Below are 57671 nucleotides of genomic sequence, written 5' to 3' on the forward strand. Positions count from 1 at the left end.
GCGGGGGTCGGTGGTCGGGTCCCAGTCGGCTGGTAATTCGGCGGGTTTAAGCAAACGCACCTTGCCAGCCTTCGAAACGATAATGCGTGCCTCAACTAAGCCATTCACCGCCGTGTTCTTGGACTTGGAGAGTTGTTCGGCGACGCCGAAATCACCCTCGGCAAAACCGGACTGATCGAACCAGGTCAGCGCCCAGCGACTGTCCGAGTCAAAGTCCCCCTCCTGCTCAGCCAGTGCTTCGTCGAGGGTCTGATTGATGAGGGCAAGAGCCGCTCGCACCGAGAGAGGCTTGCCTTCGGCGTCGAGCACTTTGGCGTAGCGGGTATAGACTGCCATGCCGGGGCCGATGGCCGCCTGCGCCAGGTCGACCGGCGCGATGTTGCCAGCTTGAAGATGCGCCAGAGCTTGCGGCAGTTCGGCCTTGAGCGCGGCGACGAATTCGCGACGTGTGGCGGTGGCGGCATTGGTGGCACGCTGGCGGCAGACGAGTACGATGCTGGATGCGAGGGCGTTGGTGCCTGAGCCAATCATGCGGTTGGAAAGTTCGGTGCGCATCGGCCAAGTGCCGCTGATGGCAAAGCCGGCTTCGATGACGGCGGCGAGGAAGGTGTCCCAGCCGGTATTGGTCGTACCGTCGTCGCCATCGCTTTCAGCTTGCTTGAAGGCGTAGTAAATGGTGACAGGAAATGCCGGATGCGCTTGCTCGGCCAGCCGATGCATGGCTTGCGTCATACCGTCGAGGAAGAAGGTCTCCGCCTTCTCCTTGCTTCCGTGTCGGTACGGAGTGGCCACTAGTTCTTCGGCCTTCGGTACCGCGAGCGTGGCAAAAAGGTCTGGAAACACCGACTTGAGTGCACGACGAAGCCAGACATAGAAAAAGTCGGACAAGTCAGCGTATGCAATATTGTCGTAGTACGGGGGGTCGGTAGAAACCACCTTGTTCTGAGACGTTGATTGAGTGGCTGCATCCTGTTGGACTACGCAGCCATTGGGTTGGGTTGCGCCGGTCATTCCTTTAATAACGCCATCCACAGATACGCCAAAATCTCCGGCAGCACCTGCAAAGGGGTTGACGTCTGGATAATCCCAAGTCATCGGTATTGCTTGTCGAGAAAATACTGTTACCGTTTGCCCTCGGTCTGGAGTCCATCTTGCGATAGTGCAAATCGTGTTAGCGGTTCGATCAAGCGCCATAGCCAAATACACCCCAATTGCATCCGCATACGCCATCCCGCCAGCACCGCCTTCTTCCAGGGCTTTGCCATCGTCAGGCAGGCCGGCGACGAGGGCGTCGCGCTTCACCCGTTCGCGCGCTTCCTGCACCAGATCGGAAAAGGTAGTCAGCGCGACGAGTTGGCGGGGGGTGAAGAGGTCGCCATAGGTTGTTAGGCCATATTGCACGGTCCAGAAATTGCGCGGGTCGTCTGGCAATGGCGTCTCCGGCTTCCACTCTGGTTGCGCCGTCAGTGCAATGGCTTCCATTTCCGGCGTCGGTGATAGATAAACCCGTCCGCGCTCTCCCTCAGCAACGATTGCCATCAGACGAGCACCCATGCGCCGAGCCTTACCCTCGGCCTTGATGTAATCGCCCGTGATCGGCGTATCCGACATCAGGCACTTGAAGTTCGCGCCGCGCGACAGCTTGGTGCCGTTCTTCGCCCCTTCCATATCCTTCGGCTTGCCCATTTTCACCGTGAAGCGGTAACTGCCGCCTTCGATCAAGGGCTCGACATAGCACTCCTTGCTCGCCTTGGTGCTCAGCATGAAAGTAGACGCTAGTGGGACGTCCACATTGGCAAACGCCGGGTTGGGACTTTTCACCGTGCGCGCCCACAGCCAGGCAATAACCGTGAGTTTCTGTCCGACGTATTTCTTCAGGTCAGGCCGTTCCATGGCCATCTCCGCCGTGACCTCAATCTTGGGGTAGAGGTGGCCGATGCGCTTTTCGGCTTCATCCCGCATCCATTGGCCGTAGTAGCGCACATCCTCAATTAGGCCCTGTGCGCCTTTCCAAATGGTCATGACCTTTTCGTCGTCACGCTTGTTCTGCCAGATCGGGTTCACCGGGGGCTTGGCGGCAAACCGGGGCGGGATCTCGATCATCGCCTTGTTGATCAGTACCGCCACAGGATTAAGGTCGCTGGCGTAACTCTCCAGCCCCAGCCGCTGCGCTTCCAATGGGAGCGCGCCGCCGCCGGCGAAGGGGTCGTGAAAGCCTGGCAACTTGAATCGGTCGAACAATTCCTTCGCACGAGGATGGTCGGCGTTCTCGGCGCAGGTGTAGCGCCAGCTCTGCCAGATTTCGTCGCGCGCCTGCTGCAACACTGTCTCGTTAGTGGTGCTCTCCCACTTCACCAGTTCCTCAATGATGCGAAACAGCCGATGCCGCTCCTTCTCCTGCTTCTTCTCAGTGGGGAAGAGGTCCGGATGAGCCGATGGGTCATCGACCATCTGCGAAAAAATCACGGCCCGGGCAGCCGCCAACGGCCGCCGCGCCCACCACAGGTGCAGCGTGGAAGGATGGCCGTGCCGGATGGACTTCTCGCGCGCGCTGGCGACGTTGATCGCCTCCAGCGGCAGAGCGACTTCAATCAGTTTCTTCTTGTAGGTCATGTTTCGAGTATCGCTTTCGAGAGCGAGTGAAATTGTCTCAGATGTCCATCGGGGGCTATCTGCAAATATTCCTGGCGCAGCCAGTTCACCAAGGCCGAATCGGGTTGATCGCCAAGGGTGTCGATCAAATCTCGTGCATGCTGCTTACGCCGTTCATTAAGACGAGGGCAATCGAGGCCGAGATAGCCGATCAAGTAGTTTGCTTTGGCGGGATCGGACGTTGTGGGAGTAATAGCACCGTTTGGCAAGTAACAAAATAATGATGTCGTAGCCGGGTCATGGGGACCGGAAAAACGTGCTGCATCCCATGCATGTTTAGGGTTCTTCTTGCGATCGTCCTTGTAGTGGCCGCAATGCTCAACAGCTCCGCCATTGCATGAGATCGCCAGATTTGCATAGTCATAGATTCGCGTCTGATTGCGACTGCGCGGTTCCATATGTTCGATATGGCCGTCGTTTTCAGCCACTTCACTTTCGCAGTAACAGCAAAGGCCAAGTTGTTCCATGCGTAGGCTGGTAGCCAGCGTGACATGGCAAGCTGTCCCTATGAATGCGCCCCAATCTTGGTGAGGCGGTTGCTGGTCAAGGCAGACTGGGCCTGCTTGTCGTTGAACTGTCCTCATTGCTTACCCATCACTTGAATTTGACGAATACGCAGATCGGCTCGGCGCAAATCGGGATCGCTGCGGCCAAGTGCGGATTCCAACTCATTCCTCAAGTCGCGTGCTGATTCGGTATCGTGCTGTCGGTTTTCAATCAAGACGAGGTACTTGTTGAGTTTCTCAACAGTGTCGATATTCCGGGGGCGAGAATCGGCCCCAAACACTTCGGCAAGAATGCGTGAATTTTCTGCACCATAGGTGCCGACGTCATCCGGGATATGCTCGAACCCGTGGTCTGCTCCAAGCAGGTGGATATGCTCGCGGCGCACTGTGGTCAGCACGGCCGGACTATGGGTGGAAACGATCAGCTGCGTGTTCGGGAACGCCGCGCGAAGTCCAGGAATCACCGTCTGCTGCCAGCGGGGATGGAGATGTAGCTCTATCTCATCAATGAGCAAGATACCGGGTGCTTCAAGGGGGTTTGACCACGTAGGGTTTGCCTGAGCTAGGCGTCGAGCGAAATCGAGCACTAGGGCGAGCAGATTGCGGTAGCCGTCACTTAGTTGGGCGAGTTCCAAAGTACGAACGCCGCCATTCGCCTCCCTTATATCGACCATGAGCCGAGGAGGGCTCCCGTCGAAATAGAGGCGTTCCAGGCCTTCAATCGTTTGCTTCAGAGCCTGTCGAGTCGCGCGCAGATCTACAAATTCCTGATCTTGTCCGTCCTGTGTGTTGACCCGGGCCCTTAGCTCGGCATTTTCTCGGAGATAAAACCACTGACACATGGCCGTGAAATTGGCAGCGGCATTGAGTGCATCGGTATAGGCCTTGTCGCGGGATAGATCGAGTTTGAATATATCCCCGAGCTCCGGTGTCCCCCCCATCCGTCGAGTGGCGCGGTAGTAGGCCACGACGGGCAAGGGAATAAGCGCTTGCGGACTCTTGCCGATTTCGCGCCAGAGTGCCTGAATGTATTGGTTTAGGCTGGATAGACGCTCGGTGGTGCTACTGCTGTAACTGAAGCGCGCGGGGGGCTGAAAAAGAATGTGCTGCGACCATTCCAATGCAGCTGCCTGACCAGTCGATGTTTTCCCCGTGAAGTTCTCAATCGGGTAATAGTCATTCGCGCTGGCTCTAACTTGTACAAATTGCTTTGGTGCACTGACGCCATCGACAGTCGGCGGCGAGGTGTAGATATCGGTGTGCAGTAGTGAGGTGCTCTGTGCTTTGCGTTGCCGCTGACCACCCGGCCCGTTAGCCGCCACAAGCTCGTAAAGTGCAATTGCAACAGCGTCCAGAATACTACTCTTGCCTGATCCGTTGGCGCCCACAATCACATTAACGTCAGGTTGGAAATCGACCCTCAGTGATTCAAAGCAGCGAAAGTAGGTAATCTCAATTTTTGATAACTTCATCCTGGTTGCTCCGCGCGAGCTAATAACTCGGCAAAATCGTAATTGACGCTGGTAACACCGAAATCCGGCTCGCGATTAAATGGCCGTCGAACGTAATGTACCTTTTGCGATGATTCGTCCAAGAACTCGACAATCGCGAGAATGAAGTCGTCGGGCTTGTTCAGCGAATATAGAATCTCGTTGCGCGTGACAGTGATGGTCGGCGCACCAGAGACGCGCCCCTTAACCTCAATGAAGCGCAGCTTGCCGGTGCCGGGAATGCGGCTTTCGATGTCGTAGCCGAGTTTTTCGAACTCGCGATCGGTAGGGTCGAAGCCCAGGCTGCGCTCGATGTCCATAATCACAGCGCGAGCACGAGCGGCGCTGGCCTGGGTATCGGCAGGCGCGACAGAAATAGTCGCTGTGGAGCCGGCGGCTGAATTGGCCATTTTCTGTAGCAGACCGTTGGGTACGACCAGCACGCCCCCAAGCACGACCGGCGGCAAGGGCGATAGCTGGGCTTCGAGGCGAAGGTCTTCGAGGCGCTTTTGCAGTCGTCCTTGCAACAGGTCGGCGCGCTTTCTGGCCTCCCCAGAGTTGACCTTGGCGTTCGGTTTCCCGGCCTGCTCGTGCAGCTTGAGTTCTTCGGCGCGGTGGTCCCAGTAGGTGATTTCCTTGGTCAGCCTATCCTTAACGGCGGCTTCGGTCTTTGCGATAAGATCGAGTTTGCGACCTTTGACTTCGGCAAGATGCTCGGGTACAACGCGGGCAATGGCGTATCCTTGGGCTGCCTTCTCCAGATCGCCGGTAATCCACTGGCATTCTGGGCGATCGAGCAAGACGTCTATGCCCGGTTCACCTGCCGCCAGGGACCGGAAATCGAGATAGGGCGCGTAATGAACGTGACGGGTAGTGCCGTCTTCCAGCATTTCGACATACATCATACGTTTCGAAACGATGCGCCGGCTGCCATCTCTGCTCTGTCCTGCATCCTGGATGGCATGTTCCAGATAGAACAGAACCCGCGGCTGGGTACCAGAATCACGGTCATCGACCAGCGCGGCCCCACGCTTCAGCAGGTCGCGGTTGCGTTCCAGTGTTAGGTCGATGGTGGCATCAAGCAGAGGGTGGCCCGGGCAGACGAAGGCGGCCAGCGGCTGGCCTTGGGGGGCGACGAGGTTTTTCTCGAAGGCGATCCTCTCGTACCGAGGCAGTACAGGTTCGCCGATTCCAATGAGACGGTCACGGTTGCGCACTAGGGCGGGCACGTGTGTGACTTCGAAGCGACGAGCTTCCTTCTGTTTTGCGTTGCCACCGAGACGCTTGAAGGCTTCGAGAAAGAACGATTCGATGTAGTGCGGTTGTAGACGACGCGCGTCAGCGCGTTCCATGTCTTCGCGGATGCGCTGCACGGCGCTAGCATCCATGCTGTCATGGACCAGTTGCCGCTCGTCGAGGAGGGATTGCAGGTGAGATTTGTCGAGTGCGGTGTCGAGCACCGTGGTGAGATACGCCTTGGTCTCTGGACGTTCGCCGTAGCGGATGGACTCGATGAGCAAATCACGCAGGCTCATCACCTTGCCATCGGACTCGAAGGCGAGTTTGCCGAGCACATCAAAAACCTGTCCGCCGAGTGACTGGCGGGCCTGTTCCAGTTTTTCAAGCAGCTTGCGATACACGTCGCCTTCTCGCGTGTCGTCCGCCACCAGATTCCATAGGTAGCAGACTTCAGTCTGGCCAATCCGGTGGATGCGGCCAAATCGCTGTTCCAGCCGGTTGGGATTCCACGGCAGGTCGTAATTGACCATCAGGTGTGCGCGCTGAAGGTTGATGCCCTCGCCGGCGGCATCGGTGGCCAGCAACACCTGCACCGTGGGGTCGTGCTTAAACGATTCCTGCACCTTCAGGCGGTCTTCCCGTCCCGTGCCGCCATGGATGATAACCACCGCGTCCTTACGTCCGAGGAACTTGGTTATGCGGTCTTCTAGGTAATTGAGTGTGTCGCGGTGCTCGGTGAAGATGACCAATTTCTGGTGTGGCGAAGGCTTCGGTGGCGGAATGTCGCCGGAACCGTAGGGGGCAGAAGATTCTTCGACTCGGTGGGAGAAGCCTGCTTGGGTAAAGACTTCGCCCAGCAGGCTGGCTAGCTCGGTCCATTTTGTATCGGTGCCGCTGCGACGCACGGCGAGCGCCCGGGCTTCGAGAGTCTTCAGGGTCTCGATTTCGATGCGTAGCTCGGCAATGGAGCGCGCAGCGGTGGCCTGATCGAGGATTTCCTCCTCCGCGGCCTCGACTTCGTTGTCTGGAGCTTCTTCAAGGTCTTCGACGTCTTCGTTGTCTAGGCTCAGCACCGCGATGGCTACGATGGGCGTAACCTGCCCCGCCCGCTGGAGCAATTCCAGTTCCCGCAGACGTGATTCGAGCCGATCGCGACGTCGGCGCAGGGATTGGTAGATCGCTTCGGGCGACGAGGCCAGACGGCGTTGCAGGATGGTCAGCGCAAAGCCGACAGTGCCGGCGCGCTTGTCATTTTCCAACGCGGCAGCTCGGTCGAATTCATTGCGCACGTATTCGGTGACCGCCTTGTAGAGTGCCTCTTCCTGCGGCGACAAGCGATAGGGTAGCGTGTAGGCGATGCGCTCCGGGAACAAGGGTGTACCGTCGAACTTGCGCAGGTTCTCCTTGACCATGCGGCGCATGAGGTCGGAGACGTCGGCGGAATGCACGCCGTCGCGGAACTTGCCTTCAAAGCGGTCGCCGTCGAGCAGTGCCATGAAAAGCTGGAAGTCGGCTTCCTTGCCGTTGTGTGGCGTTGCCGACATGAGCAGGAAGTGGCGTGTAAGGCCAGAGAGCAGTTGGCCGAGTCGATAGCGCTTGGTGTATTTGGTCTCGCCGCCAAAGACGGTAGCCGACATCTTATGGGCTTCGTCACAGACCACCAGATCCCACCGACATTCGGGCGCTTGCAATTTCTGCTGCACCTCTTCGTTGCGGGAGAGCTTGTCGAGGCGGGCGATGACCAGATTGGTTTCGAGGAACCAGTTGCCGGTGCGCGCGGCTTCGAGCTTGTCGTTAGTGAGAATCTCGAAAGGTAGGTGAAAGCGCCGGTTGAGTTCATCTTGCCACTGCTCGGCCAGGCTGCCCGGACAGACGATCAGGCAGCGCTGTAGGTCGCCACGGGCGATCAGTTCCTTAATTAGCAGGCCGGCCATGATGGTTTTGCCCGCACCGGGATCGTCAGCTAGCAGAAAGCGGAGCGGCTGGCGCGGCAGCATGGCTTCATATACGGCGGTGATTTGGTGCGGCAGAGGATCGACCACCGAGGTGTGCACCGCCAGCACCGGGTCGAACAAATGCGCGAGGCGGATGCGCTGTGCTTCGGACACTAGACGGAACAGTGCGCCATCGCCATCGAAACTCCATGGGCGTCCTTGCTCGACGATTTCCAAGCTGGTCTCGATGTCGCGATAGAGGAGCTGATTGGCGACCTTGCCATCGGCGGTCTTGTAGGTAAGCTCAAGCGCTTCAGAACCGAACCATTGCACATTGACGACTGTCACGAGGGTATCGGGCAGGATGCCGCGTACAGCCGCGTTGGGCTGGAGTTGTTCGAGTTTTATCATCCCTGAGCTATCCGCTTTTTTATTGTGTTCGGTTGAGTCCGCTATTGTCCAACAAATGCTACCCGAAAACCAAAAGAGTCATAACAACTCCATGGTGCAGAGTTGAACCGCGTTTTGAGCGTGGTCAATGTAGCGAACGGGTAGATCTTGGCGATGTAGGGCTGCCCCAAGTGAACGAGTCGTGGGAGTGACAGAAGCGTAGAGTTTGAATGGTTAATTGATGATGAAGTACATGTCGTCGCGACACCACGCAGGGGGCGCCTCGGCGGCGCTGCGCGAGCGACGCGAGCAACTTCCCTTGCACGATGCCGCTTTATTTCGGGAAGGCGTAATTTCGTTGGCAAAGTGTAGAAGAGGTAAGGCTTACCAGAGGCTAATGCAACAGCATTGACCGAGGGGTACAGGGTGAAATTATCTAAAAGCAACGGCTTTCGGATAGTCGGCCAGAATTGAATGTCAGGCCCTGTGAAAGGAAAGTAATTCGCGTGCAACACTTTGGAGGCGGTTCGCAACTCGCTTTTCCGGTCCCACATGCGATCGTGGAGAATTTTTCTTACCAACTTTCTTACCAAACCGTAAAAAACAAAAAACCACCCGAAGGTGGTTTTTCATAAGTCTTTGATTCTGTTGGTCGGGGCGAGAAGATTCGAACTTCCGACCCCTTGCACCCCATGCAAGTGCGCTACCAGGCTGCGCTACGCCCCGACGAAGGGATGCATTATAGCAGAGACTTGGTTTTCCGCCATGTTTCAGTCGAGCTTGGTGCCGGTGCGACGGATGATTTCAGACCATTTGCGTGCTTCCTGTGCGATCAGCGCCTTGAACTGGTCGGGAGAGCCGCCAACAGGTTCAAGGCCTGCAGTGTTCAGCCGCGCTTTGACTTCCTGCAACTTGAGAATCGCGTCGATCTCCCGATTCAGGCGCTGGACGATCTCCGGTGGCGTCCCGGCCGGCACCAGGACGCCGTTCCAGGTCAGCGATTCGAACTTCGGCAGCCCCGATTCCGCCACAGTAGGCAGGTCGGGCATCAATGGGAAACGCGATGCGCTCGTCACGGCGAGCGCTCGGACTTTTCCAGAGCGCAGGTGTGGAATCACGACCGACGGAACGCTGAACAGCATCTGCGTGTCGCCGGTGGCGATGGATAGCGCAGCGGGCGGTGCGCCATTGTATGGAATATGAACAACGTACAGGCCAGCCATGGTCTTGAACAGCTCCATGGTCAGGTGCGACGACGAGCCATTGCCGACAGATGCATAGTTCAGCTTGCCGGGACGGATCTTTGAATAGGCAATCAGTTCGGCAGCGGATTTCACTGGCAGGTTTGACGGCACAACGAGCACGTTCGGTTGGGAGCTCGTCTGGATGACCGGTGCAAGATCCTTTTGCGGGTCGTACGACAGCGTAGTGAGGTATTGGGTGTAAGCGAGCGGGCCGTTGTAGGACATCAACAGTGTATGCCCATCGGGCGCCGCTTTGGCCACGTTGCCGCTGGCAATCGTTCCCGACGCGCCGGGGATGTTGTCTATGACCACCGGCTGTCCGAGCCTTTCCCTCAGCTTGTCGCCCACGGTGCGCGCGATGATGTCGAGGGACGATCCGCCGGGTGCCGCGACGACGAAGCGGATGGGGCGGCTGGGCCAGGTGTCGGCAAGTGCCGCCATGCTGGCGATTGTCAATATGGTGGCGAGCAACAATCTTCGGAATGTCATCAGGCGATGCGAAACGGGGAGAAAACACGCAGAATAGCACTCGGACAAACCACATTGGTATAGCAAGCATGCCTATCAAAATCAGCAGTCAGTTCGATTCCGGCGCGATTGATATCGTACGCGCCGAATCGCCTTCCGCCATCGAGCTCAATATCCGCAAGGACTCGCACGCCGATCTCCTGCAGTGGTTTCATTTTCGGCTGCAGGGGGCACGCGGCGAGCAGTGCGTGATGAAACTCATGAACGCCGGAAAAGCAGTGTTCCCGGGAGGATGGGAGAGGTATCAGGCTGTTGCCAGCTATGACCGCACAAACTGGTTCCGCGTCCCCACGACTTACGACGGCCAGGTACTGACCATCACCCACACGCCGGAACGTGACAGCGTCTACTACGCCTATTTCGAGCCGTATTCCTGGGAGCGGCATCTCGATCTGCTTGGCAAGGTGGAGAACTCGCGCCTGGGACATGTATTGGACGTCGGCAGCACAGTGGACGGACGCGACATGAATGTCGCCGTGATCGGCGATCCGTCTGCATCCAGGAAGGTCTGGATTATCGCCCGGCAGCACCCCGGTGAAACGATGTCGGCGTGGTTCATTGAAGGAATGCTGGACGCATTGCTCGATCAGGCCGACCCGGTCACACGCACGGTGTTGCAACAAGCTGTTTTCTATATCGTTCCGAATATGTGCCCGGACGGAGCAGTGCGCGGCAACCTGCGCACGAACGCCGCCGGCGCGAACCTCAACCGCGAATGGATGTCGCCGTCGCTGGAAAGAAGCCCGGAAGTCCTTGCAGTGCGCAACAAGATCCACGAGACGGGCTGCGACCTGTTCCTCGATATCCATGGGGATGAAAGCCTGCCCTATGTCTTCGTCGCCGGTTGCGAAATGCTGGAAGGATTCTCGCCCGAGCAACAGCAAGAGCAGCAGGCCTTCATCGAAAGCTTCCGTCAGGCGAGCGCGGATTTCCAGACCGTGCATGGCTACGAGGCGAGCAAATACCGCGAAGACATGCTGCAGCTCGCATCGAAGTACATCGGGCACACTTTCAAGTGCGTGTCCCTGACGCTGGAAATGCCGTTCAAGGACAATGCGGACCTGCCCGATGAAACGATTGGTTGGAATGGTGCCCGGAGCGCAAGGCTGGGCCGGGCGATCCTGCAGCCCATCCTGCAGTCCGTGCGGAAGGGGTAATCATGGGGGTGGAAATCGAACGCAAATTCTTGGTGTGCGGCGACAACTGGAAGGCTCTCGGGCAGGGTGTCCTCTTGCGACAGGGTTATCTTTCGTCATCCCCGGAACGCACGGTGCGCGTGCGCATCGAAGGCGAATCGGCAATGTTGACCATCAAGGGAAAGTCGTCAGGCGCGACGCGCAACGAATGGGAATATCCGGTACCCCTGTCTGACGCCGAGGCCTTCCTGGATACCCTGTGCGAGCGTCCGATCATTGAGAAGAAACGCTATCGCATTCCGTTCGAAGGCATGGTGTGGGAGGTCGACGAGTTCTTCGGTGAGAATGCGGGCCTGGTCGTCGCGGAAATCGAACTGACAGCCGAGAACCAATCCTTCGCAAAGCCGGACTGGATTGCGGAGGAGGTGACGCACGATGCGCGTTACTTCAATTCCAGCCTGATCCGCAATCCGTATTCCACCTGGTAGAACTACTCAGTGGAAGTGGCCGGTGCCGGACGGTGCGTCCTCCGGCATTTCAGCATGGACCAGTTCCGCATCGGGATCCGGATAGAGCGGGGCGCCGCAATCGTCGCAGAACTCCATCGGGAAGCGCTCCCCATGGCGCTTGATGTGCGTGATGCCGCAGCTGCGCAGTAACGCGATGATTTCTTCCAGCGGGGTGCGGAGATTGGTGTCGAGAATTTCCGGCGTGGTCAGTGATTCGAAGGAAGTGACTGCTGCCTCATCCTCATCCTCCTGGTCGTACAGCGGCCACACCACACCATAAATCACTTCGGGATTCTGGCGCATCGTGAAGCCGATACGGTATTCGTCGACGCGTCCTCCAACGGGCTCTTCGCTGAAGCTGCCGATGACGGCACGCAAGCCACTCGGTTCGATGCCAAGGGTATTGGTGAGGTAATGAACGGCGGCCCGGATCGAGGCGGGGCGAATCTGCTTGTCCGCTTCCCGGCACGCGATGTAATAGGCTTCCGGCATGAGCAGTTCGACGCCGCACCCGGGCAGTAGCGACGCGATATTCGGCGTTGCCTGCGTGCGCCACTGTTCCAACGCCAATTCCCGTCCTGATGCTTGCAGGCTTTCCTGCCAACCGAAAAGCGGCATGCCTGCAGGGGCGGCGATCGCGGCAAGCAAGTAGCGGGTGTCCGCGAGGAAGGGCGCTGTTTCCGGTGCATTCGCAGGCGCGCGGACTTGCGAACCCTTGATCGCGGCCTGTGCCAGCTTTTGGGTCAGCGCGAAGGTCTCTGCATGATTGCGCGGCAGTTGGTCAATGGCGTAGAGCGTGGGCGCTATCGCAAGCCGAACGTCGGATGCAAGGATGTGCCCATGCAGATGTGCGCCCAGTGTACGCCGCAGGTCTTCGGAAACGCCGCCTGAAGCAATGGAAAAGCGCGTCCACGCGAGGATCGGAATGGCGATCAGCAAGGCGTCGTAATGGACGCCGTCCTGTTCGACCGCGCAGGATTCGCTACCTGCTTCCACGGCTTCCAGCAAGATGTCGTAGGCCGGCAGGTCGGCGCGGAACAGGTGTTCAAGCGATGCGTCGATGGTTTCCTGGTGCCCGCCCTTGAGTGTCTTGTGGATGAGACCGTCAAGCGAATGTTCCCAGATGCGTTCTTCCAGCCGGCTGGAGGCCTGCGCCATCCCTTGCGCGATGGAGACAAGGCGTTGGCTATCGGCGGACAGTTTGTTGGAAGAGCTTTTGGAGAAACGGCGCATGGTGGAAACAGGAGTGGTGCTGTGGAAACGTATTGTAGTAGATTCGACAATGACCTACCAAAATACACCCATTTAAGCGCCTGGGCTTGCTGCCGGTGAAGAAGATTGAGCTTTTGCTTCGCCGAAGATCAGTATATGCACAAAAAATAAAAAAGCCGCATGGTCGCCCATGCGGCTTTCGCTGCAGAAAATATTACTTCGAGGCAGCAGGTTCGGAGGCCGCGGGGGCTGCAGGAGCAGCGGCCGGTGCTGCTGGTGCCGACGCGGCAGGCTCGGAAGCCGCAGGGGCAGCAGGCGCTGCAGGTGCCGATGCGGCGGGAGCCGAATGCGACTCTGATGCAGGCAGGCCGTGACCAGCTTCACCTTGCATATCGACCTTGTCGCCACCTTTCATGATCACGAACAGGGCGAGCAGGGCAAAAGCGATGAAGCCAACGAAAATTTTCCACATGGTTGATGTCTCCGAGTTTTAAATCCTGAAAAAACGCCGGTCGAGCCCGGCGTTTCACTTTCCGCAAGCGTAACGACGTATCCTTACAGCTTGCTTGCACCCGATGCCAGCGGCGCGCGCAGTGGCGGCCGGCGGAACAAGGTGTTGCGATTACGCTGCGAGCAGCTGCCGCAGCACGAACGGAAGAATGCCGCCGTGCTTGTAGTAGTCGACTTCGATCGGCGTGTCGATGCGCAGCAGCAGCTTGACGTTTTCCTTCTCGCCGTTTGCGCGCGTAATGACCAAGGTGGCCTGCTGCTGCGGCTTGATCTCGCCTTCGAGACCGATCAGGTCGAAGGTTTCATTACCGGTGATGGCCAGCGACTGCACGCTGTCGTCGCCCAGGAACTGCAGCGGCAGCACACCCATGCCAACCAGGTTGGAGCGGTGGATGCGTTCAAAGGAACGCGCCACAACCGCCTTCACGCCCAGCAGTTGCGTGCCCTTGGCGGCCCAGTCGCGCGACGAGCCAGTGCCGTACTCTTCGCCGGCAAACACCATGGTCGGCACTTCGTCACCGATGTACTTCATGGCGGCGTCGTAGATGGACATCTGTTCGCCGCTCGGCTGGTGGATGGTCAGGCCGCCTTCGACGCGCGATCCATCCTCTTTCGCCGGGATCATCAGGTTCTTGATGCGCACGTTGGCGAAAGTGCCGCGCATCATCACCTCATGGTTGCCGCGGCGCGAGCCGTAGGAATTGAAGTCGGCCTTCAGCACGCCGTTCTCCAGCAACCACTTGCCGGCCGGGCTGGATTCCTTGATGGAGCCGGCAGGGGAGATGTGATCGGTGGTGATCGAGTCGCCGAACACGCCCAGCGCACGTGCGCCACTGATGCCGGCTGCGGCCGCCTTCGGCTGCATGTCGAACTCCTGGAAGAACGGCGGTTCCGCAATGTAGGTCGACTTCGGCCAGTTGTAGACTTCGCCCTGGGCCACGCCCTTGATCTGCTCCCACAGCTTGCCAGGCGCGCCCTGGACGTCTGCGTAGTTTTCCTTGAAGGTCTTCGCGTTCATGGCGAATTTCATCAGCTTGGCGACCTCTGCCGAAGTCGGCCAGATATCGCCAATGTAGATGTCCTTGCCACCCTTGCCCTTGCCGACCGGCTCGGTCATCAGGTCCCTGGTTACATTGCCGGCGATGGCATACGCAACGACCAGCGGCGGCGATGCCAGGAAGTTGGAGCGGATGTTCGGATGGATACGTGCTTCAAAGTTGCGATTGCCCGACAGCACGGCAGAGGCCACGATGTCGTTCTTGACGATCGCTTCGTTCAGCTCAGGCGTCAGGTCTCCGGCATTGCCGATGCAGGTGGTGCAGCCGTAGGCCGTGACCCCAAAGCCCAGCTTTTCCAGATAAGGCAGCAGGCCCGCGGCTTCCAGGTATTTGGTCACCACACGGGATCCAGGCGCCAGCGAGGTCTTGATGTGCGGCGCAACGGTTAGTCCAGCTTCCACGGCTTTCTTTGCGAGCAGGCCGGCAGCCAGCAGCACGCTCGGGTTGGACGTGTTCGTGCACGAGGTAATTGCTGCGATCAGTACATCGCCGTTCTTGACCTTGATGCCGTTGGACGTTTCGTACTCTGCATCCAGGTCTTCCGCCTTCTTGTTGAAGCCATTCTCGGCGATCGGTTTGGCGAACAGTTCGGAGAAGGTCGACTTGACCTTGCCGATCTCGATGCGGTCCTGCGGACGCTTCGGGCCGGCCAGCGACGGCGCGACCGTACCGAGGTCGAGCGAGACGACGCTGGTGTAGTCGATCTCGCCTTCCATTGGAATGCCGAACAGGTTCTGCGCCTTGAAGTAGCCTTCGAACGCCTCGATTTCCTGCTTGGTGCGGCCGGTCCCCTTGAAGTATTCGATCGTCGCTTCGTCGACCGGGAAGAAGCCCATGGTGGCGCCATATTCCGGTGCCATATTGGCGATGGTGGCGCGGTCGGTGGTGGACAGCGATTTGGTGCCTTCGCCGAAGAACTCGACGAATTTGCCCACGACCTTGTGCTTGCGCAGCATCTCGGTAATGGTCAGGACCAGATCGGTGGCGGTCACGCCTTCGCGCAGCGCGCCGGTCAGGTTTACGCCAACGACGTCCGGAGTCAGGAAGTAAACCGGCTGGCCGAGCATCCCGGCTTCCGCCTCGATACCGCCCACGCCCCAGCCGACCACGCCGATGCCGTTGATCATGGTGGTGTGGGAGTCTGTGCCCACTAGAGTGTCCGCATAGAACACGCCGCCCTTGCTATGTACACCGCGCGCAAGGTATTCCAGGTTGACCTGGTGCACGATGCCGAAGCCCGGCGGGACGACGCCGAAGGTATCGAAGGCTTGCATGCCCCACTTCATGAACTGGTAGCGCTCGTTGTTGCGCTGGAACTCCAGCTTCATGTTCAGGTCGAGCGCCTGCTTTTCGCGGAAGTGGTCGATCTGGACGGAATGGTCGACGACGAGATCGACCGGCACGAGCGGCTCAATGTTCTTCGGCTTCTTGCCCATCTTCGAAGCAACGCCGCGCATCGCCGCCAAATCGGCGAGGAGAGGAACGCCGGTGAAATCCTGCAAGACCACGCGCGCCACGACGAACGGAATCTCGTCCACGCGCGCGGCGGTCGGGCCCCAGTTGGCCAGTTGCTTCACGTGCTCTTCCGTCACCTTCTTGCCGTCGCAATTGCGCAGCACCGATTCCAGCACGATGCGGATCGACACCGGCAGGCGCGAGATGTTCACGCCAAGCGCCTTCTCAAGAGCGGGGAGGGAATAAAACTTGCCTTTCTTGGAACCCGAGATCTTGAATTCCTTGAGCGTGTTCAGAGTATTGGTGGACATGGCCTCTCCTTGGGATTATTAGAACTGAACTGCTGACAAATTGAGCACGTTGAAATGTGCAGGCGAGGTGCGACCGCACCCCGCGTAGATCGGTATTGCGTCAGCCCTCCGCGACTTTCTGTGCTGCCTGTTCCGGACTCTTGCACTCGTTTGCAAGTTGCTTGCCCTTCTTGGAGTCGAGCAGCATGCCTTTTGCCGGAATGCCGATCCAAACCAGGCCGTTCTTGGCATTTTCGAAGCGGTGGGCGCCCGTCGTGGTGCTGACGCGGTGCATGCGATGCATGCGTTTGTCCCAATGCAGCGCGATCTGCTGGTCGTCTGCCGCATTGGTATAGATGGTGAGCTTATTGCCGAGTTCGCAATTGAACGCGGTTGCCGTCAGACCCTTGACGTCCGGCTGGTCGTCATCGTCCGGGGCTTCCTTCTTGGCAGCAGACGCCTTCTTCGCCGTTGCTTTCTTCGAAACCTCGTTGGAGGAGGATGTGCTCGCCATCGCGGGCGGGATTCCGACGGAAAGTCCGGCGATCAAGAGTGCGAATGCTGTAAATGACTTCATGCTAAGTGTCTCCACTGGGATACGCGCCGGATAGGATGTGTTGTAGGCGTCGTATCTACTACAAAAAACTCCCTGCTGATTCCGGGACCGGCATACCGCTCGCTTTCGCGCGCTGCAGTATCGCCCAATAGTACCGGTAACTGGCGCGGTCGTGCAGCTTCCCGTTGTATTGTATCGGCCCCCATTGTGTCGCGTACGCCTCAGTGAGGATGGCGGCAGCTTCGCTCACCTCCGAACTGCGCGGGGAAAGGGCCTTGAGGATGGGTTTGATCTGGTTGGGATGGATGCTCCACATCCGGGTATAGCCGAATTCGCCAGCGGCGCGGGTGGCATCATTGGCAACGACGGCGCTGTCCTTGATTTCGGTTGTGACGTTATGCGACGGTACCTTGCCGTTCGCATGGCAGGCAGCGGCGATCTCAAGTTTGGCGCGGGTCACCAGCGGATGGGTGAACTGGCCGGGCGAACGCATGGCAGTGCCAGGTACGGCGCCGTAATGGGAGGAGACAAAATCCATGATGCCGAACGACAGGCATTCGACCTGGGGCAGTGCTGCGATGGCATGAACATCGCGGAGCGCGCCGTGGGTTTCAATCAGGACATGGACGGGAAGGTTCTTGCGGCCGTGCTTTTTGGCCTGGACATTGATTGCATCAATCGCCCGGACAACATCTGCGACCGAATCTACTTTCGGTATGACCACGTAAGCGAGGCGCTTCGCCGTAGCCTTCGTGACAATGGTGGCGATGTCCTGCTCGAAGCAGGGATGGGTGATGTCGTGGATGCGTACGCCAACGCGGTTGAAACGGTTGTCGTCGCTGGCGACGATTGATGCGACAAGCCTGGCGTGTTCTTCTTCGTTTCCTGCCGCGGCGCCGTCTTCGCAATCAAGGGTGATGTCGAAAACGGGGCCAAGTTCTTGCTGCAAGGCAATCGACTTCTGCATCAGTTTTTCGGAACCGGCGTAGTGGTCGCAGACCGGAATCGAAACCGGCTTGTGTTTGCCCTGGAATAAGACCTCGGATGGATGCATGTCGTGCGTCTTGGGGCTGGGGAGGAGGGGAGGACAAACGGCGCTGGGCCGCTTGTCCTTATATTGCGGTGATTAGCCGACGAGGTGCTTCACGCCGTCGCGCTCTTCCTGTAGCTCTTTCAGCGTCAGGTTGATGCGCTCTTGCGAGAAGGCGTCGACTTGCAGGCCCTGGACGATCTTGTATTCGCCATTCTCGGTCGTGACCGGGAAGCCGAACATGGTGCCTTCCGGAATGCCGTAGGAACCGTCGGACGGGATGCCCATGGTGGTCCACTTGCCGTTGGTGCCGAGGACCCAGTCACGTACGTGATCGATCGCTGCGTTGGCCGCGGAAGCGGCGGAAGACAGGCCGCGTGCTTCGATGATCGCTGCGCCGCGCTTGCCGACGGTCGGCAGGTACACGTCCTTGGTCCATGCTTCGTCGTTCACCAGGGCCTTTGCCGGCTGGCCGTCAACGGTTGCGTGGGTGAAGTCGGCGTACATGGTCGGGGAGTGGTTGCCCCAGACGCACAGCTTTTCGATCGAGGTGATCGGCTTGCCAACCTTGGCTGCCAGCTGGGACAGCGCGCGGTTGTGGTCGAGGCGCAGCATGGCGGTGAAGTTCTTGGCCGGCAGGTTCGGTGCCGACTTCATGGCAATGTAGGCGTTCGTGTTGGCCGGGTTGCCGACAACCAGAACCTTGACGTTGCGCGATGCGACAGCGTCGAGAGCCTTGCCCTGGACGGTGAAGATCTGTGCGTTGGCTTCGAGCAGGTCCTTGCGCTCCATGCCCGGGCCGCGCGGACGTGCGCCAACCAGCAGGGCAACGTCGGCGTCCTTGAATGCGGTCATCGGATCGCTGTGCGCGGTCATGCCGGCCAGCAGCGGGAATGCGCAGTCGTCGATTTCCATCATCACGCCCTTGAGCGCCTTCTGTGCCTTCTCGTCCGGGATTTCCAGGAGTTGCAGGATGACAGGCTGGTCTTTGCCCAGCATATCGCCGTTGGCGATGCGGAACAGCAGGGAATAGCCGATTTGGCCGGCGGCGCCAGTAACAGCAACACGCATGGGGGCTTTAGCCATGATGAATCTCCAAAGTGGGAATGAAAGGGGAAACCGTATGAATTATTCGGCAAGCCTGTAATAATAACGCCGATTCCACACCTGATCACGGCCGAATCCCTCGCCATGCCAGGGATGGTGCGTCGCAATAACCGGAGCTTCTCACGGGCTTGCATGCTGCCAATATTGCAGGCGAGTGTATGCTTGCATGATCGCTCTGTCAATGACTATCATATATCTTATATAAGACATATCAGTTATACATTTTGCTGGACGGCAATCGGGGTTTTGTGGTGAAATCGCTGATTATGAGTTCAGCCCCGACCAACCTGACAACCAATGGTGCGCCAAGCGCCGGGGCTGGTCTTTCCGCTTCCGGAACCTCTCCCACTTTTAGTCCCCTTTACCAGCAGATCAAGGCTCTTATTACGCAGAGCCTGCAGTCGGGTGAGTGGAAGCCGGGCGAATTGATTCCCAGCGAAGTGGAGCTCGCAAACCGATTCAAAGTCAGCCAGGGGACGGTCCGCAAGGCGATCGACGAACTGGCTGCGGAAAACCTTGTGGTGCGCCGCCAGGGCAAGGGCACCTTCGTTGCAACGCACCACGAGGCGCGTGCGCAATACCGTTTTCTGAGGCTCATGCCGGATGCCGGCGAGCCGCACAATGCCGACAACAAGATCCTTGAGGTCAAGAGACTGAGAGCGCCTGCAGAAGTTGCGCGCCTGCTGGATATCAAGTCGGGTGATTCCGTCATTTTCATCAAGCGCGTGCAGTCGTTCGACGGCGCGCCGACCATCGTCGAAGAGCTCTGGCTCCCGGGTGCAATTTTCAAGGGCCTGACGGCCGAGCGCCTGGTCGAGTACAAGGGGCCGATGTACGGATTGTTCGAAACCGAATTCGGCACGCGCATGATCCGCGCGACTGAAAAAATCCGTGCGGTTAGCGCAGACGAGGGTACGGCCGAGTTGCTGAGAGTCGAAAAGCAGACGCCCCTGCTCAATGTTGAGCGTGTCTCCTTCACGTATGGGGATCGACCCGTGGAGGTTCGTAGGGGGCTTTACTTGACTGATCGACATCATTATCAGAACGAACTGAGTTGAGATTGATGCTGTAGCTGATTTAGGCAATACCGGATAGCCACTCTTGACAATTGGAAATTGTGCTTTCCGCGAAGGTTGCTATTGGTGTGATGCACAAAATCGGCGAAAATTACGGGATTTTCAAGCCCTGGGAGGTAATGTCATGTCCGAAGCCGTGAACAAAAACCGGCGCAAATACGGCGTAATGAGCTTTGCTCAGACCGTCCATTACCGGCTGCCGTTGGCCGGTATCGTATCGATCCTGCATCGCGTCAGCGGCATGCTGATGTTCCTGCTGATCCCCTTCGTTCTGTATCTGCTCGACAAGAGCCTGACTTCAGAAATCTCCTTCGAATACTTCAAGGGATTCACCTCCCACTGGTTCGTCAAGCTGGTGATCCTGGCGCTGGTCTGGGCCTACCTGCATCACTTCAGCGCCGGCGTGCGCCACCTGCTGATGGACCTGCACATGGGTCTGGACAAGGACAGCGGCCGCAAGTCCGCCGTTGCCGTGTTCGCCGTCAGCCTGCCGCTGGCGCTGCTGGTTGCATTGAAATTGTTCGGAGCATTCTAAAAATGGCAAATAATAATATCGGACCGAAGCGCCTCGTCGTTGGCGCGCACTACGGCGTCCGCGATTGGCTGGCCCAGCGCCTGACTGCAATCGTGATGGCGGTGTACACGGTCATTCTGCTGGTGGCATTTCTGACGGGTAGCAACTTCTCCTACGAAGGCTGGGCGGGCCTCTTCGCGCATCAGTGGTTCAAGATCGTGACCTTCGTGACCTTCCTTTCGCTGCTTTACCACGCCTGGGTCGGCATGCGTGACATCTGGATGGACTATGTGACCGCATCGGTCGGTCTGCGTCTCGTATTTCACGTTGCGACCATCCTGTGGCTGGTCGGTTGCGCTGGCTGGGCCGCGCAGATTATCTGGAGAATGTAATCGTGGCAGCAATCAAGCAAAAACTTCCCGTCCGCCGTTTTGATGCGGTCATCGTCGGCGCCGGCGGTTCCGGCATGCGCGCTTCCCTGCAACTGGCAGAAGCGGGCCTGAACGTAGCAGTCCTTTCCAAGGTTTTCCCGACCCGTTCGCACACCGTTGCCGCACAGGGCGGTATTGGTGCATCGCTCGGCAACATGTCCGAGGACAACTGGTACTGGCACATGTTCGACACCGTCAAGGGCTCGGACTACCTCGGTGACCAGGACGCCATCGAATTCATGTGCCGCGAAGCACCGAAGGTCGTGTACGAACTCGAGCACTTCGGCATGCCGTTCGACCGTAACCCGGACGGCACGATTTACCAGCGCCCGTTCGGCGGCCATACCGCCAACTTCGGCGAAAAGCCGGTGCAACGCGCTTGCGCCGCAGCTGACCGTACCGGCCACGCGCTGCTGCACACGCTGTACCAGCGTAACGTCCGCGCCAAGACCCACTTCTTCGTCGAGTGGATGGCGATCGACCTGATCCGTGACCAGGATGGCGACATCCTAGGCGTCGTCGCGCTGGAAATGGAAACCGGCGACGTGATGATCCTCGAAGCGAAGACCACCCTGTTCGCCACCGGCGGTGCAGGCCGTATCTTCGCGGCATCGACCAACGCCTTCATCAACACCGGCGACGGCATGGGCATGGCTGCACGTGCAGGCCTGCCGCTGCAGGATATGGAATTCTGGCAGTTCCACCCGACCGGCGTGTCCGGCGCAGGCGTGCTGATCACTGAAGGCGTGCGCGGCGAGGGCGGGATCCTGATCAACGCCAACGGCGAGCGTTTCATGGAGCGTTACGCTCCGACGCTGAAGGACCTGGCTCCGCGTGACTTCGTGTCCCGTTCGATGGACCAGGAAATCAAGGAAGGCCGCGGCTGCGGTCCGAACAAGGATCACGTGCTGCTTGATCTGCGTCACATCGGCGCCGACACCATCAAGAAGCGCCTGCCGTCGATTCTCGAAATCGGCCACAAGTTCGCCAACGTCGACGCAACCAAGGAACCGATCCCGGTCGTTCCGACCATCCACTACCAGATGGGCGGCATCCCGACCAACATCAACGGCCAGGTTGTTGCACCGAAGAACGGCAGCATGAAGGAAGTCGTCAACGGCATGTACGCCATCGGCGAATGTGCTTGCGTCTCCGTACACGGCGCGAACCGCCTCGGCACCAACTCGCTGCTCGACCTCGTCGTGTTCGGCCGTGCTGCCGGTAACCACATCGTTGCGCAGAACCTCAAGCAGAAGAGCCACAAGGCACTGCCGGCAGATGCTGCCGACCGCGCCATGGAACGCCTTGCCCGCCTCGAAACCAGCGCCGGCTCCGAGCGTGTCCAGGACGTCGCCAACGCGATTCGCTCGACGATGCAACAATACTGCGGCGTGTTCCGTACCGACGAACTGCTCCAAACCGGTGTCAAGAAGATCATCGAGCTGGACGAGCGCCGCAAGCATGTCTCGTTCAAGGACAAGTCGAAGGTATTCAACACCGCACGCGTCGAAGCGCTCGAGCTGGACAACCTCATTGAAACTGCGAAGGCAACCATCATCTCTGCAGCAGCACGCAAGGAATCGCGCGGCGCCCACGCCCACCGCGATTACGAAAAGCGTGATGACGAGAACTGGATGAAGCACACGCTGTGGTTCTCCGAAGGCAACCGCCTCGACTACAAGCCGGTCAACACCCAGCCGCTGACCGTTGAAACCTTCAAGCCTAAAGCACGTACTTTCTAAGGTAAGAAAATGGCACGTACCCTGAAATTCCAAATTTACCGTTACGATCCGGACAAGGACGAAAAGCCCTACATGCAGGATCTGACGGTGACCCTGCAAGACACCGACAAGATGCTGCTGGACGCACTCCAGCGCATCAAGGCCGACGTGGACGATTCGCTGGCGCTGCGCCGCTCCTGCCGTGAAGGCGTGTGCGGTTCCGATGCAATGAACATCAACGGCAAGAATGGCCTGGCCTGCACCACCAACCTGAATGAACTGTCCGAGCCGATCGTTCTGCGTCCGCTGCCCGGCCTGCCGGTCATCCGCGACCTGATCGTCGACATGACCCAGTTCTTCAAGCAGTACCACTCGATCAAGCCGTACCTGATCAACGACACTATTCCGCCGGAGAAAGAGCGTCTGCAATCCCCGGCTGAACGTGAAGAGCTGGATGGCGTCTACGAGTGTATTCTGTGCGCATGCTGCTCGACCTCCTGCCCGTCGTTCTGGTGGAATCCGGACAAGTTCGTTGGCCCGGCCGGCCTGCTGCAAGCCTACCGCTTCATCGCTGACAGCCGTGACCAGGCAACCAGCGAGCGCCTGGACAACCTGGAAGACCCGTACCGTCTGTTCCGTTGCCACACGATCATGAACTGCGTCGACGTTTGCCCGAAGGGCCTGAACCCGACGCGCGCGATCGGCAAGATCAAGGAATTGATGGTTCGCCGCGCAGTGTAAGTGTCAAGAAAGGGCGGAAGCGCATACTGCTTCCGCCTTATTTCATGAGCTTTCCGGTAATCACTTCGGAAGGCTCCTGAAATAGAGTGAATGAGGAATTATGTCTGTCAATCATCAAGCTGACCCGGTAAAGCGAGCCCGTTTGCGTTGGAGGGCACGTCGCGGTCTGCTCGAAAACGACCTGATCATCACGCGTTTTCTCGACGTACATGAAGCTACTTTGACGGATGAGGAAGTGGACGCGTTTTCGCGACTGATGGAACTTGCCGACAACGAACTGATGGACTTGCTGCTGGCTCGCAAGGAACCGTCTGGCGATGCGGACCTGCCGCACGTACACGCGCTGCTCGCGCGCCTGCGTGCCGCCTGATACTGGTACTACCCCGGTTTTTGTATTTCGGTTTTTTTTGCAATCGACTCACCCCTCCTCACTAGAAGGAAGAGACATGACCAACTCTGATACCAAAGCAACACTGTCGTTCTCTGACGGTTCCCCGTCGCTGGACCTCCCGATTTACAAGGGCTCCATCGGCCCGGATGTCATCGACATCCGCAAGCTTTATGGCGCAACGGGCAAGTTCACGTATGACCCCGGCTTCATGTCGACTGCAGCCTGCAACTCGTCGATCACCTACATCGACGGCGACAAAGGTGAGTTGCTGTATCGCGGCTATCCGATCGAGCAGCTCGCGGTCAATTGCGACTTCCTCGAAACCTGCTACCTGCTGCTGAACGGCGAACTGCCGAACGCAGCACAGAAGGAGAAGTTCGTCAGCACCGTGACCAACCACACGATGGTGCACGAGCAGATGCAATTCTTCTTCCGCGGCTTCCGTCGCGATGCGCACCCGATGTCGGTGCTGGTCGGCACCGTCGGCGCGCTGTCGTCGTTCTACCACGACTCGCTTGACATCAACGACCCGCATCACCGCGAAGTGTCGGCTATCCGCCTGATCGCCAAGCTGCCGACGCTGGTGGCAATGGCGTACAAGTATTCCGTCGGTCAGCCCTTCGTGTATCCGCGTAACGACCTGTCCTACAGCGCGAACTTCATGCGCATGATGTTCGCCACCCCGTGCGCAGAATACAAGGTCAACGACGTCCTGGTCCGCGCGCTCGATCGCATCCTGATCCTGCATGCCGACCACGAACAGAATGCGTCGACCTCGACGGTTCGCCTCGCAGGTTCGTCCGGCGCCAACCCGTTTGCCTGTATCGCTGCCGGTATCGCTTGCCTCTGGGGCCCGGCACACGGTGGCGCGAACGAAGCTGCACTGAACATGCTGGAAGACATCCAGAGGCAGGGCGGCGTCGAGCGTATCGGTGAATTCATTGCACAGGTCAAGGACAAGAACTCGAACGTCAAGCTGATGGGCTTCGGTCACCGTGTCTACAAGAACTACGACCCGCGTGCGAAGTTGATGCGCGAAACCTGCTACGAAGTGCTGAACGAACTGGGCCTGCATGACGACCCGCTGTTCAAGCTCGCCATGGCGCTCGAGAAGATCGCCCTGGAAGACGATTACTTCGTCCAGCGCAAGCTCTACCCGAACGTCGACTTCTACTCCGGTATCGTCCAGCGCGCGCTGGGTATCCCGGTCTCGCTGTTCACCGGCATCTTTGCGATGGCGCGTACCGTCGGTTGGATCGCTCAGTGGAACGAGATGATCTCGGACCCGGAACAGAAGATCGGCCGTCCGCGTCAACTGTTCGTCGGCTCGCCGAAGCGTGACGTGCCGCCGATCGCCAAACGCGGCTGATAGGCATTACGGGCAGGATGACGTCCTGCCTGGCTCTGCAAAAAAGAACCCGCGGGAGCTTTCCGGCTCCGGCGGGTTTTTTCTTGTGCTGACGGAAAATCAGTAGTTCAGTTTCGCGTAGAAATTGCGCTCGGCAGCTTCCCGAGCCTGGCGCAGCGTGCGAATGCCCTTTTCCTGGAGAAGGGGAAGCATCTTGAGGAAGATTTCACCGGTTACGATGGCGTCGCCCAAGGCAGTATGCCGTCCTGCGATGTGGACACCAAGACGTTCGGCAATCGCCTCAAGCCGATGTGACTCCTGGTTAGGATGGATGAGGGCGGAGAGCAGAAGCGTGTCAAGGACCGGCTGGCGGAATTCGACTCCGGTCTTTCCTTCCTTCATTTGAAGGAAGCGCATGTCGAATGCGGCATTGTGAGCAACGAGGACCGTATCCTCGCAGAAGGCGTGAAAGTCAGGCAGCACGCGCTCGATACGTGGGCGGCCTGCAAGCATGTCGTTTGTAATGCCATGGATCTTTGCGGATTCCGGCGCAACCGGACGCCCGGGATCGATAAGGCAGTCGAAGACCTCCCCGCGCAGCAGGCGGCCATTGACAATGCGTGTCGCGCCCAGTTGGATGATTTCATCTCCGGCGGTTGGATCGAGCCCTGTTGTCTCCGTATCGAAGACGGTGTACGTCAACTGAGTCAACAGCCGGTCGTCCAGTGCGCGCGACTCTGCTGTCTGACGGAATAGGTCAAAGTCATAGTATTCCGGCCGTCCTTCTCCGCGGTGCGTTACAGATGCGGCCGTTGCCGGCGCGGGTGCGGCAGGCACGAGCAGGCGAAAGAAGGAGCGATGGGAGGCCTTGTCGCACTGGAACCAGATCTCGCCGTTGTGTCGTTCAACCACTTCTCGCAATGTAAGCGGGCTGTTTTCACCGCCCTCGGTCAGCGGATCGAGTTCCCACCCAACCAACGTTTCCGGACTGATGATAACGCCTGACCATGAGAGGTCGAGGTGGACGAGTCTCTCGGAACGGACGAGTCGAAAACGTACCTCGCGTACCTCGAACTCCTCTTTCAGCCGCGCGGCAAGATAGCAGACAACCTGCAGCAGGGAGTAACTGTCCGCCTTGATCCATAAGTCCTCGTCGATGTCCTCGGTCTTGGTAAGAAGGCCAAGCCTTTGCTCGATGCGTTGACGTGCCGCCTGGACGAGGTCGACACCCAACATATCGTCCAGCGGCCACCGCGCCTTCAGCGCCCCGGCGAACTCATTCGCCGTCCTGTCGAGCCGCGCGCCCATGACCTCTACCTCATCGCGCACAATGCCGAGGAAACGGTCGCGCTGTGCCGCGCTCATGTCCGGGTACGAGAGCAGATTTTCGACTGCCGCCCGGACGCTGGCGAGCGACGAGCGGCTGCCTTCTGTCAGGGATTGCAGCACCATGTCGCGCTGGCTCTCGAGGTCGAAACGCCGCGTGATGTCCTCCAGTGTCAGCACATAGCCGCCAACTTCCGGCTTGCCGTCTCCATTCAGGTGCATCACGGGCGCCATCTGGGCGCGGATCAGTTGTGCGTTCTGCGCTGAAGTAACAAAGTTCGCGATCGGTTGCGCATCGCCTGCGTCGAGTCGCTGATGAATCCGGTCGATGCCGTGCGTAATCAAACTGCGCTCCAATACGGCGAAAATGGAGCGTCCGAGGCCGACCGGGGAGTTGCCTGCCGAGTCGGCGCCGCCCTCAGGGGCCTGGAACATCATCCGGGCACGATTGTTATAGAGCAGAATGCGGCCGTCTCCGTTGCAGACAATGACGCTTTGGCTCAGCTCCGACATCAGCGCGGCAAATCGGTTTTTTTCCTCTTCGATCGCTGCCTTGGCGTCGGCGATTTTTTCTTGCACGTCGTGCAGCAGGGCATCTCGTTCGTCCGCGAGCTGGTTGATGGTTGTCGTCAAGCTGCGCAGCTCCGCAGAGCCTTCCTGCGGGAGCCGGACGCGGTTGTTCGCGGCCACGATGACACCCAGTTTTTCGCCGAGGCGGAGCGGCGCGCTGACGTAATGCCTGTACAGGAATTCGAACGCCAGTCCAATTGCCGCGAGCGCAGCCAGCAAGATGAAAATGATGAGTGCCTCGCGTCCGTCCAGGATGTGAAGGACGGCCCTTTGCTCGTCCGGCCCGAGTGTGGCCCATAGGACGACGTACAGGAGAATGGTGACAGCACCAAGGAAAGTGTACAGCGCGGCGAGCGCTGCGATGAATTTTCTCTTCTCGTTCATTGATGGACGCCGAGAAGCTGATTGACCTGATGCACCAGCTCCTTGCTTGAAAACGGTTTGGTCAAGTAGGCATCCACGCCTAGCGCCCGCGCCTTGGCAATGTCGGTGTCGCGGCTCTTTGCGGACAGCATGACAATTTTTACCTGCTGCCATCCGGGATCGCTTCGAATATGACGGCAAACCTCGTAACCGTTCTTGCCAGGCATCATAACGTCCAGCAATACAAGATCCGGCCTCCCGGATTTCATTGCCTTTATGGCAGCGTCGCCGTCGGCGGCTGTGACGACTTCGAATCCTTCCCGCTCCATTAAAAATTCGAGTGAAGCGACGATATTGGGCTCGTCGTCGGCGATCAGGATGCGCTTCCCCATGTCTTCTCAATTCTTCTAAGGCTTCATTTTGCTGCAGGGTGCCATACGCGCCTTACAGCTTGCTGATAAAGCGGGGAGGGGATGAAATTAATTTGGCGTAACCATGCGTTTTTGCTGCTTTGCGGCATAACGGTTTCTCTTTTTGCAAGCGCATGGGCGGGGTGAAAAAAAGCCGTTGCAAGCGCGGCAAATTGGCCAAGTTAGCGGTTACGTTGACCTTGATAAATATGTTATGCTCGCGCTTCGTAACACCTCAGGTCACGTAGCCCTTCCCCCACAACTTGATGTGCGATCCGCTAACCGGTCAGGCCGTGTCGCGGAAGGTTAGATTAACCCGCTAATCTCGCGAAACGCGAAGAAAGGTGAGCAAGATGATGCAACAGTCGTTCTCCAATTCATATCTGTTTGGAGGCAACGCACCGTACGTGGAAGAACTGTACGAAGCGTACCTCAACAACCCTGGTTCCGTTCCCGATAACTGGCGCGCGTATTTCGATGCGATGCAGAATGTTCCCGCCGTCGACGGCTCGAACAAGCCTGACGTTGCCCACGCTCCGGTCATCGCTTCGTTCGCAGAGCGCGCAAAGCAAGGTCCGATCCGCACCGTCACCGCTTCCACGGACGCCGAAATGGGCCGCAAGCGCGTGGCAGCCACGCAGCTGATCGCAGCCTACCGCTTCCTCGGCAACCGCTGGGCCAACCTCGACCCGTTGCAGCGCCAGGAGCGCCCGAACATTCCGGAATTGGAGCCGAGCTTCTACGGTTTCACCGATGCCGACCAGGACATCGTGTTCAATATCAGCAACACGTACTTCGGCCCCGAAACTGCCACGTTGCGCGACTTGCTCCAGGCATTGCGCGATACCTACTGCCGTTCCATCGGCGCCGAATTCATGTACGTCAGCGACCCCGCACAGAAGCGCTGGCTGCAGGAACGCCTTGAGTCGGTTCGCTCCACCCCGAATTTTTCGCCCGAGAAGAAGAAGCACATCCTCGACCGCCTGACCGCGGCCGAAGGCCTCGAGCGTTACCTGCATACCCGCTATGTCGGCCAGAAGCGCTTCTCGCTCGAAGGCGGCGAAAGCTTCATCGCCTCCCTGGACGAAACCATCCAGCGCGCCGGCGACAAGGGCATCCAGGAAATCGTCATTGGCATGGCCCACCGCGGCCGCCTGAACGTGCTGGTTAATACCCTGGGCAAGATGCCGCAGGATCTGTTCGCCGAGTTCGAAGGCAAGCACGCCGACGACCTCCCCGCCGGCGACGTGAAGTACCACCAGGGCTTCTCGTCCGACGTGTCCACCCCCGGCGGTCCGGTCCACCTGTCGCTGGCGTTCAATCCGTCGCACCTCGAAATCGTCAACCCGGTCGTTGAAGGTTCGGTCAAGGCGCGCATGGACCGCCGCGGCGACAAGGACGGCTCGCAAGTCATGCCGATCCTGGTCCACGGCGATGCCGCATTCGCAGGCCAAGGCGTTGTGATGGAAACGCTGAACCTTGCGCAGACCCGCGGCTACGGCACGGGCGGCACGGTTCATATCGTCATCAACAACCAGATCGGATTCACCACCTCCGACCCGCGTGATTCCCGTTCGACGCTGTACTGCTCCGACGTCGTCAAGATGATCGAAGCACCGGTGCTGCACGTGAACGGCGATGATCCGGAAGCCGTGATCCTGGCAACCCAGATCGCCCTCGACTACCGCCTCGAATTCAAGAAGGACGTGGTCGTCGACATCATCTGCTTCCGCAAGCTGGGCCACAACGAGCAGGACACCCCGGCGCTGACGCAGCCGCTGATGTACAAGAAGATCGGCAAGCACCCGGGCACTCGCAAGCTGTACGCCGACAAGCTGGTCACCCAGGGCACGATTCCGGCCGACGCAGGCGACGCCATGGTCAAGGCTTACCGCGACGCGATGGATGCCGGCAAGCACACGGTCGATCCGGTTATCTCCAACTTCAAGAGCAAGTATGCGGTCGATTGGATGCCGTTCCTCAACCGCAAGTGGACGGATGCCGCTGACACCGCCGTTCCGCTCGCAGAACTGAAGCGCCTGGCTGCACGCATTACCACTGTGCCGCAAAACTTCAAGGTCCACCCGCTGGTCGAGAAGGTTCTGGCAGATCGCGCTGCTATGGGCCAGGGCGACATGAATCTCGACTGGGGCATGGGCGAACACCTCGCCTACGCATCGCTGGTCGCGTCCGGCTATGCTGTCCGTCTCACTGGTCAGGATGCAGGCCGTGGCACCTTCGTTCACCGTCACGCCGTGCTGCACGACCAGAACCGTGAGCGTTGGGACGCAGGTACTTTCATCCCGCTGCAAAACATCTCCGAAAACCAGGCTTCGTTCAACGTCATTGACTCCGTGCTGTCCGAAGAGGCGGTGCTCGGCTTCGAATACGGTTATTCGACCGCAGAGCCCAATACGCTGACTATCTGGGAAGCGCAATTCGGTGACTTCGCCAACGGCGCCCAGGTCGTGATCGACCAGTTCATCAGCTCCGGCGAAGTGAAGTGGGGTCGTGCATCGGGTCTCGTCATGATGCTGCCGCACGGTTACGAAGGCCAGGGTCCGGAGCACTCCTCCGCCCGTCTGGAGCGTTACCTGCAGCTATGCGCGGACAACAACATGCAAGTGGTGCAGCCGACCACGGCAGCGCAGATTTTCCACCTGCTGCGCCGCCAGATGATTCGCCTGTTCCGCAAGCCGCTCGTCATCATGACGCCGAAGTCGCTGCTGCGTAACAAGGACGCCGGTTCGCCGCTGTCCGAACTGGCCAAGGGCCAGTTCCAGACCGTCATCGGCGAGGTCGACGAGAAGATCGATCCGAAGAAGGTCAAGCGCGTGGTTGCCTGCTCCGGCAAGGTCTATTACGACCTCGTCAATGCACGCAAGGAGCGCGGCGCTTCGGACACCGCGATCATCCGTATCGAACAGCTCTATCCGTTCCCGCACAAGGCATTCGCCGCAGAACTGAAGAAGTTCCCGAACTTCGCGGAACTGGTGTGGGCGCAGGACGAACCGCAGAACCAGGGCGCGTGGTTCCAGATTCAGCACAACATTTTCGAGAATCTGGAAGACGGTCAGAAACTGGCATACGCAGGCCGTCCGGCCAGCGCGTCGCCCGCTGTCGGCTACTACGACAAGCACTACGCGCAGCAAAAGGCGCTGATCGACACCGCGTTCTCGAAGCTCAAAGGCTTCGTCCTGACGAAATAAAGACCCGACGGCGCGCCAGAAGCTGGCGCGCCGCACGAACAACCCGAAACGGAGAGTTACATGGCAATTATCGAAGTGAAAGTTCCGCAATTGTCGGAATCGGTTGCAGAAGCAACCCTGTTGCAGTGGCATAAGAAAGTTGGCGAAGCAGTCGCTCGTGACGAAAACCTGATCGACATCGAAACCGACAAGGTGGTCCTCGAACTTCCCGCGCCGGACGCCGGCGTGATCGTCGAAGTGATCAAGGGCGACGGCAGCACCGTCGTCGCCGGCGAAGTGATCGCCAAGCTGGATACCGAAGCCAAGGCAGGCGCAGTCGCCGCCCCGGCAGCCGCTCCCGCGCCTGCTGCCGCACCGGCACCGGCTGCTGCGGCTCCCGCTCCGGCGTCCTCTGCAGCAGCTGGCATCGCCATGCCTGCCGCCGCCAAGATGCTGGCCGACAACAACATGACTGCTGGCCAAGTTGCCGGTACCGGCAAGGATGGCCGCGTGACCAAGGGCGACGTGATCGGCGCGCTGAGCAAACCGGCGGCCGCAGCTCCGGCACCGGCAGCAGCACCGAAGCCGGCACTGCAGCAGGTCGCAGCGCCGGTCAGCCTGACCGACCTCGCAAACCGCCCGGAAGAGCGCGTCCCGATGAGCCGTCTGCGCGCCCGCGTCGCCGAGCGTCTGCTGCAGTCCCAGGCAACCAACGCGATCCTGACCACGTTCAATGAAGTGAACATGCAGCCGGTCATGGACCTGCGCAACAAGTACAAGGACAAGTTCGAGAAGGAACACGGCGTGAAGCTCGGCTTCATGTCCTTCTTCGTCAAGGCTGCTGTGGCCGCACTGAAGAAGTACCCGGTTCTGAATGCTTCCGTTGATGGCAACGATATCGTCTACCACGGCTATTTCGACATCGGTATCGCTGTCGGTTCGCCGCGCGGCCTGGTTGTGCCGATCCTGCGCGACGCCGACCAGATGACCATTGCCGACATCGAGAAGAAGATTGCTGAATTTGGTACCAAGGCCAAGGACGGCAAGCTGACGCTGGAAGAACTGACCGGCGGCACCTTCTCCATCTCGAACGGCGGCGTGTTCGGCTCCATGCTGTCCACCCCGATCATCAACCCGCCGCAATCCGCAATTCTCGGCGTCCACGCAACCAAGGACCGCCCGGTCGTTGAGAACGGTCAGATCGTGATCCGTCCGATCAACTTCCTGGCCATGTCCTATGACCACCGCATCATCGACGGCCGCGAAGCCGTGCTCGGCCTGGTCGCGATGAAGGAAGCGCTGGAAGATCCGGCGCGCCTCCTGCTGGACCTGTAATCCATCACGCCATGCGCACACGGAGCAAGGAAACTGCCTGCTCCGTGTGCGTTGTCCATTCTGCGGAAAATTAGGATACGAATATGTCGAAGAATTTTGATGTGGTTGTCATCGGTGGCGGCCCCGGTGGCTATATCGCGGCGATCCGCGCTGCGCAACTCGGCTTCAGCACCGCTTGCATCGACGAGTGGACGAATGCCAAGAACGGCCCGGCGCCGGGTGGCACCTGCACCAACGTCGGCTGCATCCCCTCCAAGGCGCTGCTGCAGTCGTCCGAACACTATGAGCACGCCGGCCATGCCTTTGCCGATCACGGCATCGAGGTCAAGGGCCTGGCGATGAACGTCGGCCAGATGCTGGCGCGCAAGGAAACGATCGTCAAGCAGAACAACGACGGCATCCTGTACCTGTTCAAGAAGAACAAGGTCACCTTCTTCCATGGCCGCGGCTCTTTCGTCAAGGGCGATGCGAACGGCTACGAGATCAAGGTCGCTGGCGCAACCGAAGAAACGATCACCGGCAAGCACATTATCGTTGCAACCGGTTCCAACCCGCGCGCGCTGCCGAATGCGGCATTCGATGAAAAACTGATCCTCTCGAACACCGGCGCACTCGCCATCGATTCCGTGCCCAAGAAGCTCGGCGTCATCGGCGCAGGTGTGATCGGCCTCGAAATGGGCAGCGTCTGGCGCCGCCTCGGCTCGGAAGTTACCGTGCTGGAAGCGCTCCCGGCCTTCCTCGGCGCCGTGGACGAACAGATCGCCAAGGAAGCGCACAAGCTGTTCGTCAAGCAGGGCCTGGCGATCAGCCTTGGCGTGAAGATTGGTTCGATTACCGCCGGCAAGAAAGACGTGACCGTCGAGTACACCGACGACAAGGGCAATGCGCAGAAGGCAGTGTTCGACAAGCTGATCGTCTCAATCGGCCGCGTCCCGAACACTATCGGCCTGAATGCGGAAGGTGTCGGCCTGAAGCTGGACGAGCGTGGCTTCATTGCCGTCGACGGCGACTGCAAGACCAGCCTGCCGAACGTGTGGGCAGTCGGCGACGTCGTGCGCGGCCCGATGCTGGCGCACAAGGCGGAAGAAGAGGGCGTCGCGGTTGCCGAACGCATTGCGGGCCAGCACGGTCATGTGAACTTCAACACAATTCCCTGGGTCATATATACGTCCCCGGAAATTGCCTGGGTTGGCAAGACCGAGCAGCAGTTGAAGGCGGAAGGCGTCGCTTACAAGGCCGGTACCTTCCCGTTCATGGCAAATGGTCGTGCGCGCGCCCTCGGCGATACCTCCGGCATGGTGAAGTTCCTGGCCGATGCCAAGACCGATGAAATCCTCGGCGTGCACATCATTGGCCCGATGGCATCCGAACTGATTTCGGAAGCGGTCGTGGCGATGGAATTCCGTGCGTCGTCGGAAGACATCGCCCGCATCTGTCACGCTCACCCGTCCCTGTCGGAAGCGACCAAGGAAGCCGCACTCGCGGTCGACAAGAGGTCGCTGAACTTCTAAGGAGGACGTATGCGTCACCTGATCCTGTTGTTGCCGCTGGCGATCGCTGCTTGTGCCACGACAGGATCGAGTGACGGTGTGATTGCCATTGAAACGGCGTCGCGCGGACAGGCTCTTGCTGGAGCAAATTGCGCTGTCAGCACGGGGGCTGGGAATTGGAACGTCATCACACCGGCATCGGTCAACGTGGGCAGCGCAAGCGGCGACCTTCGCGTACTGTGCAACAAGGACGGCTTCCGCACATCGGAAATCGTTTTCCGGCCCTCGAATCCGTATGGTTCGAGCATGGGTGTCGGTGTAGGTGGTGGTGGCAGCCATGTCGGTGTTGGGGTGGGATTGAGCTTTCCTGTCCGCTTCGGTGGTGGAACCTATCCCTCGCGCGTGACAGTCGACATGAATCCGCAGTGAGTGCAGACAAGGTTTTTTCCGGCGCCTGTCAAATACTGGCAACACGGGCATAATCCCTACGGATTGCCTGGAATCAGCTTCTTGGACGAATGGGCGAGCGAGTCTCGCCCATTTTCATGTTTCACCGCCGGGCACAGGCAAGGCGGCCAGACACTACGCAGCAACCAGCGAAACAGATCATATGAACGTCAGGGAGTTTTACGCGCACGCGCTTGGGCAGCGCGGTTATCAATCGGACGAGGCGCAGCTTCGGGCCGTCGAGCGACTGCAGCGGTGCTTCGATGAATGGGTCACCTACAAGTCGCAGCGTTCGAACAAGCTCAAGCGCCTGATCAGCCGGCCGGAAGTGCCGCGTGGTGTGTATATGTGGGGCGGTGTCGGGCGCGGCAAATCCTTCCTGATGGACAGCTTCTATTCGGTTGTGCCCGTCACACGCAAGACGCGTCTGCACTTCCATGAATTCATGCGCGGGGTTCACCGCCAGCTGGACGATCTGAAAGGCGTGGCGGATCCGCTCGACGAAGTGGCGCGCCGCATTGCGAAGAAGTACCGTCTGATCTGCTTTGACGAATTCCACGTATCGGACATCGCGGACGCGATGATCCTCTATAACCTGCTCAAAGCCTTGTTCGACAACGGTGTTTCGTTTGTCATGACGTCCAACTACGCCCCGGACACGCTATATCCCGACGGGCTGCATCGCGACCGCATCCTTCCGGCGATTGCCTTGCTCAAGGAAAAGCTCGACGTGATGAATGTCGATGCCGGTGTCGATTACCGGAAAAGGGTGCTGGAGCAGGTCGAGGCGTACCACACGCCCCTCGGCGCCGAAGCCGACCACGCCTTGCGCACTGCATTTGCCAACCTTGCCGAGATGGCAGACGAGGATCCTCACATCCGCATCGAAGCGCGCGATATCAAGGCGCTGCGCCGTGCGGGCGGCGTGATCTGGTTCGATTTCGCGACGCTGTGCGGCGGTCCGCGTTCGCAGAATGATTATCTGGAAATTGCCAGCCAGTTCCACACGGTGATTCTCTCCGCCGTGCCTCGCATGTCAGCCTCGATGTCTTCGGAGGCTCGCCGTTTTACCTGGCTGGTCGACGTCCTCTACGACCACAAGGTCAAACTCCTGATGTCCGCCGAGGTCGAACCGGACCAGCTTTATACGGAAGGCATGCTCGCGAACGAGTTTCATCGCACGGTTTCCCGCATTATCGAAATGCAGTCCTCGGAGTACATGGAAAGTGAACGACGCGACGTTGCGGGGGCGCTGGCGTGACGAACGGCATGGCCATGGAAGCACCTATGACTGCTCGCAGGATCAAAATCTGTTTCGGCATCGTTGCTGCCGCGTGGGCGGCGGTTGCGTTTGCGCAGACATCGCCGACACAGGCACTCGAAAAGGTGTCGGATCGCTATCCGTCCGGCTCGATTCGATCCATTGAAGAGGCAGATGCGGCGCTGTCAGCGGCAGCGGCCGAGCGGGGCGCGATCGACGCGCGGTATCAGACTGAAGAGCAGGCGTGCCATCCCAACTTCTTTACGACGTCGTGCATTCAGAAGGCAAAGGAGCGGCGGCGCATTGCCTTGTCTGCATTACGCCCGGTTGAACTTGAGGCAAGTGCGTTCAAGCGCAAGGTGCGTGTGTCGGAACGCGATCAGGCTCTGGCCGAGCGATTGGAAAAGGACGAAAAGCAGCGGCAGGAACGCGCAAACCGGACGCCTGCGACCGAGTCGGAAGCGACGGCCGCCGCGACGCCCGCTACCACGTCGGAGAAGGTGCAAACCACACTTCCCAATGATCCTGAAACACAGCCGGCGCCAAAGGCGCCCAAGCCGAGGACAGAAGATAGGTTAACTGCCGAGGAGCGCGCGGCCAACGTTGCCGCCTACGAAAAGAAGAAGCGCGAAGCCATGGAGCGGCAGCAGAAGGTTGCACAGCGCAAGGCTGAGAAAGAACAGAAACGCAAGTCTAAACACGCGGACAATAAAAAGCCCGGGTGATCCGGGCGCAAGTGCGGGAAGATTGAGGTGAGTGCGATCAGACCGCGCGCTTCATTTTCCCGACGGTGTAGCTCTTGGTTTCCACAGGCGGTTCTACCAATTTCACGATGGCGAGGGTGCAGTTATCGCCGGCCGCATCGGTGGTGCGTTCGCGCGTCTTGTTGATGAGCATTTCGGAGGCCTGGCGAGGCGAGTTCATCGCGATGGCGGCGCCGAGCTCCGCATCGGTGAAATAGTGCCAAAGGCCATCCGAGCATAACAGGAAGGCATCCCCTGCCTTCAATCCCTCATACCTGCGGAGGGTGACTTGCGGTTCGCGGTCATGCGAACCAAGCGCATTGACCAGTACATTGGACAAGCGATGGTTCTTGGCTTCCTCCCGCGACAGTTTGCCTTCCCTTACCAGCAGCTCCACGTAGGAATGATCAATCGTGCGTTCGGCACAGTTCGGGCCTTCGAAGCGGTATAGCCGGGAGTCGCCGACATGTGCCCACACCGCCGTGCGGTCCGGGCAGATCACGAGGGCTACCATGGTGCTGTGGGGGTTCTTTTCGGAGGAGAAAGAAGTCAGCTTGATGATCGTATGCGCGTCCAGCGCGATCGTCTCGAGCATTTTTCCGACGTCGTCGGTTTGTGGCGAGAAATGGTCGAACGCCTGCTTTGCCGTTCGGATTACCTGTTCGGCCGCTAACGCCCCCCCGCTTAATCCGCCCATGCCATCCGCGACCACCGCCATGACGTATCCCGGCGCCCTTGGAGCGGCAAACAGCGCGGTGCGATCCTGCTGCTCTTTGCGGTCACCGATATGTTGCCCGGTGCCTGCTTCAATCTTGTATTGGCTCATGGGTTCGATGGAATTACATGTCGGACTCAAAAAATTATTGCATGCGAAAAATTTCGCACGTACCCTTGTTCTGTTTTGTTACAACTCTTCACGAGTATTTATAGGCGCAGCGTCATGTTGTTCCGGAGCATCGAATCACCATTAACCCGGCATTTACCTGCTGAATTCCGGACGACGAAGCCGTGACGCTAGCCGCGCACGGTATTCACTCTTAAAATATAAGTCACTTACCGCATTCAACAACGCCATCATGATTCCAACGGAAGATATACAGCGAAGAATCGTCGAACTGGAGGTAGAGCATCGCGATCTCGACGCAGTTATCGAACTGCTTGCGCGTGATGTTCTGCGTGACGAACTTCAGCTGCGGCGCTTGAAAAAGCGCAAACTTCAGTTGAAGGATCACATAACATTGTTGAAAATGCAACTTGTCCCGGATATCCCTGCGTAAGGCTTCGGGTACGATTCATTACCCACCCGTCCACCTCAGCTTTGACCGAACACTCCGCCTCAACCCCCGAATCGGGTGACCACGACGCCGAAATCGAGCAGTTGTTTCATGCTTCCGGGCTACTCAGCCAGGCGGTCGCCGGCTTTCGTCCGCGTCAGTCGCAGACAGAAATGGCAAAGGCCATTGCTGCGGCCATCGCTTCGCAGAAGACACTGATCGCGGAAGCGGGCACCGGCACGGGCAAGACCTTCGCCTACCTCGTGCCTGCATTGTTATGGGGTGGCAAGGTCATCCTGTCGACCGGCACCAAGAATCTGCAGGACCAGCTTTACTTGCGCGACATTCCGACGGTACGCAAGGCATTGAGTGCACCTGTCTCCGTCGCGCTGCTCAAGGGGCGTGCCAATTACGTGTGCCACTTTCACCTCGAGCGCACCTTGCAGAACGGCCGGCTGACGTCTCGTGAGGATGTGGGGTACCTGCGCGATATTTCCCGATTCGTGAAGACGACCAGTTCAGGCGACAAGGCTGAGCTTGCACGTGTTCCCGAGTCCGCATCGGTGTGGAATCTCGTCACATCGACGCGCGACACCTGCATGGGCGCGGAGTGCCAGTATTACCAGGATTGCTTCGTGATGAAGGCGCGCAAGGAAGCACAGCAGGCTGACGTCGTCGTCGTCAATCATCACCTTTTCTTTGCCGACGTCGCGCTTAAGGACACGGGTGTTGCCGAGCTTTTGCCGTCCGCGAATACGGTGATCTTCGACGAGGCGCACCAGTTGCCGGAAACCGCGACCTTGTTCTTCGGCGAGACAGTCTCTACATCGCAAGTCCTCGAATTATGCCGCGACGTGCTTGCGGAGGGACTGGCGCATGCGCGCGATGGTGCCGACTGGCCAAAGGTTGTCTCGACTGTCGAGCGTGCCGCCCGTGATTTGCGACTGGCATTTCCCCAGGACGTCGTCAGGCTCGCAGTGAACCAGATTGCACCGTCAAGCGCGTTCTTCCCCGCACTTGAAAAGCTGCAGGACGAACTACACGGAATGGTGGCGGTACTTGAAACCCAGGCCGAGCGCGCGGAAACCATCGAGCAATGCCGTGCGCGTGCGATCGAGCTGTCCGACAAGCTCGCCGCATGGGACAGCGCGCAGAGCGCGGATCCGGACAAGGTGACGCCGGAGCAGGAGCGTGTGCTGTGGGTGGAAGCCTTTTCGTCATCGCTCCAGCTTCACCGGACACCGCTGTCGATCGCGCCAATCTTCAGCAAGCAGCGCGAAGGAACCCCGCGCGCCTGGATTTTCACGTCAGCCACGCTGGCGGTGAAAAACGACTTCAATCATTACGCTTCCCAGATGGGATTGTGGAATGAAACGGCGCAGTCATGGCCCAGTCCATTCAACTACGGGAGCCAAGGCTTGCTCTACGTGCCGGAGAACCTGCCACAGCCGAATTCCCTGAATTACACGGACGCCGTTATCGATGCGGCCCTGCCAATGATCGAGGCATCCGGCGGGCGGGCCTTCTTCCTGTGCACGACGATACGCGCAGTCAATCGGGCGGCCGAGCGCCTGCGCGAAGAGTTCGACAAGCGCAAGCTCGGTTTTCCGCTGATGGTGCAGGGCGAAGCGGGACGTACTGAACTGCTTGACCGTTTTCGCGCCGCGGGAAATGCCGTACTGATCGGCAGCCAGAGTTTCTGGGAGGGCGTTGATGTACGAGGCGAAGCGCTTTCACTCGTCATTATCGACAAGCTGCCGTTTTCGCCTCCTGACGATCCCGTACTCGCGGCGCGTATCGACGCCCTTGAACGAAAGGGGCTTAACGGATTCGTGCACCATCAGCTTCCTGCCGCCATCATCAACCTGAAGCAGGGTGCCGGCCGGCTGATTCGGGACGAAACGGATCGCGGCGTGCTGATGATCTGCGACCCGCGCCTCATTTCAAAGCCATACGGACGGCGAATCTGGCAGAGCCTGCCGCCCTTCAGCCGGACGCGCGATGTCGATGTGGCAACGGCTTTTTTCCACAAGGAAATGCAGGATAATCCTACTCAGCTCCTCGAATGAGGTAACATTCTTTCGCTCCCCGACTGGGATGGATGGTCGTGCCGGCAAGGCGCGCCAGCGAATCGATCGATTGCATGCGCTAACAAAGAGGGAACATGGCTGATCCGGTAGTTTCTCTGGTTCCTGTACGTGTCACAGAACTCGCTGTGGGCAAGCCCTTGCCGCAAGCGATCTACGACTGGCATGGAAATCTCCTTCTTGCAGAAGGATGCGTGATCGAAAGCCGGAGCCAGCTTGAAGGCCTCATCGGCAATGGGTTCATCGAGGATTCAACCTGGGACCTTTCCCCCAAGGCGGCGCGTGAATCGCGCGTTCCGCCAGCCTCCGCACGGAGAAATTCCGTCGCCCCCGACCCCGCGCCGCCGTCCTCCGACGCCAACGCCAACAAGGAGATCATCGTTGGCATGGATGACGTCCGCTGGTACGTCGGCGAGACGTTGTATTTGCAGCAGATCGACAATCCCGCCATTCGTTACACCGTTCGCCTGATCGGTTTCGTCAAGAACAAGACCGTCATGGTGACCGCGCCGGCAGTGGACGGCAAGCTTGAATTCATTCGCGAAGGCCAGACCTTTATCGTGCGCGCGTTCGCAGGAAAGAAGGCCTATGCATTCGTGACTTCAGCAGTCAAATCGGTCCATTCCCCGCACCCTTACCTGCACTTGGTCTTCCCGAAGGAGGTGCGGTGTACCGTTGTCCGCCGCGGCGTGCGTGCGCAAGTCAACATCATCGCGTCCGTGCGCCTGGAAAAGCCTGAGCGCGTCGGCGCGGCAGTGCTGTCCGACCTGAGCATGGGAGGCGCGTCAGGAACATTGAAGCAGGTTCTCGGGGAGAAGGGCGAGGAGGGGACCATCAAGTTCAAAGTCCATGCGGCCGGACAGGACGAAATCCTCAATCTCAAAACAGCATTGCGTTCCATTTCCCCGGCTGAGGGGGGCGAAGGCTACAAGCACGGTTTTGAATTCCTCGACGTGTCCATCCACGAACGGCTGATCCTGTCCGCCTTCGTGCACCAGACGCTCGCCGAGGGAGAATAAGGCACTCCCGCTGTCAAGCGGGAGTGCTTGTTGCAGGTTATTTCTGCGGCTGAATCACCACTTTTCCCGTCACCTTGCGCGCTGCCATGTCGTTGAGGGCCTTCGGCGTGTCTGCCAATGCATAACGACCGGAGATATGCGGGCGGATTTTCCCTTCTGCCATCCATCCCATCAACTGCTGCATTGCGGCCAGGTTCGACTTCGGCTCGCGCTTGGCAAATTCACCCCAGAATACGCCGACTAGCGAAGCGCCCTTGAGGAGCGGAAGGTTGAGCGGCAGCTTCGGGATCTCGCCATTGGCAAAGCCGATGACGAGGTAACGGCCCCGCCACGCGATGGACCGGAATGCCGGCTCGGCATAGACGCCACCGACCGGATCGTAAATCACGTCTGGTCCCTTGCCGTCGGTCGCTGCTTTGATCGCCTCGCGCAAATCCTCGGTCGTGTAATTGATCGTCGCGTCGGCGCCATGCTCTTTGCAGATGGCGAGTTTTTCATCGGTGGAGGCGGCGGCGATGACGCGTGCGCCGAGCGCCTTGCCGATCTCAATGGCAGCAAGGCCTACGCCGCCGGCAGCGCCAAGCACCAGCATTGTTTCTCCGGCCTTGAGCTGCGCGCGGTCGACCACGGCATGATGGGAGGTCCCGTAGGTGAGCGTGAATGCCGCCGCGGTGTCGAAATCAAGACCGGGCGGCATGGGAACGACGGCCTTTGCCGGTGCAGTGATTTGCTGGGCAAATGCGCCAAGGCTGACAAAGGCGAGCACCTTGTCGCCCGCCTTGATATGCGTGACACCTTCGCCGACGGAGCGCACCACACCCGCGAGCTCACTGCCCGGCGTGAAGGGAAGTTCGGGTTTGAACTGGTATTTATTCTGGATGATCAGGACGTCAGGGAAGTTGACGCCGGCTGCGTGGACATCAATGGAAACCTCGCCAGGGCCCGGGGCTGCGTCCGGCAGGTCTTCCACGACCAAAGTGTCCGGTAGTCCCCACGATTTGCAGACGATCGCTTTCATTGTGTCTCCTTGATGGTTTTGGAATAAAAAAGAACGGTCGTTTCATTTTATTCTTATGCCGCAAAATGTCAACACTACTGCAGGGAGCGCAGGTCCCTTCGGTTAAAATTCGCTTATGAAAATTCTCGTTAGTAACGACGATGGTTACCTTGCTCCGGGAATCGTCGCCTTGGTCGATGCGCTCAAGCCCATTGCAGAAATTGTGGTTGTCGCACCCGACAGCAACCGTTCCGGAAGCTCGAATTCATTGACGCTCGATCGTCCACTGTCAGTGCATCGCGCCGAAAACGGGTTCTATTTCGTCAACGGCACACCTTCGGACTGCGTCCACGTCGCGCTGACAGGAGGACTGTCTTTCAAACCTGACTTGATCGTCTCCGGGATCAACCAGGGACAGAACATGGGCGATGACACCCTCTACTCCGGGACGGTTGCCGCCGCAACCGAAGGATTCCTGTTCGGCATTCCGGCAATCGCCTTTTCTCAAGTGGAAAAAGGGTGGGCGCATGTCGACGCCGCTGCCCACATCGCACGCGATTTTGTGGAGCGTGATTTTGGCATGTTGAAGCGCCCGTACCTGTTGAATGTCAACATTCCGAATCTGCCTTACGAAGAAATCAAGGGAATGCGGGCCACGCGTCTTGGCAAGCGGCACGAATCGGAGCCGGTCATCAAGGCACAAGATCCCCATGGACGTGAAATTTTCTGGATCGGACCCGCGGGCAAAGCAAAGGATGCCGGCGAAGGCACGGATTTCCATGCGGTTTCCCACGGCTACGTTTCGGTCACGCCGCTGCAGATCGACCTGACACACAACGCCCAGCTCGATGTATTGAAAAAGGGTTTGTCATGACGACCAAGGACAAGCGCTTTCCCTTGACGCTGTCATCCGTCGTCGAGAAGTCGGCAAAGGCCGAGCGCGCAGGTCCGGCGTCGCGCAAGGTTGCGACACCCCAGACGGCCACGCAGAATGCGGCGCAAAACGTGGTGCGCGGCCGCACGAATGAATCGCCTTCACCGATGACGGCACGGACTCCGCCGCCAGCGCCCATTGCGCCGCGCAGCACGACCCTCGTATCCGATGCCGTCCGCGGGGCAATGGTAGCCCGCGTGGCGAAGCAGGGCGTCAAGGATGCGAAAGTTCTCGCAGCCCTCGATGCTGTGCCGCGCCATCTCTTCGTCGAGCCCGCGCTCGCAAGCCAGGCTTATATCGATGCGTCACTGCCGATCGGCCACCATCAGACCATTTCGCAGCCTTATATCGTCGCACGAATGATCGAAGTCATGCGTGCAAACGGAAACGGCGGGGTTCTCGACAAGGTGCTGGAAATCGGGACCGGATGCGGCTACCAGGCGGCCGTATTGTCGCTGGTGGCCAAAGAGGTTTACTCCATCGAGCGCATCAAGCCTCTGCATGAACTTGCCAAGTCGAACCTGCGGCCGCTTCGGATTGCCAACATCCGCTTGCAGTATGGAGATGGTATGCTTGGCCTGCCTCAGGCAGCCCCGTTCGACGGTATTATTCTTGCCGCCGCGGGACTGGAAGTTCCGCAGGCCCTGCTCGAGCAGCTCAGCATCGGAGGACGACTCGTCGCACCGGTCGGGGGGCGCCATCAGGTACTCCAGCTTATCGAGCGCATAGGGAAGTTCGAGTGGACGAATACGACGCTCGAAGATTGCCATTTCGTTCCGCTGCGTCCCGGTGTCGTGTAAGCCTGTTTCAGATTGAAACGCAAGCCGACAATTCGTCGCCAAATGTTTAACTTTATGAGAATGAAAAAAGCACGACTTGTATTCCTGGCGTCCCTGCCGCTGCTGATCACCGCATGTACGACTGCGCCGCACCAGCCTGCGCCGGTGGTTGATCGGCCGGTATCGGTCAAGCCTGCCGAGCCGCCGAAGCCGGTAACCCAGCCGGCGCCACCTGTCGCCGCAGGAAAACAGGCAGACCGCGGCTATTACACCGTTCGGAAGGGCGATACGCTGATCCAGATCGCTCTCGACTTCGGGCAGAACTACCGCGATATCGTTGCATGGAACAATCTTGCCAATCCGAACGACATCAAGGTCGATCAGGTGTTGCGCGTATTGCCTCCCGAAGGCGGCGCGCAGACCGGCAGCGTAGCCACCTCTTCGGGCGTCGAAGTGCGCCCATTGACACCTCCGGCATCGGGTACGCCTGTCCCGAACAAAACAGCGCCCAAGGGCGAGAAGCGTCCTTATTCCGATGCTGCCTTGGCGGAATTGCAAAAAACCGACGTCACGCCGGCAACACCACCTGTCGCCAAGGCGGAACCGCCAAAGCCGGCTGAAAAGGTACCGGATGTGCCGCAGATTCCTGCCGCGGACGATGAGAACATCGCCTGGATCTGGCCGGCGGACGGGAAAATCATCAGTCACTTTGGCGAAGGCAAGAGAGGCATCGATATTGCTGGCAAGATGGGGCAGCCGGTTTTAGCGGCGGGATCCGGCAAAGTGCTGTATGCTGGAAGCGGCATTCGGGGATACGGGAATCTTGTGATTGTCAAACATTCCAATAATCTGCTGTCTGCTTATGCGCACAACAAAACCATCTTCGTCAAAGAGGATCAAAATGTGACGAAGGGGCAGAAGATTGCCGAGATGGGGAATTCCGATTCCGAAGAGGTAAAACTGCATTTCGAGATTCGCCAGCAAGGAAAGCCAGTCGATCCGTCAAAATATTTGCCAAGCCGCTAAATGAATCGCATCCCACACGATCCGCTCGATGACGATACCCCTTCGGATGACATTGCCGATGACATCCCGCTCAACGTTGCAGATGACGAGGGCGGGTTGGGCGACGAGAGCGAGAGCGGGGAGCGATCGGAAGGTTCGTCCGCCACCGCGGCCGACCCGGTGGATGAACTGAAAACGGTACTCGCGGCGGAACTGTCGACGGATACGACCCAGCATTACCTGAACCAGATTGGCGCTCGTCCCCTGCTGACGGTGGAGGAAGAGGTACGCTACGCCACGTTGGCGAAGCAGGGCAACTTCGAGGCGCGCCAGAAGATGATCGAACATAACCTTCGCCTGGTTGTGTCGATTGCAAAACACTATATCAATCGCGGCGTCGTCCTGCTTGACCTCATCGAGGAGGGCAACCTCGGCCTGATGCGCGCGATCGACAAGTTCGAGCCGGAACGCGGTTTCCGTTTCTCGACATATGCCACTTGGTGGATTCGCCAAAGCATCGAGCGCGCGATCATGAACCAGGCGCGCACGGTGCGGCTGCCCGTGCACATGGTGAGAGAACTCAACCAGATCCTGCGGGCCAAATATCACCTCGAAGCGCAGCACCATGATGGAAAGGACGCGACGGCGGAAGATATTGCCCATCTCGTCGAGCGGCCGGTGGAAGACGTGCAGGACATCCTCGCGCTCTCCGAGCATGCGACTTCGCTTGATGCCCCCCTGGACAACGACCCGCAGGCAAGCCTCATGGACATGCTTCCGGGCGACGTCGAAGACGGGCCGGATTCTCGTGCGGAGCACCATGAAATGACCGTTCTCGTCCGCGACTGGCTGAAGAAGCTGCCGGACAAGCAGCGTGTCGTGATCGTGCGCCGTTTCGGTCTCGACAATGATGATCCCGCTACCCTTGAGGAGCTTGCTGCGGAAATGAGCGTCACGCGTGAACGCGTGCGCCAGATCCAGCAGGAAGCCCTGGTCAAGCTCAAGCGTGCCCTGACCGCGAGAGGCGTCGGCAAGGACGCTTTGCTGTGATTCCTGTTCTTGTGTTCGACATCGAGACGATTCCCGATGTGGTCGGTCTTCGCACCTTGCATGGGCATCCGGCGACGATGAGTGATGCCGACGTCGCGACGCAGGCATTCGCCGAGCGTCGCGAGAAAACTGGCTCCGAATTCCTGCAGCACCATTTGCATCGCATCGCGGCGATATCCTGCGTCTTCAGGGACGACGAAGGCTTTCGCGTTCGATCGCTCGGCAGCCTGGAGGACCAGGAGCCAAAGCTGGTCAATGACTTTTTCCGCATCATCGACAAATACACGCCGCAACTCGTGTCATGGAACGGCGGAGGCTTCGACCTTCCGGTTCTTCACTACCGCGCAATGATCAACGGTGTCTGTGCGTCCCGGTACTGGGAGATGGGTGAAGATGATCGCGATTTCAAGTGGAACAACTACCTGAGCCGCTACCATACGCGCCATCTTGACCTGATGGACCTGCTCGCGCTGTACACCGGGCGAGCCAATGCACCGCTCGACGACTTGGCCAAGCTCTGCGGATTTCCTGGCAAACTCGGCGTGGACGGTTCTCAAGTGTGGGCGCTGTATCAGGAAGGGCGCCTGGGCGAGATTCGCGATTATTGCGAGACCGACGTAGTCAATACCTATCTCGTCTACTGCCGTTACCTCCTGATGCGCGGCGCCATGTCCCGCGAAGCGTACAATGTCGAGATTGACCTTGTGAGGTCATCTCTTGCGCTGCTCGACGGTCCGCACTGGAAAGAGTATCTCTCCGCCTGGCCTCCCGCCTGAGGGCGCTACAACACTTCCGATAACTTGCTTCCCGGGCTGGCACGCGCCCGGTATTTCTTTTTTTGTAGCCATGCAGCAGAACTTTATCGAAATCGAATCCCTTGACATGGAAGGCCGCGGAGTTGGCCACCTGACCAACGAGGACGGCACGCCCGGCAAGGTCATCTTCGTCGAAGGCGCCTTGCCCGGGGAGCGCGTCAGCTTCCAGTCCTTTCGCAAGAAGCCGAAATGGGAAGCGGCCACACTGACCGAACTGCATAGCGAATCTTCGTTGCGCGTCGATCCGAAATGCGCATATTTCGGCATTTGCGGCGGATGTGCAATGCAGCACCTTGAGCCCGCCGCGCAGGTCGCGATCAAGCAACGTGTATTGGAGGACAATCTCTGGCACATCGGGAAGGTGCGCGCCGAACGCATGATGCGGCCTATCTACGGTCCTACTTGGGGTTATCGCTACCGTGCGCGTCTGTCCGTGCGAAATGTGCAGAAGAAGGGTGGCGTCCTGGTCGGCTTCCATGAACGGAAGTCATCCTTTATCGCCGATATGAAGACCTGCGAAATCCTGCCGCCCAACGTCTCTGCCATGCTCGTGCCGTTGCGCCGGGTGGTCGAGTCGCTGACGATTTTCGAGCAGATGCCCCAGATCGAACTGGCAGTCGGCGAAAGCGTGACGGCGCTGGTCCTGCGCATCATGGCGCCACTGACCGCTGAGGACGAACAGAAACTGCGCGCCTTTGCCGATGAATACCGGATCCAATGGTGGCTCCAGCCCAAGGGGCCGGACACCGTCTATCCGTTCTACCCCACAGATGTTCAGCTTGAATACGTGCTTCCGGAATTCGGCGTGCGCATGCCGTTCAAGCCAACCGATTTTACGCAGGTCAACCATCACATCAACCGGGTGCTGGTCGCCAAGGCGCTGAGTCTCCTGGGTGTGCAGCCTGGAGAGCGCGTGGCCGACCTGTTTTGCGGCCTGGGCAATTTCACGCTTCCGCTTGCCACACAGGCAAAAGAGGTCGTGGGGATCGAGGGAAGCACCGCGCTCACCGAACGCGCGCTCGCCAATGCCCGGGCCAATGGCCTTGACGGCAAGACGACGTTCCATTGCCGGAACCTGTTTGAAGCGACTGCGGATGACTTCGCCGCCCTTGGCCGCTTCGACCGCATGCTGATCGATCCGCCGCGGGAGGGGGCAATTGCCGTGTGCCAGGCAATTGTTGCGCTGGGTGAGCAGCATCCGGAAATGAAGCCGAAACGGCTTGTCTATGTCTCGTGCAGTCCGTCCACGCTTGCCCGCGATGCTGGTTACCTGGTGCACCAGGGTGGCTATACCTTGAGACAGGCTGGCGTTGTTAACATGTTCCCCCACACCGCGCATGTGGAGTCCATTGCGGTGTTTGACCTTGCGGCGTAAATCGCTCCACGCAATAAAAAAGCCGGCTCTTCAGCCGGCTTTTTACATCGTTTACTGCGGTATCAGTCGTTATCGCCGCCAAAGATGCCAAGCAGCGCCAGCAGGTTGCTGAAAATATTGTAAACGTCCAGGTAGATGGCAAGCGTCGCGGTGATGTAATTGGTTTCGCCGCCGTTGATCACCTGCTGAACGTCATATAGAATAAATGCTGAAAAAATGCCGATGGCGAGGACCGACACGGCCAGGTAGAGCGCGGGCAGTTGCAGGAAGACGTTTGCCAGCGCTGCGACCAAGATGACAAGAACGCCTGCAAACAACCATTTCCCCATCCCCGAGAAATCGCGCTTCGATACCGTCGCAATCGAGGCCATCGCGGCAAAAATGGTCGCCGTACCGCCAAATGCGGTCATGATCAACGATGCGCCGTTCGAGAATCCGAGAACGTGACCGATCAAGCGCGACAGCATCAGGCCCATGAAGAATGTGAAGCCGAGCAGGATGGCGACACCCAACCCGGAATTCTTCGTCCGTTCAATTGCATAAAAGAAACCAAATGCAATCGCCAGGAAAACCATGAACCCGATGAACGGGCTGCCCGCGAAGAACGTGAATTTGAGCTGAACACCCAGCCAGGCTCCGATTACCGTGGGCACCATGGAGAGGGCGAGCAGCCAATAGGTGTTGCGCAACACGCGGTTGCGAACGACCAGCGCTTCCGACGGAGCGCTGTAGGTATGCTGCAGGTTTTGGTCCATATTGCCTCCAACGACGTTTTGCAAGGATGAAAGTGGTAAAAGCATAACACGCACATCTTCAGTATAGATGAACGCGTGGATGTTAAGTTCGGCAAGGGCGATGCATCGGGTGGAAGGGCTTTCGTGCTACAATTAAAGGTTAGTTGATTTCTCAATTGATAACCTTAACCCTTTATTTTTATTGGAGTTTTTACAGATGGCAATCGAACGCACCCTGTCGATCATCAAACCGGACGCAGTCGCAAAGAACGTTATCGGCCAAATCTACACCCGCTTCGAAAACGCCGGCCTGAAGATCGTCGCTTCGCGTATGGCTCAACTGTCCCGCGCTGAAGCCGAAGGCTTCTACGCCGTGCACCGCGAGCGCCCCTTCTTCAAGGACCTGGTTGACTTCATGGTTTCCGGCCCGGTCATGATCCAGGTGCTGGAAGGCGAAAACGCGATTGCCAAGAATCGTGAACTGATGGGCGCCACCGATCCGAAGAAGGCTGACAAGGGCACCATCCGTGCCGATTTCGCCGATTCCATCGACGCCAACGCTGTGCATGGCTCCGACGCCGCCGAAACCGCCAAGGTCGAAATCGCGTATTTCTTCCCGGCCCTGAACGTTTACTCCCGCTAATTTGACATTGCGTTCACCTTGATGGATTGTTTATTTTCAAGGTTGAACGCAGGAATGAAATACTTCTATGACGGCTCTCACCAACCTGCTGGATCTCGATCCCGCGCAACTTGTCGCCTACTGCGGCGAGTTGGGTGAGAAACCGTTTCGCGCCAAGCAATTGCAGCGCTGGATCCACCAATTCGGCGCCAGCGACTTCGATGCGATGACCGATCTCGCAAAATCCTTGCGGGACAAGCTCAAATCGCGCGCGACGATTACTGCACCCAAGATCATCAGTGATCACATTTCCTCCGACGGCACCCGCAAATGGCTGCTGGACGTCGGGCAGGGGAATGCGGTCGAAACCGTATTTATCCCGGAAGAAAACCGCGGAACGCTATGCGTGTCCACGCAGGCCGGGTGTGCGGTCAATTGCCGATTCTGCTCCACAGGCAAGCAGGGCTTCAGCCGCAATCTGTCGGTAGGCGAAATCATTGGCCAACTATGGATGGCGGAGTTCGAATTGCGCCGCACCAAGGGCATCGAGCCGGGACCCAAGGGGGAGCGCCAGATTACCAATGTCGTCATGATGGGAATGGGCGAGCCGCTGCTCAATTTCGAGCCGACAGTGACGGCGCTCAAGCTGATGCTTGACGATAACGCCTACGGACTGTCCCGCCGTCGCGTCACGGTTTCAACCAGCGGCGTCGTGCCGATGATCGACAAGCTGTCGCAGGATTGCCCGGTCGCCCTCGCCGTGTCACTGCACGCGTCCAACGACCCGTTGCGCGATGGCCTGGTGCCATTGAACAAGAAGTACCCGCTGAAGGAGTTGATGGCGGCGTGCCGGCGTTACCTCGAGTTTGCGCCGCGCGATTTCATTACCTTCGAATACTGCATGCTGGACGGCGTCAACGACACGGATACCCATGCGCGTGAACTTATCGCGCTCGTGCAAAACGGCGCCGAATCCGTGCCGTGCAAGTTCAATCTGATTCCGTTCAATCCTTTCCCTGAGTCGGGCCTGACGCGTTCCAACAATACGCGCATCAAGGCTTTTGCCCAGGTCCTGATCGATGCTGGCATTGTCACGACGATCAGGAAGACGCGCGGCGACGATATCGATGCCGCTTGCGGGCAGCTCGCGGGCGAAGTGCAGGACCGTACCCGTGTGCAGGAACGCATGCAGAAGATGGCGGAATACCAGGAAAAATTCGGAAAGAATTTTGGTCGTATCGTCGAGGTGCCCAGGTGACGACAATCCGGGTGAATGCTTTGCTCGCGGCCTTGATTGCGTCCGCGGCGTTCCTGACTGGTTGCGCATCCGGTCCCACTCCCGCGCCGCAGGGGGAGGCACCCGCAACCTCCGACCAGACAGATAACCGTCGTCGCGCACAGATTCGCCTGCAGCTCGCCGTGGGTTACTACGAGCAGCGCCAGATGGCCGTCGCGCTTGACGAGATCCGACAGGCACTCGTCGCCGATCCGTCATTCGCCGACGCCTATGTCATGCGTGCACTGATCTACATGGACATGGGCGAAAACAAGCTGGCCGAAGAAAACTTCCTCCAGGCGATCAAGTTGTCCCCGAATACACCGGATTTCAACAATAACTATGGATGGTTCCTGTGCCAGAACGGCCGTGAAAAGGAATCGATCGTCTATTTTGACGCGGCATTAAAGAACAGGGCTTACCAGTCGCCGGCAAAGGCGTTGAATAACGCCGGAATCTGCAGCATGAAGCTGAAGAACAAGGCCGCTGCCGAGCGCTACTTTTCCCAGGCTTTCCAGTACGATCCGGGCAATCCGACGACCAATTCCAACTTGGCGCGCATTTACTACGACCAGGGCGACTATGAGCGCGCACGCTTCTACATCGGACGCGTGATGAAGTCGGACGTCATGACCGCTGACGTGCTTTGGCTGGCCATCAAGGTCGAGCGCAAGCTAGGCGACCGTGCGGCCGAAACAAGCCTGGCCACGCAATTGCGTCGCCGCCATGGCGGCTCTGCTGAATTCGCAGCGTATCAACGCGGAGCATTTGATGAGTGATTCCGGAGTAAACGACCAGCCGGTCTCCAGCGAAGCGGAGGACCGGCTGCCGAAGACGTCGCCAGGCGCGCGGCTCGCCGCATTGCGCGAGGAGCGCGGCTGGAGCGTCGAGCAAGTGGCAAGCCAGTTGAATCTTGCCCCCCGCCAGGTCCTGGCAATCGAGCGCGACGATTATGCGGCCCTTCCAGGCATGGCGATCGTGCGCGGTTTTGTCCGCGCCTACGCGAAGCTGCTGAAAATCGACGCTGTTCCTCTGCTCGCCGACCTCGGCGGAGAAACCGTCCTTGTACACAATTCACTCACGCCGCAAAAGTCGCTGTCGACGCCTTTTGCCGATTCACGCATGCCGTCCATGACGGAGCGCCCCGGCGTTTCGTCCAAGTGGGTGGTGGGTGCACTGTTGCTCGTGCTGGTGGCCGTCGGCATCTGGGCGGGCCGGCACCGTGGCGAACAACTCGATGTCTCGGAGTCCTCTTCGTCAGCGGTCAAGGAGAGTCCCGCATCCGCGGCGAGCGCAGATGAAATGAAGCCGTCCGCCGAGTTGAAAACTGAGGTGCCCGTTACTCCGCCCGCCGAGGCAAGCGCTCCCGTAACGGCCATCAGCGAAGCGCCGCCGCAGCCGGGCGCGCCAGCGGTGCAGACTTCCCCTGCGCCTGCCGCGGTCGCAACGCAGCCCGCGATGACAGACGCAGCGCCTGCCGCAGGCAAGGATGGACTCCAACTCAAGGTGCGCGAGGAATCGTGGATCGAAATCCGTCGAAGCGGTGACAATAGCGTCCTTCTGTCGCGCATTGTGAAGTCCGGCGAGACAGAAAATGTGCAGGTTGCCGAACCCGTCACTGTCGTGATCGGCAATGCTTCTGGTGTGGATGCGAGCCTGCGCGGCGCCCCTCTGGAATTGAAGGCAAACGCCAAGAACAATGTCGCCCGTTTAACCGTGAAGTAGGCAGCGAATAATGGCACTTCCGAATTTACCTATCGACTCCGGCCCGCTGCAGAGACGCAAGACGCGCGCAGTCGCAATTCGCTATGCGGGTAAAACGGTCATGGTTGGTGGCGGCGCGCCCGTCATGGTCCAGTCGATGACCAATACCGACACGGCCGATGCGATCGGCACCGCAATCCAGATCAAGGATCTTGCGCGCGCCGGATCCGAGGTCGTGCGCATCACGGTCAACAATCCGGAAGCGGCGGCCGCGGTGATTGCGATTCGCGAACAGCTCGACAAGATGGGTGTCGACGTCCCTCTCGTCGGCGATTTTCATTACAACGGCCACAAGCTCCTGAATGATTTTCCCGAGTGCGCTCGGGCTTTGTCCAAATACCGCATCAATCCGGGCAACGTGGGGCAGGGCGCCAAGCGCGACACCCAGTTTGCTCAGATGATCGAAACGGCCTGCAGGTACGACAAACCGGTGCGCATTGGTGTGAACTGGGGAAGCCTTGACCAGGACCTGCTGGCGCGCATCATGGACGAAAACGCCCTGCGTTCCGAACCCTGGGATGCCAAGGCGGTGATGTACGAAGCGCTGGTGACGTCCGCAATCGAAAATGCACGCCGTGCGGAAGAACTGGGACTGGCCGGCGACAAGATCATCCTCTCGTGCAAGGTGTCCGGTGTACAGGACCTTATCGCCGTCTACCGCGAACTCGCCCGCCGTTGTGATTACCCATTGCACCTCGGCTTGACCGAGGCGGGCATGGGGAGCAAGGGCATTGTTGCGTCCACGGCTGCGCTATCGGTCCTTCTACAGGAAGGCATTGGGGACACAATCCGGATTTCGCTTACGCCGGAGCCCGGCGGCGACCGTACGAAGGAAGTCGTGGTTGGTCAAGAAATCCTGCAAACGATGGGCTTGCGGAAGTTCACTCCCATGGTCATTGCCTGCCCTGGCTGCGGACGCACGACGTCGACCGTGTTCCAGGAGCTTGCCGACCGCATCCAGACCTATTTGCGCGACCAGATGCCGGTATGGAAGAAGCAGTATCCCGGGGTCGAGAACATGAACGTTGCTGTCATGGGCTGCATCGTCAATGGTCCGGGCGAATCCAAGCATGCAAATATCGGCATCAGCCTGCCGGGTACCGGCGAGTCGCCGGCAGCACCGGTATTTGTCGATGGCGAAAAGAAGGTCACCTTGCGCGGCGACCGTATCGCAGAAGAGTTCCAGGCTATCGTCCTGGATTATGTGAAAACCCGTTACGGCAGTACCGCCGTCGAGAACTGATCGACGCGCGCATTGCCTCCAAAGAGCATGTCTGACAACAAGAAAGCAGAGAAGATCTTCGGCGTAAAAGGGATGAACGACATCCTGCCCGCCGATGCACCATTGTGGGAACTGTTTGAAAACACCGTGCAATCGGTGTTGAAGAGCTACGGCTACCAGCAGATCCGCACGCCGATCGTCGAACCGACGCCGCTGTTTGCGCGCGGACTCGGGGCAGTTACCGATATCGTCGAAAAGGAAATGTACTCCTTCGTCGACACCATGAATGGCGACCAGCTGACGCTCCGTCCCGAGAGCACCGCGGGCGTCGTGCGTGCCGCACTTGAGCACAACCTGACCTACGACGGTCCGAAGCGCCTCTGGTACGCCGGCCCGATGTTCCGTCACGAGAAGCCGCAACGCGGACGCTACCGCCAGTTCCATCAGGTAGGCGCGGAAGCGCTCGGCTTTACCGGCCCGGATATCGACGCCGAACTCATCATGCTCTGCCAGCGCCTGTGGGATGACCTCGGGCTGGACAACATCCGCCTTGAACTGAATTCGATCGGAAACGCCGAGGAACGCAATCGCCATCGTGCGGATTTGATTGCCTACTTCGAGCAGCACAAGGAATTGCTGGATGCGGACGCACAGCGCCGCCTGCATTCCAATCCCTTGCGCATCCTCGATACCAAGAATCCCGCCATGCAGGAGATGGTCAACAAGGCGCCCCAGCTGCTCGATTACCTCGGCGATGAGTCGCGCGCGCACTTCGAAGGTGTCCAGCGCATCCTGCGCAACAACAGCATCCCGTTCACGATCAATCCGCGTCTCGTTCGTGGCATGGATTACTACAATCGCACGGTCTTCGAATGGGTCACCGACCAGCTTGGTTCCCAAGGTACGGTGTGCGGCGGCGGCCGTTACGATCCTTTGATCGAAATGTTCGGAGGCAAACCTACGCCGGCTTGTGGCTTTGCCATCGGTGTTGAGCGCCTTCTCGAACTTCTCAAGGCATCGGGCGAACAGTTCACTCCGAACCAGTGCGACGTGTACGTGGTGCATCAGGGGGACGCGGCGCAGGAACAGGCTTTCGTGGTCGCCGAGAGGCTGCGTGACGCCGGCCTCGACGTTGTCCTGAACTGCGCGTCGTCGAATGGCGGAAGCAGCTTCAAATCACAGATGAAGCGTGCCGATGCAAGCGGCGCCAACTACGCGGTGATTATCGGTGACGACGAAGTCGCCAAAGGCATCGTCGCCGTCAAGAATCTGCGTTCAGAAGACACGGAAAACAACCAGACGACCGTTCCCCTCGAATCTGTCGTCAACTACGTCGTTGATCAGACGCTGTGCGGCGACGAGTGCGACGATCCGACGCATCACCATCACCACTAACATCAAGACATCATGGCATACGATCTCGAAGAACAAGAACAGCTAGCCACGCTCAAGGCATGGTGGAATCAGTACGGCAATCTCCTTACCTGGCTGTTGATCATCGCCTTGGCGGGTTACGCTGCCTGGACCGGTTGGAACTACTACCAGCGCAACCAGGCGGCCCAAGCCGGCCAGTTGTATGAAGAGCTGCAAAAGGCCGCTGCGTCGAAGGATAACGGCAAGGTTCAGCGCGCCGCGATTGATATGACCGCCAAGTTCGGCGGCACGGCCTATGCCCAGATGGCGGCACTGGCAGCAGCAAAGAGCGCCTTCGATGCGAATGACTTGAAGACAGCAAAGACCCAGCTGCAATGGGTTGTGGACAATGGTACGTCCGATGAGTACAAGGCGATAGCAAAAATCCGTCTTGCCGGCATTATGCTTGACGAGAAAGCGTATGACGAAGGCCTGAAACTCCTTGCCGGCGATTTCCCCGCGCAGTTTGCCGGCCCCGTTGCCGACCGCAAGGGTGACATCCTCGTTGCACAGTCCAAGATCGACGATGCGCGCGCCGCGTACAAGGCCGCCCTCGAAAAGACCGATGGAAAAAACCCCGCGCGGCAGTTGATTCAGTTGAAGCTGGACGCATTGGGCGGTGAGCAGGCCAAGGGCGCTGCTTAACAAGAAAAACGACAAGGGGAAGAAATGCGTATTGCGGTGAAGCTGACGTGTGTCGGCATGGTCGCCCTCGTGGCGGGCTGCTCCTCATTGAATCCATTTGCGAGCAAGCCGGCTCCGCGAAACCCGCCGGCGGCGCTCGAGGATTTCAAGCAGACGCTGGGTGTCCGGACCGCGTGGTCGACTTCAGTCGGCACTGCAGGCGAGTTCGTGTTTTCGCCCGCTGTCGCCGGGAACAACGTGTTTGCTGCGGGAGCTGACGGTACCGTGGTCAGGATCGACGCCGGCAGTGGCCGTACCGTGTGGCGTATCAATACTGATGCGCGCCTTACCTCTGGCGTAGGCAGCGACGGCAATACCGTAGCGGTTGCAGCGGAAAAGGGTGTCCTGCTTGCGCTCGACATTGATGGCAAGGTGCGCTGGAAAGCGCAGGCATCGAGCGAGATTCTTTCCGCTCCAGCAGTCGGGCAAGGCGTGATCGTCGTGCGTAGCGTCGATAACCGCATCACAGCCTATGATGCGGAAACCGGCTCGCGCCGTTGGGCCGTGCAACGCACGTCTCCCCCCTTGACCCTGCGCACGGCTCCGGGCATTGCAGTGTCCGGTACTACCGCTTATGTCGCGCTGCCCGGAGGCCGCTTGCTTGCACTCGCCCTTAGCAATGGCGGTGCGCGCTGGGAAGTTGCGGTCGGTGATCCTCGTGGAACAACCGAGCTCGAACGGATTGCCGACCTGTCCGGCACGCCCTTTGTCGCCGGGCGGGACGTTTGTGCGGTCGCTTATCAGGGCAGGGTGGCCTGCTTTGATGCCACCAGTGGCGCACCCCGTTGGGCCAAGGACATGTCAAGCGAGGTCGGCGTAGCTGTCGACGAGCGCAATGTTTACGCTGCCGACGAGCGCGGCGCCGTAACCGCATTGGCCCGCGATACTGGCTCTGGTGCATGGCGCAACAACAAGCTGGCCAACCGCCGCCTGTCGTCCCCGGTCGTGATGGCGCGCGCACTTGCCGTCGGCGATACCGAGGGCTATATCCATTTCCTGTCTCGCGAGGATGGCGCATTCCTCGCCCGCGTTTCGACAGACGGCAGCCGCGTGGTTGCAGTATCTCCGCTTTCGGCCAACAGCGCCGTTTTCCAGACGCAAGCGGGAACAATTGTTGCCTTGGCAACAGAGTGAGTATTGAATGAAGCCGGTAATAGCATTAGTAGGCCGACCGAACGTCGGTAAATCCACGTTGTTCAACCGGCTGACCCGGTCGCGCGATGCATTGGTTGCCGACCTTCCGGGTCTGACCCGCGACCGCCACTATGGCGAAGGCCGGGTCGGCGAGCGTCCTTTCCTGGTCATCGATACCGGCGGTTTTGAGCCGGTCGCCAAGGAAGGCATCATGCACGAGATGGCCAAGCAGACGAAGCAGGCGGTCGTGGAAGCGGATGTGGTTGTTTTCATCGTCGACGGCCGCCAGGGCATGACGCCGCATGACAAGACCATCACCGATTTCCTGCGCAAGGCCGGACGGCCGGTCATGCTGGTCGTGAACAAGGCCGAGGGCATGAAGTACACGTCGGTGACGGCGGATTTCTACGAGCTTGGCCTCGGTGACCCCTACGTTATCTCGGCAGCGCACGGCGACGGGGTGCCTGACCTGGTCAATGAAGCCCTAGACCTCGCTATTGCCCAGCGCCCCCCGGAAGACGCGCCCGTCGACCCAGGCCAAAAGGGGGTCAAGATCGCCATTGTCGGCCGTCCAAACGTCGGCAAGTCGACCTTGGTGAACACCCTCCTGGGTGAAGATCGCGTCATTGCGTTCGACATGCCGGGCACGACCCGCGACGCAATCGAAATTCCATTCGAGCGTGACGGCAAGCACTACACGTTGATCGATACAGCCGGTATTCGCCGACGCGGCAAAGTATTCGAGGCGATCGAAAAATTCTCGGTCGTCAAAACCCTGCAATCGATTTCCGAAGCGAATGTCGTTCTCCTGCTTCTTGATGCCCAGCAGGACATCTCCGAACAGGATGCGCATATCGCTGGATTCGTCCTCGAATCCGGACGCGCGCTGGTTGTTGCGGTGAACAAATGGGACGGCCTTGAATCGGATCGGCGCGACGAGATCAAGATCGATATCGAGCGCAAGCTCAACTTCCTGTTTTTCGCGAAATTTCACTTTATCTCGGCGCTCAAGGCCAGCGGCATTGCCCCAATGATGAAGTCGATCGATTCCGCCTATGCCGCGGCAATGGCAAAGCTATCGACGCCACGCCTGACACGCGCCCTGATTGAAGCCGTCGAGCATCAGCAGCCGCGCCGCAAAGGCTCGATTCGCCCCAAGCTTCGCTACGCGCACCAGGGCGGCATGAATCCACCGGTTGTGGTTATCCACGGAAACGCGCTCGAGTCGCTGGATGACAATTACAAGCGGTATCTCGAGAAACACTTCCGCGAAACTTTTTCGTTGG

At 59.0% G+C, this 57671-nt stretch carries 49 protein-coding genes and 1 tRNA gene (2 of these 50 running past the window's edge); 33 read left to right on the forward strand and 17 right to left on the reverse strand.

Annotated features, from left to right (window positions below; all coding sequences use genetic code 11):
• From ACNOHI_RS08750 to ACNOHI_RS08775, 6 genes are all read right to left on the reverse strand, one after another.
• Positions 1–2613: the 5' portion of a DUF1156 domain-containing protein gene (locus ACNOHI_RS08750; protein WP_420474277.1), read on the reverse strand. Its footprint begins 288 nt before the window's first position; 2613 of the gene's 2901 nt are visible here — the first part of the coding sequence; its start codon is at positions 2611–2613; its stop codon lies beyond the left edge, outside the window.
• A complete protein-coding gene (locus tag ACNOHI_RS08755; protein ID WP_420474278.1) occupies positions 2610–3236 on the reverse strand; it encodes a retron system putative HNH endonuclease in 627 nt (208 codons plus the stop codon). Before ACNOHI_RS08755 ends, ACNOHI_RS08750 begins: the two co-directional genes overlap by 4 nt.
• Positions 3233–4630: an AAA family ATPase gene (locus ACNOHI_RS08760; protein WP_420474279.1), complete on the reverse strand. Its 1398-nt coding sequence runs from the start codon at positions 4628–4630 to the stop codon at positions 3233–3235. Before ACNOHI_RS08760 ends, ACNOHI_RS08755 begins: the two co-directional genes overlap by 4 nt.
• A complete protein-coding gene (locus tag ACNOHI_RS08765; RefSeq protein WP_420474280.1) occupies positions 4627–8232 on the reverse strand; it encodes a helicase-related protein in 3606 nt (1201 codons plus the stop codon). The genes ACNOHI_RS08760 and ACNOHI_RS08765 overlap by 4 nt, the downstream gene beginning before the upstream one ends.
• A gap of 628 nt (positions 8233–8860) precedes the next feature.
• Positions 8861–8937: transfer RNA gene (locus ACNOHI_RS08770), tRNA-Pro, on the reverse strand.
• A gap of 44 nt (positions 8938–8981) precedes the next feature.
• Entirely contained in the window at positions 8982–9944 is a 963-nt protein-coding gene (locus tag ACNOHI_RS08775; RefSeq protein WP_420474281.1) for a Bug family tripartite tricarboxylate transporter substrate binding protein, read from the reverse strand.
• A 68-nt stretch (positions 9945–10012) separates the two neighbouring features.
• Here ACNOHI_RS08775 and ACNOHI_RS08780 point away from each other — a divergent pair, with 68 nt between their 5' ends.
• Both ACNOHI_RS08780 and ACNOHI_RS08785 read left to right on the forward strand, forming a co-directional pair.
• Positions 10013–11140 carry a M14 family metallopeptidase gene (locus ACNOHI_RS08780; RefSeq protein WP_420474282.1) on the forward strand — a complete coding sequence of 376 codons (1128 nt, stop codon included), beginning with the start codon at positions 10013–10015 and terminating at the stop codon, positions 11138–11140.
• A gap of 2 nt (positions 11141–11142) precedes the next feature.
• On the forward strand, positions 11143–11607 hold the full coding sequence (locus ACNOHI_RS08785; RefSeq protein WP_420474283.1) for a CYTH domain-containing protein: 465 nt from the start codon (positions 11143–11145) through the stop codon (positions 11605–11607).
• A 6-nt stretch (positions 11608–11613) separates the two neighbouring features.
• On the opposite strand, the gene ACNOHI_RS08790 is transcribed toward ACNOHI_RS08785, so the two are convergent.
• The 6 genes from ACNOHI_RS08790 to ACNOHI_RS08815 all read right to left on the reverse strand — a co-directional run bounded on the left by ACNOHI_RS08790 (position 11614) and on the right by ACNOHI_RS08815 (position 18825).
• Positions 11614–12861: a DUF2863 family protein gene (locus ACNOHI_RS08790; RefSeq protein WP_420474284.1), complete on the reverse strand. Its 1248-nt coding sequence runs from the start codon at positions 12859–12861 to the stop codon at positions 11614–11616.
• 193 nt (positions 12862–13054) lie between these two features.
• On the reverse strand, positions 13055–13312 hold the full coding sequence (locus ACNOHI_RS08795; protein ID WP_420474285.1) for a hypothetical protein: 258 nt from the start codon (positions 13310–13312) through the stop codon (positions 13055–13057).
• Between the two features lie 150 nt (positions 13313–13462).
• Entirely contained in the window at positions 13463–16174 is a 2712-nt protein-coding gene (acnA, locus tag ACNOHI_RS08800; RefSeq protein ID WP_420474286.1) for an aconitate hydratase AcnA, read from the reverse strand.
• A gap of 100 nt (positions 16175–16274) precedes the next feature.
• Positions 16275–16730, reverse strand: a complete 456-nt coding sequence (locus ACNOHI_RS08805; RefSeq protein ID WP_420474287.1) for a hypothetical protein — start codon at positions 16728–16730, stop codon at positions 16275–16277.
• 58 nt (positions 16731–16788) lie between these two features.
• Entirely contained in the window at positions 16789–17763 is a 975-nt protein-coding gene (locus tag ACNOHI_RS08810; RefSeq protein WP_420474288.1) for an HpcH/HpaI aldolase/citrate lyase family protein, read from the reverse strand.
• 72 nt (positions 17764–17835) lie between these two features.
• A complete protein-coding gene (locus ACNOHI_RS08815; protein ID WP_088710646.1) occupies positions 17836–18825 on the reverse strand; it encodes a malate dehydrogenase in 990 nt (329 codons plus the stop codon).
• 287 nt (positions 18826–19112) lie between these two features.
• On the opposite strand from ACNOHI_RS08815, the gene ACNOHI_RS08820 reads away from it, so the two are divergent.
• The 7 genes from ACNOHI_RS08820 (at position 19113) to gltA (ending at position 25089) form a co-directional block, all read left to right on the forward strand.
• Complete coding sequence (locus tag ACNOHI_RS08820) at positions 19113–19904, forward strand: GntR family transcriptional regulator (RefSeq protein WP_420474360.1); 792 nt, start codon at positions 19113–19115, stop codon at positions 19902–19904.
• 142 nt (positions 19905–20046) lie between these two features.
• Positions 20047–20457 carry a succinate dehydrogenase, cytochrome b556 subunit gene (gene sdhC, locus ACNOHI_RS08825; RefSeq protein WP_420474289.1) on the forward strand — a complete coding sequence of 137 codons (411 nt, stop codon included), beginning with the start codon at positions 20047–20049 and terminating at the stop codon, positions 20455–20457.
• Between the two features lie 2 nt (positions 20458–20459).
• A complete protein-coding gene (gene sdhD, locus ACNOHI_RS08830) occupies positions 20460–20828 on the forward strand; it encodes a succinate dehydrogenase, hydrophobic membrane anchor protein (protein ID WP_420474290.1) in 369 nt (122 codons plus the stop codon).
• A 2-nt stretch (positions 20829–20830) separates the two neighbouring features.
• Positions 20831–22609 (forward strand): succinate dehydrogenase flavoprotein subunit, encoded by a 1779-nt coding sequence (gene sdhA, locus ACNOHI_RS08835; protein WP_420474291.1) that lies wholly within the window; start codon positions 20831–20833, stop codon positions 22607–22609.
• A gap of 9 nt (positions 22610–22618) precedes the next feature.
• A complete protein-coding gene (locus ACNOHI_RS08840; protein WP_420474292.1) occupies positions 22619–23329 on the forward strand; it encodes a succinate dehydrogenase iron-sulfur subunit in 711 nt (236 codons plus the stop codon).
• Between the two features lie 100 nt (positions 23330–23429).
• A complete protein-coding gene (locus ACNOHI_RS08845) occupies positions 23430–23699 on the forward strand; it encodes a succinate dehydrogenase assembly factor 2 (RefSeq protein ID WP_420474293.1) in 270 nt (89 codons plus the stop codon).
• 76 nt (positions 23700–23775) lie between these two features.
• Complete coding sequence (gene gltA / locus ACNOHI_RS08850) at positions 23776–25089, forward strand: citrate synthase (RefSeq protein WP_420474294.1); 1314 nt, start codon at positions 23776–23778, stop codon at positions 25087–25089.
• 99 nt (positions 25090–25188) lie between these two features.
• Here gltA and ACNOHI_RS08855 read toward each other — a convergent pair whose 3' ends face one another.
• Both ACNOHI_RS08855 and ACNOHI_RS08860 read right to left on the reverse strand, forming a co-directional pair.
• Entirely contained in the window at positions 25189–27348 is a 2160-nt protein-coding gene (locus ACNOHI_RS08855; protein ID WP_420474295.1) for an exonuclease domain-containing protein, read from the reverse strand.
• Positions 27345–27719, reverse strand: coding sequence for a response regulator transcription factor (locus ACNOHI_RS08860; RefSeq protein WP_420474296.1), 375 nt, complete (start codon positions 27717–27719; stop codon positions 27345–27347). The genes ACNOHI_RS08855 and ACNOHI_RS08860 overlap by 4 nt, the downstream gene beginning before the upstream one ends.
• 371 nt (positions 27720–28090) lie before the next feature.
• Between ACNOHI_RS08860 and ACNOHI_RS08865 the strand changes: the two genes are divergently transcribed.
• The 6 genes from ACNOHI_RS08865 to ACNOHI_RS08890 all read left to right on the forward strand — a co-directional run bounded on the left by ACNOHI_RS08865 (position 28091) and on the right by ACNOHI_RS08890 (position 36183).
• On the forward strand, positions 28091–30946 hold the full coding sequence (locus tag ACNOHI_RS08865; RefSeq protein WP_420474297.1) for a 2-oxoglutarate dehydrogenase E1 component: 2856 nt from the start codon (positions 28091–28093) through the stop codon (positions 30944–30946).
• Between the two features lie 60 nt (positions 30947–31006).
• Complete coding sequence (gene odhB / locus ACNOHI_RS08870) at positions 31007–32260, forward strand: 2-oxoglutarate dehydrogenase complex dihydrolipoyllysine-residue succinyltransferase (protein ID WP_420474298.1); 1254 nt, start codon at positions 31007–31009, stop codon at positions 32258–32260.
• A gap of 83 nt (positions 32261–32343) precedes the next feature.
• Positions 32344–33771, forward strand: a complete 1428-nt coding sequence (lpdA, locus tag ACNOHI_RS08875) for a dihydrolipoyl dehydrogenase (protein ID WP_420474299.1) — start codon at positions 32344–32346, stop codon at positions 33769–33771.
• Positions 33772–33780: 9 nt separating this feature from the next.
• Complete coding sequence (locus tag ACNOHI_RS08880) at positions 33781–34179, forward strand: hypothetical protein (RefSeq protein WP_420474300.1); 399 nt, start codon at positions 33781–33783, stop codon at positions 34177–34179.
• 181 nt (positions 34180–34360) lie between these two features.
• Positions 34361–35458, forward strand: coding sequence for a cell division protein ZapE (gene zapE / locus ACNOHI_RS08885; protein ID WP_420474301.1), 1098 nt, complete (start codon positions 34361–34363; stop codon positions 35456–35458).
• A gap of 8 nt (positions 35459–35466) precedes the next feature.
• The gene (locus ACNOHI_RS08890; RefSeq protein ID WP_420474302.1) at positions 35467–36183 is read left to right on the forward strand and encodes a hypothetical protein; all 717 of its coding nucleotides are present in this window, start codon (positions 35467–35469) and stop codon (positions 36181–36183) included.
• A 37-nt stretch (positions 36184–36220) separates the two neighbouring features.
• Here the strand turns inward: ACNOHI_RS08890 and ACNOHI_RS08895 are convergent, their stop codons facing one another.
• Positions 36221–37027, reverse strand: a complete 807-nt coding sequence (locus ACNOHI_RS08895; RefSeq protein ID WP_420474303.1) for a PP2C family protein-serine/threonine phosphatase — start codon at positions 37025–37027, stop codon at positions 36221–36223.
• Between the two features lie 250 nt (positions 37028–37277).
• Here ACNOHI_RS08895 and ACNOHI_RS08900 point away from each other — a divergent pair, with 250 nt between their 5' ends.
• From ACNOHI_RS08900 to ACNOHI_RS08910, 3 genes are all read left to right on the forward strand, one after another.
• Positions 37278–37478 carry a YdcH family protein gene (locus tag ACNOHI_RS08900; RefSeq protein ID WP_420474304.1) on the forward strand — a complete coding sequence of 67 codons (201 nt, stop codon included), beginning with the start codon at positions 37278–37280 and terminating at the stop codon, positions 37476–37478.
• 17 nt (positions 37479–37495) lie between these two features.
• Positions 37496–39544 (forward strand): ATP-dependent DNA helicase, encoded by a 2049-nt coding sequence (locus ACNOHI_RS08905; protein ID WP_420474361.1) that lies wholly within the window; start codon positions 37496–37498, stop codon positions 39542–39544.
• A gap of 95 nt (positions 39545–39639) precedes the next feature.
• Positions 39640–40581, forward strand: a complete 942-nt coding sequence (locus tag ACNOHI_RS08910; protein ID WP_420474305.1) for a flagellar brake protein — start codon at positions 39640–39642, stop codon at positions 40579–40581.
• Between the two features lie 37 nt (positions 40582–40618).
• On the opposite strand, the gene ACNOHI_RS08915 is transcribed toward ACNOHI_RS08910, so the two are convergent.
• A complete protein-coding gene (locus ACNOHI_RS08915) occupies positions 40619–41599 on the reverse strand; it encodes an NADPH:quinone oxidoreductase family protein (RefSeq protein ID WP_420474306.1) in 981 nt (326 codons plus the stop codon).
• 115 nt (positions 41600–41714) lie between these two features.
• Between ACNOHI_RS08915 and surE the strand changes: the two genes are divergently transcribed.
• The 6 genes from surE to rlmD all read left to right on the forward strand — a co-directional run bounded on the left by surE (position 41715) and on the right by rlmD (position 47536).
• A complete protein-coding gene (gene surE, locus ACNOHI_RS08920; protein WP_420474307.1) occupies positions 41715–42452 on the forward strand; it encodes a 5'/3'-nucleotidase SurE in 738 nt (245 codons plus the stop codon).
• Positions 42449–43312: a protein-L-isoaspartate(D-aspartate) O-methyltransferase gene (locus tag ACNOHI_RS08925; protein WP_420474308.1), complete on the forward strand. Its 864-nt coding sequence runs from the start codon at positions 42449–42451 to the stop codon at positions 43310–43312. The genes surE and ACNOHI_RS08925 overlap by 4 nt, the downstream gene beginning before the upstream one ends.
• 60 nt (positions 43313–43372) lie before the next feature.
• A complete protein-coding gene (locus ACNOHI_RS08930) occupies positions 43373–44317 on the forward strand; it encodes a peptidoglycan DD-metalloendopeptidase family protein (RefSeq protein ID WP_420474362.1) in 945 nt (314 codons plus the stop codon).
• Positions 44318–45346 (forward strand): RNA polymerase sigma factor RpoS, encoded by a 1029-nt coding sequence (rpoS, locus tag ACNOHI_RS08935; RefSeq protein ID WP_420474309.1) that lies wholly within the window; start codon positions 44318–44320, stop codon positions 45344–45346.
• Positions 45343–46122: a 3'-5' exonuclease gene (locus tag ACNOHI_RS08940; RefSeq protein WP_420474310.1), complete on the forward strand. Its 780-nt coding sequence runs from the start codon at positions 45343–45345 to the stop codon at positions 46120–46122. The genes rpoS and ACNOHI_RS08940 overlap by 4 nt, the downstream gene beginning before the upstream one ends.
• A 70-nt stretch (positions 46123–46192) precedes the next feature.
• Complete coding sequence (gene rlmD, locus ACNOHI_RS08945) at positions 46193–47536, forward strand: 23S rRNA (uracil(1939)-C(5))-methyltransferase RlmD (RefSeq protein ID WP_420474311.1); 1344 nt, start codon at positions 46193–46195, stop codon at positions 47534–47536.
• A 62-nt stretch (positions 47537–47598) separates the two neighbouring features.
• Here rlmD and ACNOHI_RS08950 read toward each other — a convergent pair whose 3' ends face one another.
• A complete protein-coding gene (locus ACNOHI_RS08950; protein ID WP_420474363.1) occupies positions 47599–48291 on the reverse strand; it encodes a Bax inhibitor-1/YccA family protein in 693 nt (230 codons plus the stop codon).
• A gap of 196 nt (positions 48292–48487) precedes the next feature.
• On the opposite strand from ACNOHI_RS08950, the gene ndk reads away from it, so the two are divergent.
• The 9 genes from ndk to der all read left to right on the forward strand — a co-directional run.
• Positions 48488–48913: a nucleoside-diphosphate kinase gene (gene ndk / locus ACNOHI_RS08955; RefSeq protein ID WP_420474312.1), complete on the forward strand. Its 426-nt coding sequence runs from the start codon at positions 48488–48490 to the stop codon at positions 48911–48913.
• Between the two features lie 67 nt (positions 48914–48980).
• Positions 48981–50150, forward strand: a complete 1170-nt coding sequence (gene rlmN, locus ACNOHI_RS08960) for a 23S rRNA (adenine(2503)-C(2))-methyltransferase RlmN (protein WP_420474313.1) — start codon at positions 48981–48983, stop codon at positions 50148–50150.
• Between the two features lie 11 nt (positions 50151–50161).
• Positions 50162–50947, forward strand: coding sequence for a type IV pilus biogenesis/stability protein PilW (pilW, locus tag ACNOHI_RS08965; RefSeq protein ID WP_420474314.1), 786 nt, complete (start codon positions 50162–50164; stop codon positions 50945–50947).
• Complete coding sequence (locus tag ACNOHI_RS08970; RefSeq protein WP_420474315.1) at positions 50940–51893, forward strand: RodZ domain-containing protein; 954 nt, start codon at positions 50940–50942, stop codon at positions 51891–51893. Before pilW ends, ACNOHI_RS08970 begins: the two co-directional genes overlap by 8 nt.
• Positions 51894–51903: 10 nt before the next feature.
• Positions 51904–53175 (forward strand): flavodoxin-dependent (E)-4-hydroxy-3-methylbut-2-enyl-diphosphate synthase, encoded by a 1272-nt coding sequence (ispG, locus tag ACNOHI_RS08975; RefSeq protein ID WP_420474316.1) that lies wholly within the window; start codon positions 51904–51906, stop codon positions 53173–53175.
• Between the two features lie 27 nt (positions 53176–53202).
• Positions 53203–54549 (forward strand): histidine--tRNA ligase, encoded by a 1347-nt coding sequence (gene hisS / locus ACNOHI_RS08980; RefSeq protein WP_420474317.1) that lies wholly within the window; start codon positions 53203–53205, stop codon positions 54547–54549.
• Positions 54550–54561: 12 nt separating this feature from the next.
• Entirely contained in the window at positions 54562–55212 is a 651-nt protein-coding gene (locus ACNOHI_RS08985; protein ID WP_420474318.1) for a tetratricopeptide repeat protein, read from the forward strand.
• A 24-nt stretch (positions 55213–55236) separates the two neighbouring features.
• Positions 55237–56385 carry an outer membrane protein assembly factor BamB gene (gene bamB, locus ACNOHI_RS08990; RefSeq protein WP_420474319.1) on the forward strand — a complete coding sequence of 383 codons (1149 nt, stop codon included), beginning with the start codon at positions 55237–55239 and terminating at the stop codon, positions 56383–56385.
• A gap of 7 nt (positions 56386–56392) precedes the next feature.
• A protein-coding gene (der, locus tag ACNOHI_RS08995) for a ribosome biogenesis GTPase Der (RefSeq protein WP_420474320.1) crosses the window boundary here: on the forward strand, positions 56393–57671 show its 5' portion. The gene runs 65 nt beyond the window's last position; only the first 1279 of its 1344 coding nucleotides appear in the window; the start codon lies at positions 56393–56395; its stop codon lies beyond the right edge, outside the window.

Origin of the sequence: Noviherbaspirillum sp. ST9, from assembly GCF_048799745.1 — a bacterium.
Lineage (GTDB): Bacteria > Pseudomonadota > Gammaproteobacteria > Burkholderiales > Burkholderiaceae_D > Noviherbaspirillum.

Coding starts and splice junctions, on each gene's coding strand:
- odhB (WP_420474298.1), top strand. CDS start 31,007: ATGGCAATTATCGAAGTGAAAGTTCCGCAATTGTCGGAATCGGTTGCA.
- rlmN (WP_420474313.1), top strand. CDS start 48,981: ATGACGGCTCTCACCAACCTGCTGGATCTCGATCCCGCGCAACTTGTC.
- ispG (WP_420474316.1), top strand. CDS start 51,904: ATGGCACTTCCGAATTTACCTATCGACTCCGGCCCGCTGCAGAGACGC.
- ACNOHI_RS08805 (WP_420474287.1), bottom strand. CDS start 16,730: ATGAAGTCATTTACAGCATTCGCACTCTTGATCGCCGGACTTTCCGTC.
- ACNOHI_RS08860 (WP_420474296.1), bottom strand. CDS start 27,719: ATGGGGAAGCGCATCCTGATCGCCGACGACGAGCCCAATATCGTCGCT.
- ACNOHI_RS08970 (WP_420474315.1), top strand. CDS start 50,940: ATGAGTGATTCCGGAGTAAACGACCAGCCGGTCTCCAGCGAAGCGGAG.
- bamB (WP_420474319.1), top strand. CDS start 55,237: ATGCGTATTGCGGTGAAGCTGACGTGTGTCGGCATGGTCGCCCTCGTG.
- ACNOHI_RS08855 (WP_420474295.1), bottom strand. CDS start 27,348: ATGAACGAGAAGAGAAAATTCATCGCAGCGCTCGCCGCGCTGTACACT.
- ACNOHI_RS08930 (WP_420474362.1), top strand. CDS start 43,373: ATGAAAAAAGCACGACTTGTATTCCTGGCGTCCCTGCCGCTGCTGATC.
- ACNOHI_RS08925 (WP_420474308.1), top strand. CDS start 42,449: ATGACGACCAAGGACAAGCGCTTTCCCTTGACGCTGTCATCCGTCGTC.
- acnA (WP_420474286.1), bottom strand. CDS start 16,174: ATGTCCACCAATACTCTGAACACGCTCAAGGAATTCAAGATCTCGGGT.
- ACNOHI_RS08790 (WP_420474284.1), bottom strand. CDS start 12,861: ATGCGCCGTTTCTCCAAAAGCTCTTCCAACAAACTGTCCGCCGATAGC.
- ACNOHI_RS08915 (WP_420474306.1), bottom strand. CDS start 41,599: ATGAAAGCGATCGTCTGCAAATCGTGGGGACTACCGGACACTTTGGTC.
- ACNOHI_RS08785 (WP_420474283.1), top strand. CDS start 11,143: ATGGGGGTGGAAATCGAACGCAAATTCTTGGTGTGCGGCGACAACTGG.
- ACNOHI_RS08820 (WP_420474360.1), top strand. CDS start 19,113: ATGAGTTCAGCCCCGACCAACCTGACAACCAATGGTGCGCCAAGCGCC.
- ACNOHI_RS08895 (WP_420474303.1), bottom strand. CDS start 37,027: ATGAGCCAATACAAGATTGAAGCAGGCACCGGGCAACATATCGGTGAC.
- ACNOHI_RS08775 (WP_420474281.1), bottom strand. CDS start 9,944: ATGACATTCCGAAGATTGTTGCTCGCCACCATATTGACAATCGCCAGC.
- hisS (WP_420474317.1), top strand. CDS start 53,203: ATGTCTGACAACAAGAAAGCAGAGAAGATCTTCGGCGTAAAAGGGATG.
- sdhD (WP_420474290.1), top strand. CDS start 20,460: ATGGCAAATAATAATATCGGACCGAAGCGCCTCGTCGTTGGCGCGCAC.
- rlmD (WP_420474311.1), top strand. CDS start 46,193: ATGCAGCAGAACTTTATCGAAATCGAATCCCTTGACATGGAAGGCCGC.
- ACNOHI_RS08985 (WP_420474318.1), top strand. CDS start 54,562: ATGGCATACGATCTCGAAGAACAAGAACAGCTAGCCACGCTCAAGGCA.
- ndk (WP_420474312.1), top strand. CDS start 48,488: ATGGCAATCGAACGCACCCTGTCGATCATCAAACCGGACGCAGTCGCA.
- ACNOHI_RS08795 (WP_420474285.1), bottom strand. CDS start 13,312: ATGTGGAAAATTTTCGTTGGCTTCATCGCTTTTGCCCTGCTCGCCCTG.
- sdhC (WP_420474289.1), top strand. CDS start 20,047: ATGTCCGAAGCCGTGAACAAAAACCGGCGCAAATACGGCGTAATGAGC.
- ACNOHI_RS08780 (WP_420474282.1), top strand. CDS start 10,013: ATGCCTATCAAAATCAGCAGTCAGTTCGATTCCGGCGCGATTGATATC.
- ACNOHI_RS08760 (WP_420474279.1), bottom strand. CDS start 4,630: ATGAAGTTATCAAAAATTGAGATTACCTACTTTCGCTGCTTTGAATCA.
- ACNOHI_RS08815 (WP_088710646.1), bottom strand. CDS start 18,825: ATGGCTAAAGCCCCCATGCGTGTTGCTGTTACTGGCGCCGCCGGCCAA.
- ACNOHI_RS08900 (WP_420474304.1), top strand. CDS start 37,278: ATGATTCCAACGGAAGATATACAGCGAAGAATCGTCGAACTGGAGGTA.
- ACNOHI_RS08950 (WP_420474363.1), bottom strand. CDS start 48,291: ATGGACCAAAACCTGCAGCATACCTACAGCGCTCCGTCGGAAGCGCTG.
- gltA (WP_420474294.1), top strand. CDS start 23,776: ATGACCAACTCTGATACCAAAGCAACACTGTCGTTCTCTGACGGTTCC.
- ACNOHI_RS08910 (WP_420474305.1), top strand. CDS start 39,640: ATGGCTGATCCGGTAGTTTCTCTGGTTCCTGTACGTGTCACAGAACTC.
- ACNOHI_RS08840 (WP_420474292.1), top strand. CDS start 22,619: ATGGCACGTACCCTGAAATTCCAAATTTACCGTTACGATCCGGACAAG.
- surE (WP_420474307.1), top strand. CDS start 41,715: ATGAAAATTCTCGTTAGTAACGACGATGGTTACCTTGCTCCGGGAATC.
- ACNOHI_RS08890 (WP_420474302.1), top strand. CDS start 35,467: ATGGCCATGGAAGCACCTATGACTGCTCGCAGGATCAAAATCTGTTTC.
- ACNOHI_RS08845 (WP_420474293.1), top strand. CDS start 23,430: ATGTCTGTCAATCATCAAGCTGACCCGGTAAAGCGAGCCCGTTTGCGT.
- zapE (WP_420474301.1), top strand. CDS start 34,361: ATGAACGTCAGGGAGTTTTACGCGCACGCGCTTGGGCAGCGCGGTTAT.
- ACNOHI_RS08865 (WP_420474297.1), top strand. CDS start 28,091: ATGATGCAACAGTCGTTCTCCAATTCATATCTGTTTGGAGGCAACGCA.
- ACNOHI_RS08755 (WP_420474278.1), bottom strand. CDS start 3,236: ATGAGGACAGTTCAACGACAAGCAGGCCCAGTCTGCCTTGACCAGCAA.
- ACNOHI_RS08880 (WP_420474300.1), top strand. CDS start 33,781: ATGCGTCACCTGATCCTGTTGTTGCCGCTGGCGATCGCTGCTTGTGCC.
- ACNOHI_RS08765 (WP_420474280.1), bottom strand. CDS start 8,232: ATGATAAAACTCGAACAACTCCAGCCCAACGCGGCTGTACGCGGCATC.
- lpdA (WP_420474299.1), top strand. CDS start 32,344: ATGTCGAAGAATTTTGATGTGGTTGTCATCGGTGGCGGCCCCGGTGGC.
- rpoS (WP_420474309.1), top strand. CDS start 44,318: ATGAATCGCATCCCACACGATCCGCTCGATGACGATACCCCTTCGGAT.
- ACNOHI_RS08810 (WP_420474288.1), bottom strand. CDS start 17,763: ATGCATCCATCCGAGGTCTTATTCCAGGGCAAACACAAGCCGGTTTCG.